This is a genomic window from Brucella sp. IR068 (assembly GCF_049065885.1).
Classification (GTDB): domain Bacteria; phylum Pseudomonadota; class Alphaproteobacteria; order Rhizobiales; family Rhizobiaceae; genus Brucella; species Brucella intermedia.
This window is the reverse complement of record NZ_JBAKHE010000012.1, coordinates 54,672-111,811: the sequence shown is the minus strand read 5'-3', so window position 1 is coordinate 111,811 and position 57,140 is coordinate 54,672. Positions and strand designations below refer to the sequence as shown.

Sequence of the window (57,140 nt, the reverse complement as noted above, 5' to 3'; positions counted from 1 at the left end):
TGGTCATACGGTCACCGTTGGCGTGGAGGCCTACCGCGAGGAGATCAACACCACGGTTGCCTATGATGAAACCAGCCGCGACCTGGCTGCCGTGTTCGGTCAATATTCGCTGGAATATGAGGCGTTGCGCATTGACGGTGGCATTCGCTATGACCACAACAGTCAATTCGGCAACGTCGCCACTTATAACCTTGGCGCGAGCTATGAAATTTTGCCGGATTTGGTGCTGAGGTCTTCTTACGCAACCGGTTTCCGTGCGCCGACATTTAATGATCTTTACTATCCGCTGTCGGGAAATCCTGATTTGAACCCCGAGAAATCGGGTTCTTATGAACTCGGTTTGAATTGGCGGATCGGCGCTCGCACCAGTCTGGATATGGCTTTCTACGATACCAGACTAAAGCAGGGCATCAGCTGGAGAGAAAACGAGCAAACGCATCTCTGGTTGCCGGTGAACGTTGACCGAGCCCACATTACCGGTTTTGAAGCGACGCTCGACCACCGCTTCAACGACCAGTGGGGTGCCAAAGGCATGGTGGATTTCAAGCGGCCTATCGATGAAGACACTGGAAACGATCTTCCCTATCGTGAACGTTTCAAGGCAGCGGCTGAGGTCAATTTCACGCCGATTGAAAAGCTCGATCTGGCTGCAAGATTGATCTACGGCGGCTCCCGCTACGCGGACGCTGCGAACAACAAGAAACTCGGTGACTATGTGACCGCTGATTTTGTGGCGCTGTATTCCATCGACAAGCAATCGCAACTGAAGTTTTCGGTCGAGAATATTTTTGACAAGGACTATCAGGCCAGCTCTGGCTATATTGCGCCAGGACGTACGATCAATGTCGGATTGACCCGGAATTTCTGAGGCTGAACAGAGAATGAAAAGGGCATCCGCAAACTGGACCATCAGCTTCTGCCTCGCGGCGGGGCTGGCCCTTTTCGTTCGAAATCCGGCAGATGCAGCGGATAGTCCAAAGCGGGTTGTTTCCATCAATGTATGTACCGATCAGCTCGCAATTCTGTTGGCCAGGGAAGGGCAGCTACAATCGGTTTCCTATCTATCGCAGGACCCGGAATTGTCCGTCATGGCGGCGAAAGCCCGGCAGTTGCCGGCCAACCATGCGCAGGCAGAAGAAGTTTTCCTGATGAAGCCCGACCTTGTGCTGGCGGGAACATTCTCCTCGAGAGCGACGGTTGGACTATTGCGGAGGCTCGGCGTACGGGTGGAAGAGTTCGCGCCCGCCCGCTCGTTCAGCGATATAGAAGATCATCTGCGTCGCATGGGCGAGTTGCTCGGAAGACAGGCGGAAGCCAGCCGGGAAATCGATAAGATGAAAGCTGCTTTAGCGGCAATCCAGCAGCCTGTCCGTCGCAAGACGGTCGCGCTTTATTACGCCAACAGTTACACATCCGGTCGGGGCACGCTGGTCGATGAAGCAGTTCGCCTTGCCGGACTTGATAATCTGGCCGACCAGGCAGGCGTCAGTGGCTCTGCGCCGCTATCACTGGAAAAACTGGTGCTCGAAAAGCCGGATATTCTGGTGCGCAGTTCCAGAGAACGCGCGCCTGCGCTGGCTTTCGAGAATTTCGAACACCCGGCCTTGCGGGCGCTCGAGAGACAGGCGAGGGCGGTGACGATAGCAGACAATCTGACCGTGTGCGGTGGACCATTCAGCGTGGAAGCCGTGGCAGAACTCGCGGAGGCCGCGCGTGACTGAGTGTAACCGCTTCTATCTTCTGCTGGTCGGGCTGGCCCTGCTCGTGGCTTTGCTTTTCGTTGTTTCGCTGCTGACGGGACCTGCGGCAATCAGCATCCCCGACAGCCTCAAGGCACTTTTCGGCGATGACAGCGAAATGATCGTGCTAGTGATGCGCGAAATCCGTCTGCCCCGGGCATTGCTCGCGCTCCTTATCGGAGCTTCGCTTGGGCTGTCTGGCGCTGCCTTGCAGGGCTATCTGCGCAACCCGCTCGCGGAACCGGGTTTGCTGGGAGTGAGCGCATCGGCGTCGTTCGGAGCGGTTATTGCTATCTATAGCGGCCTGTCGCTTCTGTTTCCGCTGGCCTTGCCGCTGCTTGCGCTGGCGGGGGCTTTTGTGTCGGTGTTTCTCGTCAAGCTTCTGGCGGGGCGGAATGCCGGCACGCTCGCCGTCATTCTGGCAGGTGTCGCGGTGACGAGCCTTGCCGGAGCATTGACGGCGCTGGCGCTCAACCTGTCACCCAATCCATTTGCGGCAATGGAAATCGTGTTCTGGATGCTCGGATCGCTGGCAGACAGATCAATGACCCATGTCGGTCTTGCCGCACCATTTATTCTGGTTGGCTGGACGATGCTTCTGGCACTCGGGCGGTCTCTCGACAGCCTGACATTAGGGGTCGACGCTGCGGCCACGATGGGCGTCAATCTGGCTCGTGTGCAGCTTTTTGCCGTGCTGGGTACCGCGGCCTGCGTCGGTGCTTCCACTGCGGTTGCAGGGGCAATCGGTTTCGTAGGACTGGTGGTCCCTCATCTCTTGCGTCCCCTTGTGGGTTCGCGTCCATCGCGATTACTGGTCGCAAGCGGTTTCGGTGGCGCTGGCCTTTTGCTGGCGGCTGACATATTGGTGCGCATCGTCATGCCGGGGCGTGAGCTGAAACTGGGCGTCCTCACCGCAATCATCGGTGCGCCGTTCTTCCTGTGGCTGGTTTTCAAATATCGGAGGCGGCTCGTATGACATCGCTTTCGGCAAAAAATCTTTCCGTTACGCTCGGCGGAAAAGCTGCGCTCAACGATGCAAGTTTCGCTATTCGCGACGGTGAATTCATCGGGTTGATCGGACCCAATGGCGCCGGAAAGACGACGTTGTTGCGCGCTATCCTGGGGCTTGTTGCGTCCCGAGGAGAGATTTCGCTTGATGGGGACGACTTGCGCCGAATGACGGCTTCGGAAAAAGCGCAAAAGCTTGCCTATCTGCCCCAGGAGCGTGATGTGGCGTGGCCGATATCAGTGGAGATGCTTGTTTCCTTGGGCCGTTCTGCGTTGAAACCGGTCTTTGCGAGCATGAATGCGCAGGACAAGGCGCTTGTCGATAGTGCAATGCAGCGTATGGACGTTGCCCAATTCCGAGACAGGCCCGCAATGGAGCTTTCCGGCGGCGAGCGGGCGCGGGTACTGATTGCGCGTGTGCTGGCGCAGGATACGCCGATGATACTCGCTGACGAGCCGGTGGCAGGCCTCGACCCTTCTCATCAACTGGGGTTGATGGAGAGTTTTTCTGAACTTGCGCGGGAGGGGAGAACGGTTGTTGCCTCATTGCATGAGTTGAGCCTTGCGGCACAGCATTGCACGCGCCTGCTTGTGGTGGACAAGGGGGAAATCGTTGCGGACGGGGCGCCAACGGAGGTCCTCACGCCGCAACTATTGCAAGACGTCTATGGCATAGATGCGAAAATACTGACAGTCGACGGAGAGTTCATCGTTCATCCTGCTTCACGTACAGGCTAGACATTTTTCCATTGGCGGTCACGGGACGAGGCGTAGATCGTTTCTACAGCCTTCTGCACTTCATAACCCTCACGAAAATCGGCGTGACCGTTCCTCTGTCCAGCGGTGGCAAGCAGGAAGTCGCGGACCTCGATTGTCTTGAGATCATTGAAGCCGATCTGGTGACCGCCCGCGACGCAAAAGGCTCCATAGGGTTCGTGCTCAGGTCCTGCGAATATCTTGCGGAAGCCCTGTTGCCCTTTTTTGTCGGAAAAGAGAAACAGGTCGAGCTCGTTGAAGCGTTCCTGCGAAAAGCATAACGAACCTTTCGATCCGGAAATCTCGAAATCATGCTGCATCTTGCGACCGCTGGCGATCCAGCTTGCTTCGAGCGTTCCGGTCGCTCCGTTTTCAAAACGCAGGAAAGCACGCGAAACGTCGTCCACTTCCACGGGTTTCATCCGTGAAGGGTTCAAACTATCCGGACGCTCGCTGATGACTGTCACGGCGTCTCCCATGACGGCTGTGATCGGTCCAACGAGATAGCGCGCAGCAGCGATGATATGACTGCCGATGTCGGCCAGTGCTCCGCCTCCGCCCGCCGGATCAAGCCTCCAGGTCCAGGGGATACGGGCGTCGGCCATGAAGTCCTCAGCGTGAATGCCGCGAAAATTGCGGATTTCGCCCAGTTCTCCGCTTTCGATGATTTCCCTTGCCAGCTTTATCATCGGGTTTTTGAGGTAGTTGAATCCGACTGCGGTCTGAACACCTTTCCGTTCAGCGGCGAGCGCCATTTCGAGGCACTCGGCTGCGGTGGGGGCAAGCGGCTTTTCGCAATAGACGTGTTTGCCTGCTTCAATGGCGGCGAGCGCCATTTCCCTGTGAAAACGGTTTGGCGTAGTGATGTCGATGAGATCGACATCCGGGTTTGAGATCAGTGTACGCCAATCGCCGGTGGCATTTGCAAAGCCCAGTTGTTTTGCGGCTTTTGTCGCTATTTCCGCATTCACATCGGCCAATGTGTGAAGCCGCACTTCAATCGGCAAGTCGAACACCCGGTTGACGTTTGCGAGTGCAAGGGCGTGCGTCTTGCCCATGAAACCGGACCCGATCAAACCGACCGTCAGAAGCTCAGTTCTACCAGTCATGGCATTCCTCCCGAAACGATGGTCGAGGTGTTTGGCGCTGCGCAACTCCTTTGCGAAATAAGCATATCGTCGGCAGCTTATGCGATTGACATCAGCTACCAGAAATGGAATTATAATTCCACGATAATTTGTTATGAATGTTTCATTCTATTGAATAAACCCAACCTCTGCATGAGTTGCCGGACAAACGCTTGGAGGAGCGCCGGGATGCCGCAGACGAAGGTAAAGCGTTAACGCAAACCGGCGGGGAGCGCCGGACAAGGGAGGAGTGAACATGCAATCTCTATTGAAGTCGGCCGTAGCCGGGGTGGCCTTGTTGGCTGCTTCTGTCGCAGCCCAGGCAGCTGATATTAATATCGTCGTGGTCAGCCATGGTCAGGCATCCGACCCGTTCTGGTCTGTCGTGAAGAATGGCGTTGCGGAAGCGGCAAAGGATACGGGTGTGAAGGTCGATTACCGCGCACCGGAAACCTTTGACATGGTGCAGATGGCGCAGCTTATCGATGCTGCGATCAATCAGAAACCACAAGGTATCGTGGTTTCCATTCCAGATGCGGATGCGCTTGGACCGTCGATTCAACGTGCTGTCGCAGCCGGTATTCCCGTCATTTCCATGAATTCCGGGTCCGATGCTTCGAAGAAGCTCGGCGCTCTGCTGCATGTCGGTCAGGATGAATTCGATGCCGGTAAGGTTGCCGGTGAAGCATTGAAGAATGCTGGCGGAAAGAAAGGCATTTGCGTCAATCAGGAAGTCGGAAACGTCTCGCTCGATCAGCGTTGTGCAGGCTTCAAAGAGGGCTTTGGTGAGGTGACGGTTCTGCCTACGTCGACAGATCCTGCAGAAAACGAAGCCAAGGTTCGTGCGGCTTTGGCATCCGATGCTGCCGTCGACACGATCCTGACCCTCAATGCGACACTCGCGGGTGAACCAGCTGTGAAGGCTGCTGCAGAGAGCGGTCGCAGCGGTATCCACGTTGCGACGTTCGATATGTCGGCTGGCTTTCTGGAAGCCGTCGAAAAGGGACAGGCGGATTTCGCCATCGATCAGCAGCAGTTCCTGCAAGGCTATCTGCCGGTATCGTTTCTCGCGCTTAACGCGAAGTACGGCTTGATGCCGGGTGGTAATGTTCCATCGGGTCCGAACCTGATCACCAAGGACAAAGCCAAGCAGGTCGTTGAACTTTCGGCCAAGGGCATCCGTTAACCTCGTTTCGACGATCAAACATCAAGCCCGCCCATGACAATGGGCGGGAATGGGTTTCTGCGCCCGGAATGTATCAGGAGAAGATCATGAGTGAGCCACTTCCCCATCAAAAGGCCGGAACGGCACCGCTGTCGAAGGATGAGCGTTTGCAATCGGCCAGCCCGTTGCAGCGGCTCCTGAGCCGGCCGGAATTGGGGGCGGTGTCTGGTCTGATCCTTATAACGATCTTTTTCGTTTCTGTTGCCAACCCTGCGATGTTCACGGCAGCCGGTATCATGAACTTCATGGCGCCTGCTTCGCAGCTTGGCATTCTGGCCGTCGCCGCGGCGCTTCTTATGATCGGCGGCGAGTTCGATCTCTCCATCGGCTCGATGGTCGCCTTTGCTGGCCTGATCTTCGCCGCTGCCCTCGTCGTGTGGCAGGTACCACTCGCCGTCGCCATCATCGTCACCCTGCTTTTTGCGGCTTTCGTGGGCGTGGTGAATGCCCAGATAGTTATCCGGACGGGCCTGCCATCCTTTATCGTAACGCTCGCTTTCCTCTTCATTCTGCGTGGTTTGTCGTTGGTTGGGCTGAAATGGGCCACGGGCGGAGCCACCCAATTGCGGGGTGTGAAGGAAGCCGTTGCGGGCAGTTATCTTGCAGGACTCTTTTCCGGCGATGCCTTTCAGGGAGTTTTTGCCTGGATGGCTGAAAACGACCTGATCGCCAAATTCCCCAATGGGGAGCCGTCGGTAAGAGGCGTCCCTGTCGAAGTTCTCTGGTTCATCGCCATTGCGCTTATCGCGACCTATGTGCTGGTGCGCACCCGCTTCGGCAACTGGATTTTCGCGGCAGGCGGTGATGCACTTGCCGCCCGCAATTCCGGTGTTCCCGTGCGCCGTGTCAAGACGACACTCTTCATGTGCACGGCAATGGCTGCAGCACTGGTGGCTATCCTTACCGTTCTGGATGCTGGCTCAACCGACGCGCGCCGCGGCTTCCAGAAGGAATTCGAGGCGATTATTGCCGCGGTGATTGGGGGCTGTCTGCTGACCGGCGGTTATGGCTCTGCGATAGGCGCATTCTTCGGTGCGATCATATTCGGGATGGTGTTGATCGGGTTGACCTATACCCAGATCGATCAGGACTGGTATCTGGTCTTTCTCGGCGGAATGCTATTGATCGCGGTGCTCTTCAACAATTTCATTCGCAAGCGTGCGACCGGCGAGCGCTGAGGAGGTTTGCCATGACGACGCCCATCATCGAAGTCCGCAATCTCGTTAAACATTTCGGCCCAGTCATCGCATTGAACGGCGTCTCGTTAAGCGTCGAACCGGGGCAGGTGCACTGTCTGCTTGGTGACAATGGCGCTGGTAAATCGACCCTGATCAAAACGCTGTCCGGCGTGCATAAGCCGACGAGCGGCGACTTTCTGGTTGAGGGGAAGCCTGTCTTCTTCAACAGTCCGCGTGATGCGCTCGATCATGGCATCGCGACCGTCTATCAGGATCTAGCTATGATCCCGTTGATGTCCGTCATGCGCAATTTCTTTCTTGGGCGCGAACCGACAAAGGGCGTCGGACCTTTCCGCTGGTTCGATGCACAACAGGCCGAAGAGGTAACACGCGAGGAAATGCGCAAGATCGGGATTGACGTTCGTGATCCACAGCAGGCTGTGGGAACGCTTTCCGGCGGCGAGCGCCAGTGTGTGGCCATTGCCCGCGCCGTCTATTTCGGGGCGAAGGTGCTCATCCTTGATGAACCTACCTCGGCGCTGGGCGTGCGCCAGACAGCGATGGTTCTCAAATACATCAATCTGGTGCGCTCGCGGGGGCTGGGCGTCATCTTCATCACCCACAATGTTCGTCATGCCCATGCGGTCGGTGACAAGTTCACGGTTCTCAATCGCGGCGTAACGCTTGGAACGCGAACCAAGAACGATGTGGACATGGACGAACTGCAAAGCCTGATGGCGGGTGGGCAGGAGCTTGCCGATCTGACTGCCGAACTGGGCGGCAGGGTTTGATGGGTTTTCGGAGTGTAGAATGAACGGACAATTCAGCGGTAAAGTTGCTGTCATAACGGGAAGCACCCAAGGGCTGGGAGCAGCAACGGCCAAACTGTTTGCTGAAAGAGGCGCGAAAGGTCTCTTGATATGCGGGCGTTCGGCTGAGAAGGGGCGGGCACAGGTCGATCAGTTGAAAAAAGCGGGAACAGAAGCCGTTTTCGTTCAGGCCGATCTTGAGAAGGTGGAAGACTGCCGCAAGATCATCTCGGAAGCTGATCGTGTGTTTGGACGACTCGATGTCCTCGTAAACGCTGCTGGTCTCACGGATCGGGGCACCATTCTGGATACCGACCCCGAACTGTTCGACCGTTTGTTTGCGGTGAATATGCGAGCGCCGTTCTTCCTCATTCAGGAAGCGATAAAGCTGTTCCGACGCGACAAGGTTGAGGGAACCATCGTCAATATTTCTTCGATGTCCTCCATGGGCGGCCAGCCATTCATTGCGGCTTACTGTGCCTCCAAGGGGGCGCTCGACACGCTGACCCGCAACGTGGCCTATTCGGTGCTTCGCAACCGCATTCGCATCAATAGCCTGAATATTGGCTGGATGGCATCGGACGGCGAGGATCGCATCCAGCGCGAATTTCACAATGCGCCGGCGAACTGGCTCGATGAAGCGGCCCGGAGCCAGCCTTTCGGAAGGCTGATCGATCCGGCCGAAGTTGCCCGTGCGATAGCTTTCCTGGCCTCGGAAGAATCCGGATTGATGACCGGCGCCATCGTGAATTTCGATCAATCCGTCTGGGGCGCGTATGGTGCATCTCCGCATCCAGATCAGCCGCTTTAGCGGCTGACAGTATCCGTATGTTCGTATGAGGGGTTGGAGCCTGGTTCGGCAACTGAAGTGGTTTGATAGATATTTCCATCGAGATTGCGAATATTTGTATGTTGCTTTGTTCGAGTATTGCTTGAGCAAAGCATAAAATATTGTGAGAAAATTTTATATCCCTTCTTGCGCTTGCAATTTCAGGTAGTTAGAGCATCTGCCTGCCTGACCGATTCAGGCTGTGTGTTTCAAGCAGTTGTTTCAGCCGTATTAACGCAATGTCAAAGCCTCCCTTCGACTGCGAATTCGCTCTAGACAATAAGCTGGCACAGACACCGTTTTAATTTGCGCTGAAAGGACCAGCATCGTGGAGCAGGCAAAGAACGGAACCCGCAAGGGTGGGCGCAAGGCGCTGTGGGCGGCTGTTGCGATAATCGCTATCGCCGCCGCCGGTTTGACCGGATACAAATTCACACTTGAGAAGACCATTACATCGCAGCTTGAAAAGCGTGGCGGCAAGGCATCTTCCGTCGAAGCGGATTTTCTCGGACGTATCCACCTGCGCGACGTGACGTTGCCGCTGAAGGATGGCTCTGACGTTCGTATTGCTTCGGTCGATGGTCGCCCGAAGTTCCTGTTCCTCACGGGGATGCTGAATGCGTCGGGCATCGATACAGAGATCGGCAACTACAAGATTTCCATTCCAAGCGTGGCGATCGAAGACGCCAATTTCGATAGCGCCATGCTGAAGGACACTTTCGGCAATAGCGGTCTCACGCTGCCGGAGCGCGTTGGCCGTTTCTCGGCAAAGCGCCTCACCGCGCAGGAAATCAAGGTCGTCCAGACGGTTGCGAATAACGAACAGAACGTTGTCTACAAGGACGTTGCGCTGGAAGATATCAACCTCGGCAAGGTTGCTCACTATACCGCTGGCAGCACAGATTTCGACTTTACGGTCGAAGTTCCAGACGAAGACGGCGAAAAAGTCACGGAAAAAATGACCGGTACCATCGGTGCCGCAGAAGGCAAGGACATAGATGGTGTCTTCCTTGCTCGCCTTTATACCGAGAAGGCAGGTCCGGACGACAAGGAGGCCAAGCCGGTCTACGGTCCGTTCTCGGCGAAAAACATCGTCATGAAGACGAAGGATGTGACTTTCAGCTACGATGAAGTTCGCAGCAACGGCTTTTCAGCTCGTATGCCTGCCGTACCATTCACCGAAACTTTGCAAAAGCTGCAAGCTCTCGAAAAGATGGACGAACCTTCCCCGGCAGAAACGCGTGAGCTTATTCTCCAGCTGACTTCCCTATTCGAGACGATCGGCAAGGGTGATGTCGAGCTGATCGGCATGAAGATCGAGCCTACCGACGCCTCGAAGGGCAAGGGCGGCATCGAACGCATTGCGGTCGCTTTCGACAATCAGAAGATGGACGCGACCATCAAGGGTTTCGGGTTTGCGGAAGGCCCGAATTACATGAAGATGGAAGAAGCTTCCTTGCAGGGCTTCTCCTGGGCGACATCAATCGAAGCGTTGAAAAAGTTTGCGGCGCTAAGCGACGATCAGATTGAGAACTTCCCTTATACGACCATGCTCCCGGAATTCGGCACGCTTCGGATTGTGGGAATCGACGCAGACCTGCCATACGACGAATCTGAAGATGTAGATGCAGGCGAAGAAAACGCGGACGATGCGGATCAGGCTGCAACGGAAGAAACGTCGGTTCCTTCGCTGCCGGAACGCATTCAGTTTGCCATGAAGAGCTACGAAGTCTCTCTCAACAAGCCTTACAACGGCATTCCGACCGACGTGCGCGTGGCTTACGAAGATATGTCGCTCAAAGTCCCGGCACAGGGCGATGACGAATTCTACCAGCAGCTTCGCAAACTTGGTTATGACCGTCTCACCATGTCCTCAAATTTCGAGGCCAACTGGGATGAAGCAAACCAGAATTTGATCATCAAGGACATCTCGGTCAGCGGTAAGGATATGGGGTCCGTGTCCATGTCGGGCTTGATGGGGGGCTTCACCAAGGAGTTCTTCTCGGGTGACAAGGTGATGACACAGGTCGCTTTGCTTGGGCTCAAGGCCAAGCAGGTAAACCTCAAAATCCAGGAAAAGGGTATCATCGCGAAGGGCATCAAAATGTATGCCCAAGAAAATAATTTGACCGAAGACGAAGTGCGCAGCACTGTGTCTCTGATAGCTGCAGCCGCTCTACAGGAACTGGCAGCGGATCAGCCGCAGTTACAGGATGTTGCGGCGGCGTTTTCTACCTTCCTTGCTAAGCCGAATATTTTCGAGCTTGCCGTCAAGGCGAAAGCCGATAAGGGCATTGGCGCCCTTGAAATGGTAGCTGCATCGCAGGATCCGCTCACTTTGCTCGACAAGGTCGATATCGAAGCCAAGACGGAATAATCGGCTATTCAATCGACATAAGCGAAACGCCGGCCTTTGGCCGGCGTTCTTGTAATCAGAGCTTCACCAAAACATTACACAAGGGTCATGCCCTTGAAATACAAGGGTCCTAGTAAGCCTCGGAAATAACGAGGCCAACATGACCAGAAAAAATGTCCTGCTTATCGTCGTTGATCAATGGCGAGCAGATTTTATCCCTCACCTGATGCGGGCGGAGGGGCGCGAACCTTTCCTTAAAACTCCCAATCTTGATCGTCTTTGCCGGGAAGGCTTGACCTTCCGCAATCATGTCACGACGTGCGTGCCGTGTGGTCCGGCAAGGGCAAGCCTGCTGACGGGCCTCTACCTGATGAACCACCGGGCGGTGCAGAACACTGTTCCGCTTGACCAGCGCCATCTAAACCTTGGCAAGGCCCTGCGCGCCATTGGCTACGATCCCGCGCTCATTGGTTACACCACCACGACACCTGATCCGCGCACAACCTCTGCAAGGGATCCGCGTTTCACGGTCCTGGGCGACATCATGGACGGCTTTCGTTCGGTCGGCGCATTCGAGCCCAATATGGAGGGGTATTTTGGCTGGGTGGCGCAGAACGGCTTCGAACTGCCAGAGAACCGCGAAGATATCTGGCTGCCGGAAGGTGAACATTCCGTTCCCGGTGCTACCGACAAACCGTCGCGCATTCCGAAGGAATTTTCGGATTCGACATTCTTCACGGAGCGCGCCCTGACATATCTGAAGGGCAGGGACGGCAAGCCTTTCTTCCTGCATCTTGGCTATTATCGCCCGCATCCGCCTTTCGTAGCCTCCGCGCCCTACCATGCGATGTACAAAGCCGAAGATATGCCTGCGCCTATACGTGCGGAGAATCCGGATGCCGAAGCGGCACAGCATCCGCTCATGAAGCACTATATCGACCACATCAGACGCGGCTCGTTCTTCCATGGCGCGGAAGGCTCGGGAGCAACGCTTGATGAAGGCGAAATTCGCCAGATGCGCGCTACATATTGCGGACTGATCACCGAGATCGACGATTGTCTGGGGAGGGTCTTTGCCTATCTCGATGAAACCGGTCAGTGGGACGACACGCTGATTATCTTCACGAGCGATCATGGCGAACAACTGGGCGATCATCACCTGCTCGGCAAGATCGGTTACAATGCCGAAAGCTTCCGTATTCCCTTGGTCATAAAGGATGCGGGACAGAACCGGCACGCCGGCCAGATCGAAGAAGGCTTCTCCGAAAGCATCGACGTCATGCCGACCATCCTCGAATGGCTGGGCGGGGAAACGCCTCGCGCCTGCGACGGCCGTTCGCTGTTGCCGTTTCTGGCTGAGGGAAAGCCCTCCGACTGGCGCACGGAACTACATTACGAGTTCGATTTTCGCGATGTCTTCTACGATCAGCCGCAGAACTCGGTCCAGCTTTCCCAGGATGATTGCAGCCTCTGTGTGATCGAGGACGAAAACTACAAGTACGTGCATTTTGCCGCCCTGCCGCCGCTGTTCTTCGATCTGAAGGCAGACCCGCATGAATTCAGCAATCTGGCTGGCGATCCTGCTTATGCGGCCCTCGTTCGTGACTATGCCCAGAAGGCATTGTCGTGGCGACTGTCTCATGCCGACCGGACACTCACCCATTACAGATCCAGCCCGCAAGGGCTGACAACGCGCAACCATTGATCTCAGGAGCAACCAATGATCAATCTGACCCGACGCGGGATGCTTGGACTTTCAGCCGGTGCCGCGGGTTCGCTCATCCTGCCGCGCTTTGCCATCGCACAGGCCGACAATCGCCCATCGATCACCATAGCCGTGCAAAAGGTGGCGAACAGCAATACGCTCGATGTCCTTCGCGAACAATCGAACGTCGGCGAACGCGTCTTCTTCTCCAGCATCTGGGAAGCGCTAATCGACCGTGACTGGCTGGGCGGGCTTTCTGCCGTGCCGGGCCTTGCGACCGAATGGACCCGCATTGACGACAAGACCGTCGAATTGAAACTCCGTCAGGGCGTGAAGTTCCACAATGGCGACGAGATGACCGCCGAAGACGTTGCCTTTACCTTCGGCAAGGAACGCATGTTCGGCGACACGCAGCCAGCCGAAGGCAAGACGATTTACGTCACGGAAAAGAATCCGCTGGGTCGCGAAAGCAAGGAACTGCCGCTGGAAGTTCCCGCGACTGCTCGCCGTTCATGGCCGGCCCTGCTGGGTGTGGAAGTGGTCGACAAATATACGGTGCGTTTCAAGAACGGTACGCCGGACGTCACCATGGAAGGCCGCATCTCGCGTTACGGCAGCCAGATCATGAGCCGTCGCGGTTGGGAGGAATCCCCAAGCTATCTCGATTGGGCGCGCAAGCCGATCACCACCGGCCCCTACAAGGTTGTCGAGTTCAAGCCAGACAACATGCTGGTGCTCGAAGCTCATGACGAATATTGGGGCGGACGTCCGCCGCTGAAGCAGATCCGTTTCATCGAAGTGCCGGAAGTAGCCTCCCGCATCAATGGTCTGCTCTCGGGTGAGTATCAGTTTGCTTGCGACATTCCGCCGGACCAGATCGAGGGCATCGAAAAGAACGACGCTTTCGAGGTCCAAGGCGGTACGATCCTTAACCATCGTCTGACCGTTTTCGACAAGTTCCATCCGCAGCTTGAAAATCCGCTGGTGCGTCGCGCATTCACCCACGCGATCGATCGTCAGGCGATCGTGGATTCGCTGTGGGCTGGCCGCACGGTCGTTCCGGCAGGGCTTCAGTGGGATTATTATGGCGATATGTTCGTCCAAGGCTGGAATGTTCCGGAATATAACCCTGATCTCGCCAAGCAGCTTCTGAAAGAGGCCGGTTACAAGGGTGATGCAATCCCTTACCGCCTGCTAAACAATTACTACACCAACCAGACCCCGACCGCGCAGATCCTTGTGGAGATGTGGAATCAGGTGGGCCTGAACGTCGAAATCCAGATGAAGGAAAACTGGCAGCAAATCCTGGAAAAAAGCCCGGGACGCGCAGTGCGAGACTGGTCCAATTCTGCGCCGTTCAACGATCCTGTTTCTTCCATCGTCAGCCAGCACGGCCCGAACGGCCAGCAGCAGCAGGTCGGCGAATGGACGAATGAGGAAGCAAACAAGCTTTCCGTCATTCTGGAAACAAGCACGGATCACGCGAAGCGCAAGGAAGCGTTCAAGCGGATGCTGGAAATCTGCGAACGTGAAGACCCAGCCTACACGGTCCTCCATCAGAACGCGACGTTCACGGCCAAGCCGAAGTCATTGAAGTGGAAGGCGGCACCTGCTTTCGCGATGGACTTCCGCAAGAACAATTGGGCTTGAACCATTTGTAGTAGCGAGCCCGGTCTGACCGGGCTCGCTTGTCCTTCGGGGCTTCCCGCCCCGCGAATGTGAATGAACCAGAAGGATTGCATGATGCCGCTGGTCGAAATTTCCAATCTCCACGTAGCCTTTGACGGCGTGCCGGTTCTGCATGGTATCGACCTCTCGATTGAGCGTGGCGAAGCTGTGGGGCTTGTCGGGGAATCCGGCTGCGGCAAGTCTGTAACCTGGCTGGCAGCGCTCGGTCTCCTTCCGAAGAAGGCGTCAATCTCCGGCAGTGTTCTCCTCGAAGGAACGGAATTGCTGACCGCTTCCCACAGCACGCTCGAAAATGTTCGCGGCGGCCGCGTCGCAATGATCTTTCAGGACCCCTCGAGTTCCTTGAACCCGGTTATCCGGGTGGGGCGACAGATAGAGGAAGCCGTGCGGCTGCATCGCGGCCTGAGAGGAACTGCGGCCCGGGCAGAGGCGTTGCGATTGATGGAGCTTGTTGGAATTCCCGATGCTCGCCGACGTATTGATAATTATCCGCACGAATTTTCGGGTGGCCAGAACCAGCGTTTGATGATCGCCATGGCGCTCGCGGGCAACCCCGACATCCTTATCGCTGATGAGCCGACGACCGCCCTCGATGCGACGATCCAGGCTCAAATTCTCGATCTGCTGGCTGCCCTGCGCGCGGAAACCGGCATGGCTCTGGTGTTTATCAGCCACGATCTTGGCGCTGTTTCGCAAATCTGCGAACGGGTTTCCGTCATGTATGCGGGACGTATTGTCGAGCAGGCCCGGACCGAAGCGCTCTTCGCTACGCCCCGTCATCCTTATACGCATGGCCTGTTTGATTCCATTCCGAGCCTTGACGGCGGGCGTAATCGTCTGATCCCCATCGAAGGCACGGTTCCCGAACCCGGCAAGCTTCCGCAAGGTTGTGCATTCTCGCCACGCTGCCTGAGCGCGAGCGACCTCTGCGCGCGAAGTCTTCCAAGGCTTGGAGTTCCGCAGGACGACGCCGGTGAGGGGCGCATGGTCGCCTGTTTTCATCCCTATCCGGCAGTGTCGTCTTCACTGCCATCAATGCGCGGTCGTGTTTCAACGCAAGCGAGTACAAAGGCGATAGCACAATGACAGCCGCTCTCATCGAAGCCCGCGACCTTGTCAAAACCTATACGTCACGCAAAGGGCTGTTCGCGCAACCAGTTGCAGTTCGCGCTGTAGATGGGCTTTCCCTGTCGGTAGCTCCCGCGACGACACTCGGAATAGTTGGCGAATCCGGCTCGGGCAAATCCACAACTGGACGCCTGCTTCTCGGTCTGGAAGATCCCAGCGAAGGGGAAGTCACCTTTGAGGGCTCAGCTCTGCCGCGGCAAAAGACGGCGAGCTGGCGCGCTTTACGCGCGCGTATGGAACTCATTTATCAGGACCCTCTTGCTGCTCTGGACCGGCGGTTGCCTGTTGGCCGTCAGATAGCCGAGCCGCTGGAAATCCACGCCATTGGGACTCCGGATGAGCAGAAAGCCTGTGTCGCCGAATTGATGCGAGCGGTGGGGCTTCGTCCCGATCAGGCTTCACGCTACCCGCACGAGCTTTCCGGCGGGCAGCGTCAGCGTGTCGTCATCGCGCGGGCCATCGCGTCCAGACCGCAACTCATTGTCTGCGATGAACCAGTATCAGCGCTGGATGTTTCTATTCAGGCGCAGGTCGTAAACCTTCTGCGGGATTTGCAGGAACGCGAGGGCATTGCGATGGTTTTCATCAGCCATGATCTGAAAGTGGTGCGCAATATATCGGATCGTGTCGCGGTCATGTATCTGGGCCGTATCGTCGAAGAAGCTTCCTCTGACGAAGTTTTTGCCAAGCCGCTTCACCCCTATACGCAGGCACTCGTGTCGAGTGTTCCTGTCGCGGGAACGCCGCTCAGCGATCGCATCATTCTGCAGGGTGAGCCGCCTAATCCTGCGGCGCGGCCCAGTGGCTGTGCCTTTCATCCCCGCTGCCGTTTTGCCGCTCCACGCTGCAGCAGCGAGGTACCTGAACTCCTCGACATGCCAGCGGGACGTAAAGTGGCTTGCCATTTTGCCGGAACCCCGCAGACGGACAATATTCATGCTTAGATTTCTGATGGTTCGCGGATTCCGTGCATTTGTGACCATTCTTCTGGTGGTGACATTTGCCTTTGTGGTGTTGCGCATGTCTGGTGATCCAGCCCAGATCATCATGGGACCGGACGCTCCGCCGGAAGCCATAGCTGCATTCCGGAAGAACTGGGGTCTCGACGATCCCCTCTGGCAGCAATATTTGCGCTATTTCGGAGCCATCGCGCGTGGCGACCTTGGAATATCGATGCGCGACGGTCAGTCTGCGATCACGCTTGTGGCGGAGCGCATCCCTGCCACCCTTCAGCTTACGATACCGGCGTTGCTGATCAAGCTTGGGCTTGGCATTCCCGCGGGAATTTATGCGGCGCTGCACCGCAACAGCTTCATTGACCGGGCCGTGATGGCAACGGCTGTCATTGGCTTCACGTTACCGAGTTTCGTACTCGGCCTGCTGCTCGTGCTCGTGTTCGAGGTATCGCTTGGATGGTTGCCTTCGGGCGGACAGGATAGCTGGATGCACGCCATTCTCCCTATCATCACGATGGGACTTGGCGGTGCGGCTATTCTGGCGCGTTTTTCCCGCAGCGCGATGATCGAGATTCTCGGGCAGCCATATATTCGCACGGCGAGCGCCAAAGGTGTGTCCTGGCGCAATGTCGTCTGGCGGCACGCGCTGCCTAATGCGGCTATTCCGATTGTCACGATCGTGGGGTTTATGGTCGGATCACTGATTGCAGGCGCTGTGGTGGTAGAGTCGCTCTTTTCCTGGCCAGGAGTGGGCAGATTGCTGGTGGTTTCGGTAGCTAATCGCGACCTCGCAATCGTGCAATGCATCCTGCTTCTCGTGGCCGCGACGATGGTGATCTCCAATTTCGTGGTCGATCTTCTCTATGGTTATCTCGATCCGCGTCTGCGTCAGGCGCAGGGCAAGGCGTGAGGCTGAACCGATGACGGATATGATTGCCAATGCCGCCGCTGTTTCCACGCAACTGAAAAAGAACCGCAGGCGCATTCCACTGATGGTCATCATCGGATTTGTCTGGATTGCGGCGATGATCCTGATTGCGGTCACCGCAGATTGGATAAGACCGTACAACATCACAGCCTTCGACCTGAAAAATCGCCTCGCGCTGCCCGGGAACGCACAGCACTGGCTGGGAACCGATGAGCTCGGTCGCGACGTGCTTTCGCGCCTTATCGAGTCCATCCGCATTTCGCTGCTCATCGCGTTTGGCGCGACGATCATTTCCGCAGTGTTCGGGACAACGCTCGGTTTCCTTGCGGCCTATTTTCGGGGGGCGGTCGAACAGGTTGTGGTCATGCTGGCTGATTTTCAGGCAGCGCTGCCATTCCTCATTCTGTCGCTGGCCGTGCTTGCATTCTTCGGAAGCTCGCTCCTGCTGCTGACCTGCCTGATGGGCTTCTACGGTTGGGAGCGTTATGCCCGTATAGCACGTGGACTGGCCGTTTCTGCCAATGCGCAAGGCTACGCTGCGGCGGTTACGCAGCTTGGCGCTACGCCGTCACGCGTTTATCTCAAGCATATTCTCCCGAATATCGCTTCGACGCTGATCGTCTCGATGACGCTGACCTTCCCGGAGATCATTCTGCTTGAAAGCAGTCTGTCATTCCTTGGTCTCGGCGTGCAGCCGCCAATGACCAGCCTCGGCAATATGGTCGGTTATGGTCGCGAGTATCTTACCCGCGCGCCGTGGATCATGCTCGCGCCGTCATTTGTGATCATGTTCACTACGCTGTCGATCAGTTTTGTGGGCGATTGGCTGCGTGACAAGCTGGACCCGACAACCCGATAGGGCCGCACCTCCGCCAGCACTTGGACCTTGCGATTCTGAAAGCGAGTTGTTTAGTGTGACCTGTTCGAATTTTTATGGGAACTGACTCCTTATGTTGAAGAATATCAATCCATTGCTGACGGGCTCGCTGCTGGAAGTCCTCGCAGATATGGGGCATGGCGACGATCTGGTGATTGTGGATGCCAATTATCCGGCGCAGTCTTCCGGCGTGCACGTGCTCGATTTTCCGGGAATCACGGCGACGGATATGGCTGAGGCCGTGCTGTCGCTGCTGCCTCTAGACGATTTTGTCGACAAGCCAGCGGCTGTCATGCAGGCACCCAATGAAACGCCGGCGATTTTCAAGGAGTTTGAAACCGTCATTGAAAAGGCCGAAGGGCGTAAAATTACCGTCGATCCAATGGAGAGATTTGCTTTCTATCACCGTGCCCGTGACGCTTTCGCGATCATTCGGACGGGCGAAAAGAGGCTCTACGGAAATATCATCTTCAAGAAGGGCGTCATCCGCTCGTGAACCTGTCGCTGATATCTGTCGAAAAAAGCCCGGGCATTGAGCCCGGGCTTTTGTTTGGATTTATTCCTGCGGCTTTTCTGCCTGGCCCTTCATCGGGCCTTTGTGCTCTCCGCCCTTATGGTGCTCCATGCGATGGGGACCCTTATGATGAGAACCTCTGGCGTGGTGCATCTTCGCTGCGCGCATTTCGCTGCGATCAATCTTGCCGTCCTCGTTCCGATCCAGTGCAGCGAATTCCTTCTTGCGCTGGTTCTCAATTTCCGCAAGCGTGACCTTGCCGTCGCCGTTGATATCGAGACGACGCTCCATGCGGTCAGCCGCACGGCTCACAATGCGCTTTTGTGCCAGCGCTTCGATTTCGGTTCGCGAGAGTACGCCGTCGCCATCCGTGTCGGCTGCCTGGAGATCGTCCAGGCGTGAGAATTTGTCGAGATCAACGGGGCCGTGTCTGCCCTTCATGTCACTGTTTTGTGCAGCGGTCGTCTCTGTCGCCGGTTTATCAGTATTTGAATTGCTTTTTTCTTGTGCCAATGCGGGTAGGGAAAGCAAAGACGTTGCAATTACAGCGATAAGTGCGGTCTTGGATTTCATGGCTATTTAACTCCATTACTCTTTTACAGGGGCGCCGCTAAATGGCGTGCGAGTAATGTCTGTCATTTTAGATGAACCCCATATGAATGGGCGAATTAATTATCGGTAATGTATCAGGGGAGCAATAGAGCGGCCCACGAGAACATTCTTAAAGGTGCGGGGAATCCCGAAGCATCGAAGCGTATGCTCCATAGGAAGAGTCTGGGTTTGTCCAGTCACTCAAGACAATTTATCAGCGGAAGCGTTTGTTTTCTGAAGAGAAAATGGTGGGTGATGTAGGGATCGAACCTACGACCCGCTGATTAAGAGTCAGCTGCTCTACCAACTGAGCTAATCACCCACTCGCTTTGCCGAGGCAGCGGCCCCGGTGAAGTGAGCGGTTCTATAACGGCCTCTTTTCCACCTGTCCAGCCTCCAACTGCAAATTTTCTGAAAAAAATGACAGCTGGCGCAAAAAGCCCGGAAATGCGGGATTTTTAAATACCCGATTTTGCACGTTACCAGTGTCTCTTTGAAATATGCTTACTATGGTTGTGGATTTTCAGCGCGTGTTTGAGAATCAAAAAAGAGAAATTCTTGATTTGATTCATTTTTTTCCATTGTGGCGTTGTATGGAGAGCTGGCCGACTCCATATTCGGCGTTGCCGGTACAATATGTGCGGCGGGAGGTTGATCGGGGAGTAGGGCTACGCTGCAAATGTCGCAGCCATGTCATCAATTATTGATGCTTGTCTGAGAAGCTACGGCATATAAAAGACTTGATCGGTTGGTAGTCGTCCTGGACAGGAGGCACCCGTACCGCCCAAAGTTATGAGAGCAAGGCGATTCATGCACCGGAGTTGCCCTTGCCGAATAAAGGAACGGTTCATATCGTTTCGGAATCCGGTTCGCGGTATTTGAGGACGGAATGGAAAGCATAATAGGCGATCTCGGACAGTTTATTTCCGATCATCGGGCATGGGCTGGGCCTATCGTGGGCATCATCGCCTTTGGCGAATCTCTCGCCATCATAGGAATGTTCATTCCGGCCACACCGATCATGATCGCTATCGGCGGCCTTGTGGGCGCCGGAATCATCGAACCCATTCCCGTCATCATCGGCGCGATCATCGGTGCGGTGATTGGCGATATCATCTCCTATTTCCTTGGCTGGTGGCTGGGCCGTAACATCATCCACAAGTGGCCCCTCAACAAGCACCGGAGCGGCGTGGCGCGTGCGCGCCTTCTTTTCCGCCGTTATGGTTTTTTGGCAGTGTTTCTGGGGCGCTTCTTCGGCCCCATCCGCTGCACCGTGCCAATGGTGGCAGGTATGATGTCGATGGACCAGACGCGCTTTCAGACCGCCAATATCCTCTCAGCGCTGGTGTGGGCTCCGGTGATGTTCCTTCCGGGCTGGCTGGCTGGCCGCGGCGCCGGCGTTTTCGCCAGGATGGACGGGGATCACATGTTCTGGTTCGTAATCGGGATCACCATCGCCACGATTATCGTGACCGTCATTGGTGTCCGGTTTTTCAAGGCGCGTCCGCGCCGCGAACGCAAGCGTCGCGTTCATGTGTCACCGGCCGAATAGTAATCTCTTGTGCGGCTGGTTTCCGTCTGCATAATCACGAACGATATCTTCCATATGACAACCGGTATTCGCTGAGGCGCCGAGCTTCACATTGCCCGATATAAGGTTCATCGCGCTTTATGCCCGACGACAGTTCTGACGATTCGTCTTCCCGAAGTCCGGATTCCCTAGAGGGACGTTCCGGGCTTCCTGCGCGTTGCACAACTCCCGACAATCTCGCCTGCATGGGGCTGGTCCGCTCAAAGTGGTCCGGCCAGCACCTGTTTGCAGCGTTAGTTCTATTCACTGTTTCTGCTGAACTTTAAAGGAGCCGACATATCATGGACTGGTCCATGGACTGGATTGCCGACCCCAATGCCTGGATAGGTTTGGTGACATTGGTTGTACTCGAGATTGTTCTCGGTATCGACAATCTCGTTTTCATCGCCATTCTCGCCGACAAACTGCCGCCGCATCAACGCAATCGTGCACGGTTGATCGGCCTCAGTCTGGCGCTTTTGATGCGCCTTGTACTGCTTGCCTCCATTTCATGGATCGTTGCCCTGCGTGAGCCTTTGGTCACGTTGATGGAAATATCCTTCTCGGGACGCGATATCATCATGCTGATTGGCGGTCTCTTCCTGCTTGCAAAAGGCACGATGGAGCTTCACGAGCGTCTGGAAGGGGCACATGGACCCAAAAATTCCAAGGTCGTGCATGCCGTGTTCTGGCAGGTGATCGTTCAGATTGTCGTGCTGGATGCTGTGTTCTCGCTGGATAGCGTCATTACCGCAGTGGGCATGGTTCAGCACCTGCCGGTCATGATGATTGCCGTCGTAGTCGCCATCGGCGTCATGATGCTTGCTTCCAAGCCGCTGATGGACTTTGTCAACAAGCATCCCACGGTTGTCATCCTCTGTCTTGGCTTCCTGATGATGATCGGTTTCAGCCTGATCGTGGAAGGTTTCGGCTACCATATTCCAAAGGGCTATCTCTATGCAGCGATCGGCTTCTCCGTACTGATCGAAGCAGCCAACCAGATGGCGCGACACAATCGCGAGAAGCTGGTCACCACCAATGATCTGCGAGAACGCACGGCAGGCGCGGTCTTGCGTCTGCTCGGGGGCGGGCGCGGTGAAAACCCGCTCTCCGATACGGTTGACGTAATTGCTCAGCAGACGGCGGCCAGCGATGTCTTTCTTCCGGAAGAAAAGGAGATGATCCGCGGTGTGCTGGATCTGGCTGATCGGCCTGTACGCTCCATCATGTCGCCGCGCAATGAGATCGAATGGCTCGACCTTGATGAAGACGAGGCGGAACTTGACGCAGCTATTCGCAAGTTGACGCATTCGCGCGTCGTCGTTGCGCGCCGTCAGGTGGATGAATTCGTCGGTGTGGCTCTGGTCAGGGACCTTCTGCTGGATATAGGTGACAAGAAACCCATAGACTGGGATAAAACCGTGAAGCAGCCGCTGGTCGTGCATGAGAATGCTAACGTGCTCCGCGTCATGGAGCAATTGCGCAACTCTCCTGTTCAGATCGCGGTGGTGGTGGACGAGCATGGCTCATTCGAAGGCGTTGTGACGCCGACCGATGTTCTTGAGGCTATCGCTGGCGAGTTTCCGGATGAAGACGAAGAAGCGGCTGTCGCTCAGTCGGACGGAAAGGGCGGCTATCTCGTTGACGGTTTCACCGATATTCGTCGCTTGAGCGGGCTCTTGGAACGCGATCTGGTGGACGAGGTTGATCGCTATACGACGCTCGCGGGCTATGTCCTCTGGCATCTGGGACACTTGCCCCTGGGAGGAGAGAGCTTCGCCGCTGACGGGCTGGAGTTCAAGATCGAGTCGATGAATGGCCGTCATATCGGCAAGGTCCGCATTACCGCGCCCGTCGATTACGAGGTGTGATTGGAACAGATTTGCGGGCCAAACGGTTTGGCTCGCAAATTATTTCACGATGTTAACTCCCATAAAATAAGTAGGTTATTGACAAATTCCCGGAAGCCTACAAAATTAACCTGTCGTTCATTGTTGCGGCGAAAGCGCGACAATATCTGAGCGTGAGGTGATGAGGAGGCTTGGCATGAAGCGAATAGTTCAACTGGTCGCTACTAAAATGAAGAATGCGTTCTTGCGTATTCCGACCTTTCTTGAGCAGCCATGGCGCGAAATGAAGCTGAATGCCGAGGAAATTGCAGCCCGCCGCCGCAGTCGGGTCGAGCGTGGCGAGCATAATTTTCTCTGGTGCTGGCAGCATCGCGGTTTCTGGTAAATCCGCGCAAGCGCGTAAAGTTTTGAAGGCAGGAGAGGGAAGGCTCCTGCCTTTTGCATTGCATTTTATGGTTTTGCCCCAGGTGAGAATTATTTTCTCATGCCAGCAAATGGATTGGGTGCAGGTTCCATGAATGACTATGAAAGTAGTTTATATATTTAAATCAATGATTTAGATTGATTTTGTCTCTTCTCTCGTTAGATTTGTTTTCCGAAAACAATCCAGTTTATAGCGCTTCTCGCAAACGGCGCGGTGGGGATGGGTCTAATGAGAAAAATTATTCTATATGCGGCGGTCGCCCTCGGTTTGGGCTCCGCCCCGCTTCATGCGCAGGAGCCAAAGGAAATCCTCAACGTTTCCTATGACATCGCGCGGGAACTCTACGAACAAGTCAACAAGGCCTTCATCGCCGACTGGAAGACCAAGACCGGTGAAGATCTGACCGTCAACCAGTCCCATGCCGGCTCGTCGAAGCAGGCGCGTTCGATTCTGGAAGGGCTCGAAGCTGACGTCGTGACCTTCAATCAGGTAACCGACGTGCAGGTCCTCCATGACAAGGGCAATCTGATCCCGGCGGACTGGCAGAAGCGGTTGCCCAACAACTCGTCGCCCTATTATTCCTTCCCTGCGTTCCTTGTACGTGAGGGGAATCCGAAAAACATCAAGAATTGGGATGATCTGGCGCGCGACGATGTCAAGGTGATCTTCCCGAACCCCAAAACGTCGGGCAATGCGCGTTATACCTATCTTGCTGCGACCGCTTACGCGAACGAGGCGTTCAAGGGTGATCAGGCAAAGGTGCACGACTTCATTGGGAAGATTTTCAAAAACGTTCCGGTTTTCGACACGGGCGGTCGCGGGGCAACGACAACATTTGCCGAGCGTGGTATTGGCGACGTGCTGGTGACTTTCGAGGCGGAAACGCGCGGCACCGAAAAGGTGCTGGGGCCGGACAAGTACGATGTTGTCGTACCGGAAGTCAGCCTGCTGGCAGAGTTCCCGGTTACGGTCGTGGATAAGGTGGTGGACAAGCGGGGATCGCGCAAGATCGCCGAAGCTTATCTCGATTACCTCTATTCCCCGGAGGGGCAGGAAATCCTGGCCCAGAACTTCAACCGCGTGCATGACAAGGACGTCATCGCAAAGCACAAGGATATCTACCCTGATGTGCGCCTTGTAACGGTTGAGGATGCTTTCGGTGGCTGGGAGAAGGTGCAGAAGGAACATTTCGCCGAAGGCGGAGTGCTTGATCAGCTTTTCAAAGGCAAATAATAAAGCCAACTGGCGATCCCGGGCGGGGTCGCCTCGCATTTTGGAAAAATCCAGTGGCGCTTCTAAGCATGAAACGTAATTCGGTGTTGCCGGGGTTCGGGCTGACCCTCGGCTGCACCTTGCTTTATCTGGCCGTGATCGTAGCCTTGCCGCTATTAGCAATGATCCTGAAAACGGCGAGTCTCGGCTGGAGCGACTTCTGGAATATTGTGACTTCAGAGCGGGCGCTGGCAACTTACAAGATCACCTTGAGCGCCGCTGCAGTGGCGACCGTGTTCAACGGTCTGTTCGGTCTTCTGCTGGCCTGGGTACTGACGCGGTATGAATTCCCAGGCAAACGTTTGATCGACGCCGCTGTCGATCTTCCTTTCGCGCTGCCAACTGCCATTGCGGGTCTGGCGCTGGTAACACTGTTTGCCCAGAACGGCTGGTTCGGACGGTTTCTTGAACCGATCGGCATAAAGGTCGCTTACGCACCGCTTGGCATCATGATCGCGATGTTCTTCACCAGCATCCCGTTCGTCATCCGCACGGTTCAGCCGGTCCTGGAGGATATGAGTGCCGATGTGGAAGAGGCCGCACGCAGCCTTGGTGCCAGTTCGTGGCAGACATTCTCCCACATTATCTGGCCGACGATCTTTCCCGCTTTCCTTGCAGGCTCGTCGCTTTCCTTTGCGCGCAGCCTTGGCGAATTTGGCTCAATTGTCTTCATCTCCGGCAATCTGCCCTTCGAAACCGAAGTCACATCACTCCTCGTTTTCATCCGGTTGGATGAGTATGATTATCCAGCCGCGGCTGCGCTTGCATTCGTGATGCTTGTCACGGCTTTTGTCATGCTTCTCGTGACCAATCTCATTCAGGCAAGGCAGCTTCGTTATGCAGAACGCTAGCGCAAGCATGCACGCGCGAAATTCAGGGCCAATGCGCAGCCTGTTGATCTGGCTCGCGGCCCTGTTGTCGGTCATCTGTATCGGGGCGCCGCTCGCCGTCATCTTCTCCTATGCCTTCAGCAAGGGAGTCGATGTCTTTTTCAGCGAGATATTGATGCCGGATACATTGCATGCGGTGTGGTTGACCATTCTGACGGCAATTGTGGTCGTGCCGATCAATATGGCTTTTGGCGTCTGTGTTGCATGGCTGGTAACCAAGTTTCGGTTCCCGGGGCGGCGGTTGCTCATCACTTTCGTCGAAATACCGTTTTCCGTGTCACCTATCGTGGCCGGTGTGACATATCTCTTCCTCTATGGATCGCAGGGTTTGCTGGGGCCGTTGCTGGAGTCCTATGACATCAAGATCATGTTCACGGTCCCGGCGATTTTTCTTGTCAGCCTCTTCGTGACTTCGCCTTTTGTGGCACGTGAGCTGATCCCGCTTATGGAAGTGCAGGGGAGCGATGAAGAAGAAGCGGCCCTGACACTGGGGGCCAACGCCTGGCAGACCTTTTTCTATGTCACCTTGCCCAATATCAAATGGGCGTTGCTTTATGGCGCGGTGCTTTGCAATGCACGTGTGATGGGGGAGTTTGGGGCAACGTCGGTTGTTTCGGGCGCAATTCGCGGCAAAACCAATACGCTGCCCCTGCAGGTAGAGCTGCTGTTCAATGACTATAATGTCGCCGGTGCTTTCGCCGCAGCCTCGACGCTGGCATTGATCGCACTTGTGACGCTTGTCTTGAAGATACTGCTTGAGCGAAGGCAAGGTGCCTGAAATGAAGAGCCGCCCATTCGAAAAATGGGCGGCTGGGCGGTCACGCTGCTTGGGAAAGCGTATTGTTTACAGGTTCTCTGTGAAGAGAGGACGCGAGGATAATCCCCTCAGGCCAGCGGCTGAATCCGCTTGCCACGTTGATGTGACCGGCATGACCAAGATCGACAAACCCCGATCCCCACACATGCGAAAGCGCTTCAGCCTTGGCAAAGCTCATATATTCATCGTTACGACTTGCCACGACGATGGAAGGAAAACCCAGTTCATGGCGGGGCAGCGGGGCAAAGCTCTGGAAGCGGCTATCCTTGCGGGCCATGGTCTCGGCGTCGGCCGGTGCAACGAGAAGTGCACCCGCCACATGAGCGGCCGATGGGCGGCTCGCCAGATGTGCGACGAGCGCACAGCCCAAACTATGGGCAACCAGAACTGCGCCGGGATTTTCAGCCAGCTTGGCTTCGAGCGCGTGCATCCAGTCGGATAGAACGGGATAGTGCCAGTCGTCCTGTTCGACGAGCAATGCTGACGGATCGTCATGCAACCATTGGCGCTGCCAGTGGCCTGCTTCCGATCCCTTGTAACCGGGGATGATCAATGTCGCAGGCATGCGTTTTTTCCTCTTGGATAAAGCCTTGGGAGGGCGTTCAATTTCGCAATGTCGATGCTTCGCGAAACTGGTTCCAAGATAGGCGGCGTCAGCCGCTATTTTAAGGAAGATAAATTCAAATAAGGGCGGAGTTTGTGAAAAATATACTCCACCCTTGGTCCGCTCCTATTTCTGCTGTTTTTCGTTCCAGCGCAGCAGAAATTGGGACTTTTCGAAAACCAGCACCACCACGAGCGACATTGCGAACGGAATAAGCAGGTAGAGCAGGCGGAAGACGATCAGGGCGGCGAGGACATCGGCCTGATCCATGTCCGGCAGACCTGTGAGGAAAACGAGCTCCAGGACACCGAGACCACCGGGAGCGTGCGATATCAGGGCTGCCGAAAACGAGACCAGAAAAATGCCGAGAATAATGAGAAATCCGGGATTGCCGGCTTCGGGCAGGGCAAAATAGATGATGCCGGCGGCGCCGATCAGTTCCAGAGGAGCGACGATGAGCTGCTGCACAACCACCGACATGCGCGGATATTCCAGACGGAAGCTGCCGATCTTCAGCGGGCGCAGGCCCAACCAGCTGCCGAAGACATAAACCAGCACGAATGCCAGCATCAAAAGCGCAATAACGATAGAGACTGTCGGTGTCAGCTCCTCGTTGAAACGCATCAGAATGTGCGGTTCGAGTAGAAGAACGACGCTGGAAGTTATGATGACGCCAAGAATGAACGTGAAGGAGCAGAAAGCGATGAGAACGGCGATTTCACTGCCGGGCATGCCTTGCGAGGAGTACGCTCGATAGCGCACCACGGCGCCGGAGACGACGGAGGCCCCGATATTGTGCGACAAGGCGTAGGTGGTGAAAGAGCAGAGCGCGATGAACAGCCAGGAGATTTTGCGCTTGAGATGCATGAGCGCGATACGATCATAGCCTGCAAGCGAACTATAGGCGAGAAGCGCGGAGCCAGCCGCAAGAATCCAATGATGGGTGCGGATGGCATAAAAACTGTCCAGAACATCATCCAGCGAGATGCTGCGAAGCTCTCGATAAAGGAGCCAGACCGAAATTCCAACTGCGCAAATGCCTACGACCGGCCAGATGTAATCCTTTGCTTTCATCAACCGGTCACCACGCCTTCATGCTTCATATCGTCCCCTTTTTTGCCCATAATATCGGTTGTTCCGTCCGATATTATCCCCATTATGCCTGTCTGAGGGGCGCCTTCCGAAACGGTGTCGGCGTTTTTCCTCTTGATCTCGGTGCCGATTGCCTTCGCCATGGCGGCTGCAATTTCTTCTTCTCCCAGAATGACAGAATTGGCGCCAAGATCATGCAGATATTGTGCTTCTGCCTTCGAGCAGGCGCGCACGACGATGTTGATTTCCGGGTTGGCAGCTCGAGCCAGCGCTGTCACCCGACCAGCCTCAAAGGCGTTGGGTATCGCGATGACCAGATTTCGAGCAGCTGACGGATTGGCGGCCTCCAATATTTCCGAATCGGAGGCATTGCCGGTAATCGCCTCAATGGCTTTATCCTTCAAAGATGCGCTGACTTTCGGCGAATCTTCAATCACGAGGAAAGGCGAAGTTTGCGCCTGCAATCCTTCTGCGATCCCCGCACCGATTTGGCCATAGCCAACGACAATCGTGTGTCCGGCCAGTAATGTTTGCGGTAAAGGCTCGGGCTCGGAAATGCTGGGTTCGACATCGCTGTTGTCACCAGCTGTAATTTCGCCCTTGCTCCGCTTCTCGATCCATGGCCGCATCCGCTCTGCCACGATGAACATGACCGGATTGAGGAAAATCGAGAGGATTGCGCCAGCGAGAATGAGGTCGCGCCCCGCCGGAGGGAGTAGATTGAGGCTGACGCCCAACCCAGCAAGAATGAAGGAGAACTCACCGATTTGCGCAAGGCTTGCGGAAATGGTGAGCGCCGTGCTGACCGGGCGACGGAAAGCGCGCACGATGAAGAACGCCGCAACCGATTTTCCGACGAGAATGATGGCGAGTGTTCCCAGTAGCGGGAGCGGATCGCGAACAAGGCTCATGGGATCGAACAGCATCCCGACGGAAATGAAGAACAGCACCGCGAAAGCGTCGCGCAAGGGGAGGGATTCTTCCGCTGCCCGATGGCTGAGCTCGGATTCGCTCATCACCATTCCGGCGAAGAACGCGCCCAACGCGAAGGAAACGCCAAACAGATGGGCCGCGCCGAAGGCAACGCCCAGTGCTATGGCGAGCACACCGAGACGAAACAATTCACGTGAGCCGGTCTGGGCCACGACGTTGAGAAGCCACGGTATGACCTTGCGCCCGACTATGAGCATCAGCGCAACGAAGACAATGACCTTGGCAATGGTGAGAAGAATGATGCCGCCTATGCCGAGGCCAAGCCATGAAACAATGGGATCGCTTGCTGCCGTGCCTTCAGCGCGGCCGGTGACGCTGGCAATGGCCGGAAGCAATACCAGGGCCATGACCATGGCGAGATCTTCAACGATCAGCCAGCCGACGGCAATGCGCCCACGCTCGGTATCGATCAGGCGGCGCTCCTGCATGGCGCGGAGCAGGACGACTGTACTGGCGGTTGAAAGGGCCAGGCCGAAAACCAGACCCGCCTGAACATCCCAGCCGAGGGCCAGGCCGAGGCCCGTGCCAAGTGCGGCAGCGGCGGCAATCTGCGCAAGCGCGCCGGGCACCGCGATGGCTTTGACGGAAAGAAGATCCTTAAGCGAAAAATGCAAGCCCACACCGAACATCAGCAGGATGACACCGATTTCGGCGAGCTGAAGGATGAGGTCCTGATCTGCGACGAAGCCGGGAGTATGGGGACCGGCAATAACACCGGCAAGGAGATAGCCAACGAGGGGCGAGATTTTCAAACGGGTGGCTATCGCACCGAAGATGAAGGCCAGGCATAACCCGATGACGATTGTCGCAATCAAAGGCGTGTCATGGGGCATCAGGTGCCTTCCCCCTCTGGCTTCTCGGCTTTTTGCATGTGGATGCCGGGCAAGGACTGAGCCCTGCCCGGCGAATGATTTTATTTCTGCGCTGCAGCGCTGTCTTCGATAGCCTGATGGGCTTCCTTCCGGTGCTGCCACCAGTTGCCCAGCAGAAGCAGAATCGGAGCGGCGATGAAGATCGACGACGACGTTGCGATCACGATACCGAACAGCATCGGCACGGCAAAATTATGAACCGCGCTGCCACCCCAGATGGCCATCGGAACCATACACAGGAATGTCGTCACCGATGTATAAATACAGCGCACGAGCACCTGATTGATACTCATGTCGACGATTTCGCGCAGAGGTTTCGATTTATAAAGGCGCATGTTTTCGCGCATGCGGTCATAAACCACGACCTTGTCGTTTACCGAGTAGCCGATGGCGGTCAGAAGCGCTGCGATGGCGGTCAGGTTGAAGTCGAGCTGGAACAGCGCGAAAAAGCCGACCATCTTCGTGGTGTCGAGGACGAGGGTGATGATCGCTCCCATCGCGAAGAACCACTCGAAACGCCACCACAGATAGATGAGCATACCGAGTGCCGAAAGGACAACGGCGATGAAGCCGGAACGAGCCAATTCGCCCGAAACCTTCGGACCGACGACTTCCGTCCGTTCGATCTTCACGCCCGGATCAAGCTCGGTTACGGCCTGGCGCATCTTGTTGACGGCGGCCGTCTGCGCTTCTTCGCCACCATCCTGACGCTGCACACGGATCAGTACATCATTCGGACTGCCTGCAGACTGCAGTGCTACTTCACCAAGGCCAAGCGCCCCAAGCTTTTCGCGCAATTGTGCCAGATCGGCAGGTTGTGACGTGACGATTTCCGCCTGGATACCGCCCTTGAAATCGATGCCGTAATTCAGACCCGGCTTGAAGAACAGACCAATCGAAAGGATGGACAGGACGATCGAGACGCCGATGCCGACGAAACGGGCGTTCATGAAGCTGATGTTCGTCTTTTCGGGAACGAATTTCAGGAATGGCTCGATGACGAGCACCTTCAGCTTACGCTTGCGCACGTACCAGGCCATGACCATGCGCACCAGCGTCACATCCGTAAACATGGAGATCGCGATACCGAGCATCATAGTGATGGCAAAGCCGCGAACCGGACCTGTGCCGAACGTGAAGAGCAGCAAGGTCGAGATCAGGGACGTAACGTTCGCATCCACGATGGTGGAGAAAGCGCTGTGGAAGCCCTTGTCCAGCGCCGCCATGGCTCCGAGGCCCCGGCGCGTTTCTTCACGAATACGTTCGTTGATGAGAATATTGGCGTCGACCGCGATCCCAATACCGAGAATGATACCGGCAATACCGGGCAATGTCAGAGTTGCCCCGATAAGGCTCAGTGCAGAGAAGGTGAGCAAGGTGTGGAGCAGCAGCGCCACGTTCGCAATGGTACCCCAGACGCCATAAAGCAGCTGGATGAAGACCGCGACAAGCACAAAGCCGACGATACCGGTGATCAGGCCCATCTTGATAGCGTCGCCGCCAAGATCCGGACCAACGGTACGTTCTTCGATAACGGTAAGCGGAGCGGGCAGGGCGCCGGCGCGAAGGAGCGCGGAAAGGACGACCGTGTCCTGGACTGTGAAGCTGCCGGAAATCTGGCCCGAACCGCCGGTGATCGGTTCGCGGATGACCGGTGCGCTCAGCACCTTGCCATCGAGCACGATTGCGAACGGACGATTGACGTTCTTGGTCGTAATGTCCGCGAACTGGCGGGCCCCAAGGCTGTCGAAACGGAAGGAGACGATCGGTTCATTGGTGCGCTGGTCGAACCCTGCACGCGCGTCAGTGAGACGCTCGCCGGAAAGGGCGATCTGATCCTCGATCGGGAACTTGATGTTCGGGTTCTTGGAATCCGGCATGATCGTTACGCCCGGAGGCGGCGGATCGTTCGGATTGGCATCGGCAACCATGTGGAAGCTCATTTTCGCCGTGCTTCCGAGAAGCTGGCGAAGCTGTGCCGGGTCCTGAAGACCTGGAAGCTGAACGACGATGCGATCCGAACCCACACGCTGGATGGAAGGCTCGGCAACGCCGACCTGGTCAACGCGCTGACGGATGATTTCGAGGCTCTGCTGGAGAGCGGCGTCGAGACGGTAGTTGAAGCCCGCCTCGGTCAGGGTCAGGCGCACCTGGTTGTCGGTCGAGGCGACATCGATGTCGTTGATCGCAGTGCCGAAACCGCTGGTGTTGACCTGCGAGATCAAGGTGCGCAGTGCAGTTTCCGCCCTGGAACGCTGATCGGCATCAGGAATGGTGACGACAACGGCGTCGCCAACTGCGCGGATAGACTGCGGCTGGATACGCTCGGCGCGCAGCTTGCTGCGGGCATCGTCGAGCAGGGTCCGCAGACGGTCCTTTTTCAGACCAGCGGCATCGACTTCAAGCACGAGATAGGAGCCGCCGCGCAGGTCGAGACCGAGCGTGACCTGACGCTTCGGGAACCAGGACGGCATCGCGTCAAGGTGCTTCTGGGTAAAAAAGTTGGGCAAGGCGATGATAACGCCGATCACAACGATCAGGCTATACAGCGCAACCACCCATTTCGAAGTACGCATGGATTAAGGTTCCGGTTGGTGCGCCCCAATTGCCACTTACTGAGTGGCGGTGCGGGCTTTGTTTATTACGGGCGTTAGGATTGGTAAGGGCCAATCATCAAGAATGGCGTATTATGCGCTTTTCGGAGGCGCACGGGCAGAGCCAAAATGTCTCTGCAAGACCGCGAGACGCGGGAAATTCTGCGCCGCTTCGGCTGATTTCGTCTCTGGCAGTATCACGCCTGCCGAAGCAACGAGCAGGGCCGCCCCGGTGCCATCGAGATAAGCTGTCTTGATTTTGGCCGCTATGGCTTCGATCAGGATTGCCCGCATGGGCTGGGGTGAAGGAGTGGACTGCTGGCGAACAGGTGTCGCCGGACTGCCTTCGACCTGTCTTGCTACAATCCCCCCGGCATGGCTGCGGGCTGCATCCTCATCAATGGACGAAAAATCGACGGCAAAGAGAAAAGCGGTAAAAGACAGAACGCAGGTCACGAACAGCATGAAGCCATGCCGTTTGTGCTGTTCCGTGTTTGTTATGCCCTTCATCAATTCGCCAAGACTTTCTCTAGAGTCTATCCGTGGAGTCGAGCCAGCTTTTCACACTCATTGCGAATCCTCATTAATCATTTGTGTTCGCGGGAACAAGGAAATACTGGCATCACGGCTTGTCTTATACGGTATCTGTCCGCTTCCTACGCGCGATGAAATCTTGTAAACAGCCACGCCTTGCATCCGTTTTAGGGCGCTTTATGTTGAAACCATGTCTTGTTTAACGGCAGAATTGAATTGGCATATTCATCGACGTTTCGTGTTCTTGCATTTTCTCTTCTGATCGGCGTCCTGTCGCCGGGGAGCCTTGCGCCCGCCATCGCGCAGGACAATAAGCAGCCGACACCGGCCGCGACGCAAGCCTCACCAGTTGCGGCTCCCCAGAGCAATACAGCCCAGCAAGCGCCTGCTGCCACTGATCAGCCCACGCCGGTTTCCAATATCGTTAAGCAGCAAAGGCCCGTTATCGACGATCTGCAGCAGCAGACGAAACGGATCAGCGATCAGCTTCCGAAAGCGGCTTCAAACGATGAAACGCTCGCCAACCTCAAGCTCCAGTTGGATTCTCTTTCAAAGAAGCTTCTTGATGCCGGTGTTTCATTCCGTCCGCGTCTAAGCGAAATCAACACGCGGCTGGAACAGCTGGGGCCAGCGCCGTCGAGCGATCAGCCGCCTGAACCGGCCATCGTCAGCGAAGAACGTGCCCGGCTGACCTCCGAAAAGGCGGAAATCAATGCGATTGTCGGCGAGACGGAGGATACGTCGCTTTCCGTCAACCAGATGTCCGCAAAAATCGGGGATATGCGCCGAGATCTTTTTGCAAGGACGCTTTCCCAGCGCGTGAACATCGACACGACGCTGGGGACTGAGGTTGCATCGGCGGCGAGCTCTCAAATGGTATCGCTCTGGCGCATCGTCCAGTCATGGTGGCGCTTTGTAAGCACGTTCAAGCTCAATTCGTTTCTCGCCGCCGCCTTTTTTGCGTTCGTAGCCGCGTTGGTCATCCAGCTGGGTGCGCGACGCGTTCTGGGAACGCTGTACCAGCGTGATCCAACGGTGGAGTCGCCCTCCTATCTGAGCCGACTGTCGGTGGCCTTCTGGTCCACGGTAATACCATCGGCGGCTGTCGGTGTATTCTTGGCGACCACGTACTTTTTTCTGAATTACTTCAACGTCTTGAGAACGGACATTGCGTCTCTTCTCCAGTCGCTTTTTCTGGTGCTCGGGCTGGTTTTCTTCATCCACAGGCTGGCATCCGCCTGCATCAGCTCTGATATGCCGCAATGGCGGCTGGTTCCGGTCGCGCCGCGTCCGGGACGAGTTCTGGGCTGGCTGATAACGGGAACGGCGCTGACAAGCGGGCTCGATTCCTTCTTCGGAACGGTCAATCAGATACTTTCATCACCGCTGTCGCTGACGATGGCGAAAAGCCTGCTCGCTACCGTAATGGTCGGTGTTCTTATTCTGGCGATTGCTTTCCTGAAGCCCGTTGAGCGCGAAAAGGATGGCATTGTCCGGTCGTGGCCGCGTGCCTTCAGAACGTTCCTCATCATATTGGGGCTTTTGCCTATTCTGACTGCGGTCTTCGGCTATATAGGCATGGCGCGCTTCATATCGCAGCAGATCGTGGTGACCGGCGCATTCCTTGTGACCATGTATATGGGTTTCCTGACCGGGCGTGCGATTTCCGAGGAGCAGGCTTTTGCATCCAGCCAGATCGGCAGGGCAATGCGGGAGCGCTTTCATTTCGATGACGCGACGCTGGATCAGCTTGGCCTCGCAGCAGGCATCCTGATCAATCTCGTCGTGGCGCTGATCGGTATTCCGCTTGTTCTGATGCAGCTGGGCTTCCAGTGGGCGGAACTGAAAAGCACATTCTATCAGCTGATGACCGGCTTCCAGATCGGCAATATGTCAATCTCGCTGATGGGGCTGCTGTCAGGCGTGCTGCTGTTTGTGATCGGTTATCTGCTGACGCGATGGTTCCAGAACTGGCTCGACAACAGTGTCATGGCGCGCGGGCGCGTCGATTCCGGCGTACGCAATTCGATCCGCACGGTCATAGGGTATGTCGGTCTCTGTCTGGCGGCCTTGATGGGGATATCGGCAGCCGGGTTCAACATGTCGAATCTCGCTCTTATTGCCGGTGGTCTTTCACTCGGTATCGGTTTTGGCCTGCAGAATATCGTTCAGAACTTTGTTTCAGGTCTCATCCTGCTCGCCGAGCGTCCCTTCAAGGTAGGCGACTGGGTGGAGGCCGGCACGGTCAGTGGTATCGTCAAGAAGATCAGCGTGCGCGCGACGGAAGTCGAAACTTTCCAGAAGCAGTCGATCATCGTGCCCAATTCGACGCTTATCAATGGTAACGTTGGCAACTGGACTCATCGCAACAAGCTTGGACGCATCGATATCAACGTGCAGGCCTCCTATACTGCGGAACCGCGCCGGGTTCATGCATTGCTGCTGGAAATCGTTCGTGGCCATCCATCAATCTTGAAGAATCCGGAGCCTTTCGTCGCTTTTCAAAGCATGAACGATTCACTGATGGTTTTTGATATCTATGCTCATGTAGCCGATATTACATCGACCGGCGGCATCAAGAATGAGCTGCGTTTCCAGATCGTCGAGCGTTTCCATGAAGAAGGACTGCATCTGTCCTCATCCTCGACCGATCTCATCCTCAGCGTGCCGGAAATCGAAAAACTTTCCGGGTTAATGCAGCAGGAAAGAGAGAATTCGTCTGCGGTCAGGACAAAAAAGGCAAGTGCGGAAAAGCCGGAAGCCAAGGACAAGGACGATGATCGCGCTTGATGAACATTACGTTCAGTTGCAGTTCAGTTTTGTCCGCTTATAAAGGGCTGTCTCAGGGCAATAGGGCTCACGCGACACAGGATATATCGCAGCGGGAGCGATAGAAAGGTCGGGACGATATGAACACAAATCAGCTCAACAGTTTGGGCAAACTTGTTCTTGGTGCAGCAATTGGTTTTGCGGTCTCGACTGGCGGCGCCTACGCTGCCCAGATATCCAATAATGATAGCGGCCCTCAGACGGTTGTGGTTACGGAAGGCGCTTCCAAGCGCGAAATGATCGTCGCGCCGGGTGAGACGGTGGATTTCTGCGCTTCAGGTTGTTTTGTGACCTTTCCCAATGGGGATCGTGAAGCATTGACCGGTGATGAAAAGATCACGATCAGCGGTGGCAAGGCAACATTGAAATAACACTTCCTCCGGTAATAAAAAAGCCGAGGCGACACCCTCGGCTTTTTTTATAAAAAGTGTTCAGCTTCGAGGCTTCAAGTTTTCCGGATCGTAGAGCGGTTTATAACCGATAGAGCGTACTTCGACCGGATAAGTCTCACCGAAATATTCCACGCTCAGTTTGCGGCCTTCCTGGCAATAAGCCCAGGGCAGATAAGCAAGAGCAATATTCTTGCCGATGGTCGGGCCATAAGCGACGGATGTGGTGAAAGACCGGCGGCCCAATTCGTCGACAAGCGTTTCTCCCGTTTCAGGGTCCTGTACTGGCATGATGCCGACCGGATAACGGGCCACGCCGTTCTTATCGAGATTGTCAGTCATTACCAGCGTGCAAAGCATGGCCGGTTGGTGCTCGCGGGCGCGATATTCCAGATACTTTGCCTTGCCACGGAAGTCAGCTTCCTTGACCTTAGGACGGGCAAGATCTGCTTCCAGAAGATTGTATTCGGTCAGCAGATCGGCATTTTGCAGGCGCAGGCTCTTTTCCATGCGCCGCGTGTTGGCGTAGGTCTCGACACCGACCGCAATCACGCCGGTGGAGCGAAGCGCATCCCAGACGGCGAGGCCGTCTTCATAACGCATATGCAGTTCCCAACCCTGCTCGCCGACATAGGAGATACGGAAGGCGGTAACGTCTTTGCCTGCAATCCTGATAGGCTTGATGGCAGCGAACGGGAAGTTTTCCGCATCAAGGCCTTCCGGGTTCTCAACCACCTTTTTCAGGTTTTCACGTGCATTCGGACCCCAGATGCCGATGGTGACGTATTTTTCGGTCACATCGGTGATGGTGACGTCAAAGCCCTTATCTTCGGCTACGCGGCGCATATAGTGGAAGTCACGAGGCCCGGCATCGGCGCCATTGATCATGCGGATACGATCAGCCATGCGGATTGCTGTGAAGTCGGCGCGCACCATGCCTTCGTCATCGAGGAAGTGGGTATAGATACCCTTGCCGATATTGGCGTCGCCGCCAATCTTGGCAGCACACAGCCACTCCATCAGTTCGACTTGGTCGGGGCCTTCGATATCGTACATGGCGAAGTGGGAGAGATTGATGATGCCGCAGTTTTCGGTGAGTTCGAGATGTTCGGCATTGGAAACGCGCCAGAAATGGCGGTTGTCCCATTCGTTCTCGCGCACGGGAACGCGGTCGCCGTATTTCTCCAGCAGGTGCTCATTGGCGGCGTAGCCATGCGCACGCTCCCATCCGCCCAGTTCCATGAAATAGCCGCCGAGTTCGACCTCACGTTCGTAGAACGGCGAACGGCGGATGTTGCGGCCCTTTGAAAAGGGTTCGCGCGGGTGAACTGCCGGATTATAAACCTTCATCGCGGTTTCCGTGCAGCGGTCCCAGATGAACTTTTCTGTCATCTGATGCGGATAAAAGCGCGAATAGTCGATAGCGTGATGGTCGATGGATGTGCGGCCGTCGGTCATCCAGTCAGCAATGAGCTTACCCATGCCGGGGCCGTCCTTGACCCAGATGGCGACGGCATACCACAGGCCGCGCACCTTCTGGCTTTCGCCCATGGATGGACCGCCATCGGTCGTGACTTGCAGGAAGCCGTTGAAGGAGTGGCTTTCATTATAGCCAAGTTCGCCCAGAATGGGCGTCAGTTCGATTGCACGCTCCAGCGGTTCCAGAATCTGGTCCATTTCAAGGTCGCGCTGCGATGGCGAGAGACGCGCTTCATGCTTTTCCAGAAGGTCACGAGGATGGCACAAGCGCGGGTTCTTTTCTTCGTAATAGCCCCATTCGATCTGTCCGCCTTCGGCGGTCTTTGGATCGCCCGTATCGCGCATATAGGCCGAGTTGCCCTGATCGCGCATGAGCGGCCAGCCGATTTCCTTGCCCGTTCCTTCGAACTCGGTATAGGGACCGAAAAATGTCAGCGGATGATCGATCGGCATGACAGGCAGGTCTTCGCCAACCATTTCGGCAATCAGGCGGCCCCAAAGTCCCGCACAGATGATGACATAATCGGCCTCGATGCTGCCACGATGCGTGACGACGCCCTTGATGCGACCGTTTTCCACGATCAGCGACTGTGCAGGCGTGTTGGCGAAACTCTGCAGCTTGCCTGCGGCCTCCGCCTGATCGATCAGCTTGCCGGCAACGGTCTGCGAGCGCGGGATAACCAGGCCGGCATCCGGGTCCCACAGGCCGCCTTGAACGAGGCTCTCCTCGATGAGAGGGAACTTTTCCTTTATCTCCGCCGGTTCCATCAACCGCGCGCGGGTGCCGAAGGCCTTGCCCGATGCAACCTTGCGCTTGATTTCGTCCATGCGGGCATCGTCGCCCACGCGCGCCACTTCGATACCGCCGACGCGGGCGTAATGCCCCATCTTTTCGTAGAAATCGATGGAATAGAGCGTCGTCCAGCAGGAAAGGAAGTCGTGGCTCGTCGCATAGCAGAAGTCTGACGCATGGGCTGTCGAGCCGATGTCGGTCGGAATGCCGGATTTATCGATGCCGACGATATCATCCCAGCCGCGCTCGATCAGATGATGTGCAACCGAGGCCCCGACGATACCGCCCAGCCCGACAATCACAACTTTCGCCTTCTTAGGAAACTCTGCCATTTTATGCGACCCTAGTTGGTATTTTTACAAAACCATAGTCGTTGGCTGGCCGCGACATTTGCCTTTATACGACATATTCGCAGCGCCAGACGACTGCATGGCAGCTTCTGGAAATCGCCGAATGGCCGAAAGATGCTGTTCTGTTCGCGACGTGCTAGCCCATCCGAGGGGGCACACAGCACGCCTTACGTAAGTGATTCCGAAAAGAACTGTATGGTTTTGATTTTCTTTCGAAAGCCGGAAGGGCCGAGCCCTCCCGTTCAAGAGCCCGCACCGTTCCCGTTCGATATCGTGCTCAGGCAGCGATGAGCATTTTGCGCTCAGCACGTTCCTGTTGGGGCGAGCGCCCATATAGTTCCCGGTAGCATTTGGAAAAATGCGACGCGGATACGAAACCGCAGGCAACTGCAACCTCAACGACCGGCATGGACGACTGCAGCAACAGGTGCCGTGCCCGATCTAGCCGGATTTCGAGGTAATAGCGCGCCGGAGATCGGCCCATTTCCTGGCGGAAAAGTCGTTCAACCTGCCGGCGGGACAGGCCTATCGTATGGGCGACATTGATCAGCGCCTGCGGTTCCGAAAGGTTGGCTTCCATCATCTCGATAATGGTCAGTACCTTCGAATTTTGAATGCCGAGGCGGGCGCGCAGTGGCAGGCGCTGGCGATCCTGTGGGCTGCGAACACGATCGGTCAGGGCCTGCTCGCAAATCTTGTTGACCAGGTTCGCGTCGAAATCGTCGCCAATCAGTTTCAGCATCATATCGAGAGAAGCTGTTCCGCCGGCGCAGGTGTAGAGGTTGCTATCCACCTCAAAAAGATCGGCATATACCTCGGCCTTGGGGAAAGCCTCCGAAAAACCCGGAAGATTTTCCCAGTGAATTGCGCAGCGTTTTCCGGATAGAAGTCCGGCTGCCGCCAGTATGTGGGCGCCAGTACAAAGCCCGCCGACGGCAACACCGCGATTATACTCCTCGCGCAGCCACGCAAAGACTGATTTGTTCCTGAATTCTTCTACGTAGACGCCTGAACAGACGAACACCATCGATGGACGCTGTTCGCGCTGTAAAAAGCGCCGCTCGTCTTCCAGCGATGCGTTGACAGCGCATTCCACGCCATTGGAGGCCGTCACCGGCTTTCCGTCGACAGATGTCAGCCGCCAACGATAGGCGTCATAGCCCAGCATTCGATTTGCAATGCGCAATGGCTCGATGGCCGTTGCGAAAGCAATCATCGAAAAATTTGGAACAAGAAAAAAGACAATAGACCGCTTAACCGATGAAGCCTGGATCATGCCCGATCGTTCCCATTCTCGAAGGCTTTGGCCGCGGTTCCCGACGCAGCTGAGGCCTTGTGTCTCCGTCACGACTCCGGGTCATTTTGGGCCCGGTTTCTATCCGGTCGCTTTCAGACCGGCGATCCTGTCGCGCATACCCGGATTCACAGGGGGCAGGTGATGACGCAAACAAGATAGTGTTCTATTGAGACACAGAACGGGTAGGTTGCAAAGTGCGGCTAAATGCCTGCCGCGAAAAGGTATTTCAATGTCGGGAAATTGAGGGCGGGCCGCATGGTCGCCCTCAATCGATTTCAGTTTTTGCGCCGGATTTCGGCCGGATTTCGCGGGGTGCCGGCCAGCCGATCATCCACGTTGGGCCAGCCAATATCGTGCAGTATGTGTTCAGGCAATGATTCCAGTACCCGGCGGCTGCGCTTCACGCGTCCCTCATAAGCCCAGATTTGCAGCTGCTGCCGCATTCTGGAGTGAAGTTCCAGAAGCCATGACGGCGCATTTGTGACGGTCCAAGTTGGCAGGAAGCGAACTGTCGCCGCCTTGCCATGGGAAGCGGTTTGGCATTGAACGGTCATTTTCTCTCTCCTCGTTCAGAAAGTCCGGTTGATGCGTTCGCTGCAGCTCGCCTTGTTGATGCTCTGAATATGTATTCCGCTTGACGTTCAATCAAACGAAATATAGAAAGGCTTAAGATCAGAAAATTTGAACAAAGTGCTAGAAACGGAGTCCGTCATGACAGCGCCCGTTCAACATCCTCTTCCGATGCTCGATATTGATGTGTTGCGCACATTTGTGGCGATTGCCGATACCGGAAGCTTTTCTTCAGCGGCGAACGCGGTGTTCCGCACGCCGTCTGCTGTTTCGATGCAGATCAAGAAACTGGAAGAACAGCTGGAGGTAGCGGTTTTCGACCGTGACGCGCGTTCGGTCACGTTGACCAGCGATGGTGAGATTCTGCTCGGCTATGCGCGGCGTCTTCTGGCTCTCAATCGCGAAGCGGTGTCGAAATTCGTTGCGCCCACGGTGACCGGCGTGGTCCGGCTGGGCTCGCCGGACGATATTGGCGAATGTGTCCTGCCTCTCGTGTTGAAGCGTTTTTCTGAAAGCCATCCGGGGGTAACGGTCGATGTGGTGATCGACCAAAGCAGCAACCTGCGCAAGCGGCTGGATGAGCGCCGACTGGATGTGACGCTGATCAATATTTCCCACACGGTGCCCAACAAAGGCGATGTGGAAGTTTTGCTGGACGAGGAACTGGTGTGGGCTGGCGCCAAGTGTGGTACGGCTTATCGCCGGGACCCTTTGCCGCTCTCCATATGGGAAGAGGGCTGCGCCTGGCGGGGCAATGCGCTCGAAGCGCTTGAAAGCAGCGGGCGTCCTTATCGGATCGCTTATATGAGTTCACACTCGACCGGGCAGCGGGCCGCAATCATGGCTGATCTTGCCATCGCGCCTTTCGGTAAAACGCTGTTGAGTGAAGGAATCGTTGCTTTGGGGCCGGAGCACGGCTTGCCTGCTCTCGGTCGCTATCAGCTTGGCATGGTTGTGAAACCGGAAGCCGGTCCGCATATTCAGGTTGTCGCCGACCATTTGCGAAGTGTTTTCGAAGGTTATCGTCGCTCCGGGCGGTTCGAGACCTTCCGTGCTTGCTGATGAAGATCACAGTTTATTGGGATAGGACTAAAGCATTCTCTTGCCAGTGAAAAACGCTGCGCTAGATTTCTTGTGTGACAGCCGAGTGAATCGGCTTCACCGCCAGCTGCCGAGCAGGGGCTTGTATGCGGCGGGAGGCATAACTGGTTTGAATAGGCTTGGAACTTTAGGCGTCTGCTCCTTCAAAAGGGCAGAAACGCGCATCCCATTGGAGAGACTGTCATGAAGCTGACCCGACTTGTCCCATTAGCTATCGTTCTCTGCGCATTTACGCTCGCCTCCTGCGCAAACACGGTTCGAGGCGTTGGCCGCGATGTAAAGAGTACCGCACATGCGGTCCAGGATACCGTAGAATAAAGAACAAATGGCCCGGGAAGACCCGGGCCATTTCGCTACGGCACCAGAAAATAGCTGACCGTCATATGCTTGTCGGGCCGGGTTTTGTATACAACTTCCGTGGTTACGATGCTTTCATGAGGCACGGCTATATTTGCGTTCTGCAACAAGGCGGCAATGCGCTCATTTGGTTCAGCCCCACCAAACCACATCACGAGGACAGGTGGCGTCAAATGCGCTCTGGTATCCGGTGTTTCTGGGTGCACTACTCGTAAGGCAGAATCAAATAATCTGAAATTGCCCGGTATCTGGGCATTGTCCGTCAGGATCGTCTTGAACGGGCCTTTCGCCTGCACTTCCTCATAAAGATGTCGATAGTCGAGTTGGCCGTAAGGCGGCGAGCCGGAGCCGTAGGTCAGATTGTAGCTCAACACCGGCGGAACAATCAGCGCGGCAACAGCGCTGACGACGGCATAGTCGAACAAAGGCCGATCTCCGATCCGATAACGCCCCATAAGGCTCGCCATCAGTGCCGGAGTCAGAAACAGCACTGGCTGCAGCCAGCGGTCTTTCACGTTATTGGCACCGGTCGCCACAACACCCACAAGCACAATAACCAGCCCGACCAAGATGAGGAGACGGAGAAATTTTTCGCCGGTGGTCAGCGGGGTTGCGGGTGCGTTACGTTTCCTCCAGTGAATAAGCGCGATGATGCCAGCAATCGCGATCGCAAGGATTGAGAACAGAAATGCCGCTTCAATGAGGCTTTCGACGCCCATCAGCCTGTCGAAGAGCAGATTGCCGGAAGCGCCGATCTCAAACTTGCTCGCACGCGCCATGACACTCGATTTGTGCGCCAGCATCCAGGTCGCGGTTGGTCCGAAGCAGATCGCGAATGTCAGAACCGTTACGAGACTGAGCCTGGAGAGCAGTATCCGGCGATATTCGGGCATGAGAAGGCCCGTCACAATCAGCATGATCAGGAAAAACGACGCGTTGAACTTGCCGAGAAGTGCCGCAGCCATCGCGACGCCAAGAGCGGCAGCAGATCCCGCGTGACGCGCCCGCATATGCCAGGCAAAAGCCAGAAATGCCCAGCCACAACCGGCGGTACCTGCAACTGAATGCGTCAATGCGCGCTGCGATTCCCATCCAATTTGCGGAATGAGGAACAATCCGAGCATGCTGGCCGACGCAATAATGCGCGAAAAACCAAGCAATTTCATCGCGCCGTAAACGCTCAGGAACAGGCTTGCGAGAAGGCTGAACTTGACGATCTGCAGCGTGAGCATCGAGGTGCCGAGCAATGACGCCGCCAGGTTGGTAATCCATGTATAGAGAGGGGGTTGCGATCCGCCATAGCCCCAGTCCAGATAGCCGATATTCGCCAATTGTTCAGCGTCATCGAGACCGGCACCGTTCGAAACAACAGTGACAAGAACGGCCTGGAACGCAAAATAGCACAGCACGAAAATGACAGCCACGGGCAGGCCGAAGAGCTTCCTGTCTGCGCTGGAAATAGCGGTGGCTGATCGTTGTGCGGTCAAACTCATTGCCCCGAATAAAATATGGCCTGTGCAGGCGCGCCATTGGAGGCACACTGCATTTCACAGGATTATGTCCGGATTTCAATCGGACGGCTCAAAAAGCTTTGTAACAAAGGCGTGTAATTGGGCAATAACGTGGGGGCAAGAGGTCTGGGCTCGAGACCCAACAATTTAATGGAGACCAGCAATGGAAATGATAAAAGCTGCGAGCCTCACACCATGTCCGTCAGATTAACAGTTCCTGAGCCTAGTGCTGATACGGCAGTATTTTCAGGCCAGGAACGGCAAAAACCGCGCTGCCAAAGGTGCACGGTTTTGCCAATTACGCATGGCATCTCCGCCGAACAATACACTGGCGGGATATACTTAGCTCCGGTACGCAGTACCAGATCCGGAGCGTCGAGCCGGTGTGAACCGCCTCTTGCTCCTTTCTAGCTCAACATCGTTACCGTACGGTTATCAGACACTTAAGCAAATCTAAACAATGCAAGTTTTTTGCATGGGGATTTGTTTACCTTGCTCCAGATTTAGCGCGCAGATAATTGATGATGCCTGAAAAGTCTTCGCCGCCGTGGCCCTCGCTGTCGAAGAGACGGTAGAGTTCCTGCGCATGCGCTCCGAGCGGCGTTTCAGCGCCAGCGCTTTGAGCGGCTTCCTGAGAGAGCTTGAGGTCTTTCAGCATCAGGGCTGCGGCAAAGCCGGGTTTATAGTCCCGATTGGCAGGCGACGTAGGAACGGGGCCGGGAACAGGACAATAGGTCGTCAGCGACCAGCATTGCCCCGATGAAGTCGAAGCCACGTCGAAGAGGGCCTGATGTGAAAGTCCCAGCTTTTCCGCAAGAACAAAGGCTTCGCTGACACCGATCATCGATATGCCGAGGATCATATTGTTGCATATCTTCGCGGCCTGTCCCGCGCCATTGCCGCCACAATGCACGATCTTTCCGGCCATGGGCTGGAGGATCGGCTCGCCGCGCTTGAACGCTTCGTCGCTTCCGCCAGCCATGAAAGTCAATGTGCCTGCGGAAGCGCCCCCGGTGCCGCCGGAAACCGGCGCATCGATTGAAAGATGTCCGTGGCTCGCGGCCAGTTCATGTGCCTTGCGCGCCGAATCCACATCGATTGTGGAACAGTCGATGAAAAGTGAATCTCTGCGTGCCGTTGGTGCAATGTCTTCATAGACCGCGAGAACATGCTTTCCCGCCGGCAGCATGGTGATCACCACGTCCACGTCAGCAACTGCGTCCTGGGCGCTCGAAGCGACCGAGAGACCGTTTGTCCTTGCTTCATCAAGATGTTGCGGCAAAAGGTCGAAACCGCGCACGGTGTGACCGGCTTTCACGAGGTTTGCGGCCATTGGCCCGCCCATATTGCCAAGGCCGATAAATGCTATTTTGGCCATAATGAACTCCTCCCTTGGCGATTATTAATTCAGTCAGCGCCCGATCATCTGGCGTGCAATGATGACGCGCATGATTTCGTTCGTGCCTTCGAGAATCTGGTGCACGCGCAAATCACGGACAAGCTTTTCGATCCCGTATTCATGAAGATAGCCGTAGCCGCCGAAAAGCTGGAGCGCTTCGTTTGCTACATCAAACCCCGTGTCCGTGACGAAGCGTTTGGCCATCGCGGACCATTTTCCTGCGTCATAGGTTTTACGATCAAGCTTGCTGGCTGCGGTATATAGAAGAAGACGCGAGGCGGAGAGTTCGGTTTCCATGTCGGCCAGACGGAATTGCAGCGCCTGAAACCGGTCAATCGTCTGGCCGAAAGCCTTGCGCTGGCTGCAATATTCCAACGACTTGTCGAGCGCTGACTGTGCTCCACCGAGCGAGCAGGCAGCGATGTTGAGCCGCCCTCCATCAAGCCCTGCCATTGCTATGCGGAAGCCGGTTCCTTCCTCCCCTAGAAGATTTTCAACCGGAACGCGGCAATTATCGAAAATGACGGTTCTCGTCGGCTGCGCATTCCAACCCATCTTGAATTCATTGGCGCCGAAAGAAAGGCCGGGTGCATCTTTTGGCACAACGATGGTGGAAATTCCCTTGGGACCGTCCTCGCCGGTACGCACCATTGTCACATAGATATCTGTTGCGCCAGCACCAGAAATGAACTGCTTGGAGCCGTTGAGAATATAATGGTCACCATCGCGCGTGGCGCGTGTTCTGAGCGCTGCAGCATCCGAACCTGATCCGGGCTCTGTCAGGCAATAGCTCGCAAGCGATTCCATCGACGTGAGCTTCGGCAGAAAGCGTTGCCGCGGTTCTTCGTTTCCGAAAGTGTCGATCATCCATGCGGCCATGTTGTGGATGGAGACGAAGGCCGAGAATGAAGGACATGCGGTTGCCAGCGCTTCGAAAATGAGCACCGCGTCGAGCCGTTTCAACGCCGAGCCACCTACATCTTCACGCACATAAATGCCGCCCATGCCGAGCGGTCCCGTCTCTTGCAATACATCGACGGGGAAATGCTTGTCACGATCCCACTGCAATGCATGCGGCGCGACACGATCACTGGCGAAGGCTCGCGCCATATCCTGAATGGCAAGCTGATCTTCGTTCAGTTCGAACTGATTCTGGTCGGCAGCATCCATGGTTTCCTCCCTGTAGCACCGTACCCCTCCGCCGAACTAGATCATAACCGGGTGAGGCTGCCAACGCTCCATTGGAATAATGTTGCTCACATTTGTAATAAACTGATGCGCATTTTTGCATAGAAGGTGGCCGAACGGCATGCCGTTGCCAGCGCCTCGAGTTTAAGCTACGCACCTTCCATGGCACGCGCAATCATGTTTCAAGGGACGGGGTCGGACGTCGGCAAAAGTGTTCTTGTTGCCGGATTATGCCGCGTTGCACGCAATCGGGGGCTCAAAGTCAGACCGTTCAAGCCGCAGAACATGTCCAACAATGCTGCAGTCAGCGATGATGGCGGAGAAATCGGCAGGGCGCAGTGGCTGCAGGCTCTGGCTTGCGGAGTACCGTCGTCCGTCCATATGAACCCGGTGCTCCTGAAGCCGCAGACCGACATGGGCAGTCAGGTCGTCGTGCAGGGGCAGGTGCGAGGCGAGGCGCGCGGGCGCTATTATCAGGAATTGAAACCGCAGCTCATGGCAGCGGTCATGGAATCATTCGCCCATGTCAGCGAAGGTGCAGACCTTGTGCTGGTGGAGGGGGCAGGATCGCCCGCCGAGATCAATCTGCGTGCTGGTGATATCGCCAATATGGGATTCGCTACGCAGGCCGATGTGCCGGTGGTTCTCGTCGGCGATATAGACAGGGGCGGAGTGATCGCTTCCCTTGTCGGGACGCACACAATTCTTTCCGTACAGGATCGCGCGATGGTTCGCGGGTTCCTGATAAACAAGTTCCGGGGCGATATTTCGCTTTTTGATGACGGGCTGGCCGCGATTACCCGGTTTACCGGCTGGCGTTCATTTGGGGTGGTGCCGTGGCTGAAAGCAGTGTCGCGATTGCCAGCGGAGGACTCAGTCGTTCTTGAACGTGCTGTGGCTGGGCACAAGAAGGCGCTTGTGGTCGCGGTGCCGATGTTGCCGCGCATCGCGAATTTTGATGACCTCGATCCGCTGAAAGCTGAGCCGGATGTGGAAGTGGTCATGGTGCCGCCCGGTTCGAGCATTCCCGGCGAGGCGGGTCTCGTCATTCTGCCCGGAACCAAGTCTACGATAGCTGATCTGATGGCGCTTCGGGACAATGGCTGGGACCGGCAGTTGTCCGCCCATGTGAGACGGGGCGGTCATGTGCTTGGTATCTGTGGTGGATTTCAGATGCTTGGTCGCCACATCAGCGATCCTGCTGGTATCGAAGGGCATGTGCGCGACATCGATGGCCTCGGATTTCTCGATATAGAAACGGTGATGGCGCCTGAAAAAGTGGTCCGCAACGTGCAGGCGACTTCTTGTCTGCACAATGCACCGCTGGAGGGCTACGAAATCCATATCGGTCGCACGACCGGACCGGATATGGCGCGGCCTTTCGCCCGGTTAGCTGAGCATCACGATGGCGCGATATCGCCGGATGGCCGGATCATGGGAACCTATCTCCATGGTGTTTTCAATGCGGACGAATTTCGGCGAAAATTTCTGAAGAGTCTTGGTGTGCGAAGCAGCTCGGTAAATTATCGCGCCGGCGTCGAAGATGCATTGAATGAGCTGGCCGAAGGACTGGAAGAATGTCTCAATATCGACGCTTTGTTTAATTTGAAATGAGATTGCAGATATTCTGCCGCGATTGACGCCGGTGGGGCGAAAGCCTAATGTCAAACCATGCAACAGGTTTTTGTCGGGACGAATCCCGGCGATACCAAAAAGGGAATGCGACGGACGGACCCAATCCGGGCGTCTTTATCGCAGCCGACCCCGCGACTGTAGAGCGGAGAGGGATGAGGCAAGCCGGGCAACCGGTAACCACTGGAGGCAGAAGGACCTCTGGGAAGGTAGCCTTAATCCCCGCGACCCGTGAGCCAGGAGACCTGCCTGTTGCGTGAGGGCATTGAGCCCGCACCCCATGGGAGGTTTTTCCCTGCTGCCTGCACGGAGGTTGTCATGGCTGCACATACTCAGAATTCTGTTTCCAGCACACTCGCAATGCCGCTCGCTGCCCGTCTGGGCACGGCTGTTGTTTCGCTGCTTCTTGGCGCGTTCCTGATTTACGGCGTAGGGCTTGCCCATTCCGATACGCTGCACGATTCGGCACACGATACGCGCCATTCCTATGGTTTTCCCTGCCACTGAGCAGTCGAATAGCTGTCAGAATTGAAGTTGAGCAAAGCTTGATGGTGGATGGCCATCGGCGCGGAATTGCTATGGGGGACAGAAATGTTGATCCGCTATTTGTTGGCGTCGCTCGCCGCCGGTCTTCTGGCCGGGTTGCTGGTTACGCCTGCCATGTATCTGAGAACAGTGCCTTTGATCCTGCAGGCTGAAACTTTCGAAGAAGCTGGTGGTGGCCATAGCCACGGCGAGGTGGAAGCTGCACCGCATGATCATGGCGCTGTTACTGCAGACGCCGAAGAGGAAGGTGCCGAACTGCCGTTCGGACGATTGGGTAACACGATCCTTGCCAATCTTGTTGCGGGGGCTGGCTTTGCCCTGCTGCTTGGCGGCGTGGCGTTGCTGCTCGGACGTCGTATTACCGTGCAGAATGGCATTTATTGGGGCGTTGCAGGCTTCTTCGCGGTGGCATTTCTGCCTGCGTTGGGGCTCTCGCCGGAGTTGCCGGCAATGCCGGCGGCCGATCTGGCAGAGCGGCAGCTATGGTGGATTGCTGCCGTGGTGCTGAGCGGTCTCGGTATATATCTCGTCGTGTTGCGTCAGGAAATTTGGGCGAAAATCCTGGGGCTGGTTCTGATCGTTGCGCCACAGCTCTATGGAGCACCGCATCCGGAAGATATCTCGTCTCCCGTTCCCGCGCTGCTTGCGTCGCAATATGCGGTCGCATCGCTGGCGACCAACTTGTTCATGTGGGCGGTGATTGGCCTCGCGCTCGGCTGGTTCATCCAGCATTATGCATCGTCCGAGATTGAGGGCTGACGAAAATGGCTTCGCCGGGAAAATCGGTTCTGGTCCTTGGCGGAGCCCGTTCGGGCAAGTCGTCCTATGCCGAGAAAATGGCGCAGTCCTCGGGGTTGCAGCCGCTCTATCTTGCAACTGGGCGCGCCTTCGACGACGAAATGGAAAACCGCATTGCCATTCATCGGGACCGACGTGGATCCGACTGGCAGACAGTAGAAGAGCCGCTCGATCTCGTCAGTGCACTCACGCTGCATGTTACCGTTAATCGGTTCGTGCTGGTTGACTGCCTGACCCTGTGGCTGACTAATCTGATGTTGGCCGAGCGCGACATAGCGGCGGAGACGGCAGGACTCGTCGCCATGCTGCCGGACCTCGCGGGACCTGTGGTTTTTGTTTCGAACGAAGTTGGGTTTGGAATCGTGCCTGAAAATCGCATGGCACGGGAATTTCGCGACCACGCAGGCTTTCTGCATCAGGCAGTAGCTGCGGTTGCGGATGAAGTTTATTTGATAGCGGCAGGGTTGCCGCTGAAGATGAAGGGATAAATCAATGCAGGGACAGAAAATTCCCGCAACCGTTATCACGGGTTTTCTTGGATCGGGCAAAACGACGATGATCCGCAACCTGCTGGAAAACGCCAACGGAAAACGCATTGCATTGATCATCAATGAGTTCGGGGATCTCGGGGTCGATGGCGGTATTCTGAAAGGCTGCGGTATCGAGACCTGTCGCGAGGAAGATGTAATCGAGCTCAACAATGGCTGCATCTGCTGCACTGTTGCCGATGATTTCATCCCGACCATGACCAAGCTTCTGGATCGCGCTGATCGCCCCGATCATATCGTGATCGAAACCTCCGGCCTTGCCTTGCCGCAGCCGCTGGTCGCGGCTTTCAACTGGCCGGAGATCAAGACGCAGGTGACGGTCGATGGCGTGGTGACGGTGATCGATGCCGCAGCTGTTGCCGAAGGTCGTTTCGCTGATGACCACGACAAGGTTGATGCGCAGCGGGCAGCGGACGAATCCCTTGATCATGAAAGCCCCTTGGAGGAACTGTTTGAGGATCAGATTCATGCAGCCGACCTTATCGTTCTCAACAAGGCCGATCTGATCGATTCATCAAGACTGGAAAGCGTCAAGGCCGACGTCGCCGAGCGTTCGGCGCGCCGCGTGAATATGGTTCCTGCGAGCTTCGGCAAGCTTGGCGCCGATGTTCTGCTCGGTCTTGGTGTCGGCACTGAAGACGATATCGCCAACCGCAAGTCTCACCATGAAATCCATCATGCAGATGGACACGAGCACGATCACGACGAATTCGAGAGTTTTGTGGTTGAAGCGGGTTCTGTCGCCAATCCCAAGCTATTTGCGGATAAGCTGAAAGCGGTTATCGCGGAACATGACATTCTTCGTCTGAAGGGCTTTGTCGATGTTCCTGGCAAACCGATGCGTCTGGTTGTGCAGGCAGTCGGCCCGCGCATCGAGCATTATTTCGACCGTCCATGGGGCAAGGATGAAGCGCGCTCCACGCGACTGGTCGTGATCGGGCTGCATGACATTGATGAGGCGGCCATCGCCAAGGCAGTGAAAGACGCCGTCTGACCGATGCATCTTCTCCTTGCCCAGAAAGGAACAATCAGCGACGGCAATGAGGCCGTCGATCTCGCCCAGACGCCGGGAGAGATATTGTTCCTTTCCGCCGCCGATACGGAACTGGCCAGTCTGGCGCAGGCGCACAGGCTCGCGCCGGATTTGCTGAGTTTGCGGCTGGCCAATTTCCTGACCCTCACTCATCCCATGTCGGTGGATGCTTATGTGGAGCGTACGGCCAGATATGCGAGCCTTATTGTGGTGCGCATCATTGGCGGTGAGACCTATTGGCCTTACGGGCTGGAAGCGCTGCATGCCTGCGCCGTCAATCATGGCATCAAGATTGCCGTATTGCCGGGAGACGACAAACCGGACCACGGGCTGGACCGGTTTTCGACCGTCTCTGCCCATGATCGAAATGAACTCTGGCAGTATCTGGTCGAAGGCGGGGCAGCGAATACGGGCGCATTTCTTCAATATTGCGCCGCACTGATTTCAGGTTCCGAGAAGCCGGAGAGTGCCGCACCTCTGCTCAAGGCTGGTCTGTGGTGGCCGGGAGACCATGTCTCGTCGCTGGACAGCATCGGCCAGCACTGGAGCGATGCAAAAGCACCTGTCGCTGCCATCATTTTTTACCGGGCGCTGGTGCAAAGCGGACAGACGCAGCCCGTCGATGCGCTGATCGCTTCGTTGCAGGCAAGGGGCCTTAACCCGCTTCCGATATTCGTCTCGAGCCTCAAGGACCGGTTGTCCGCAGCCGTTGTCGATGGTCTGTTTGAGGATTGTCCGCCGGATATCGTATTGAATGCCACGGGATTTGCGATTTCTTCGCCGGGTGCCGAGCGCCAGCCGACCGTGCTCGACAGGCGCGGCAACATGGTGCTGCAAGTCATCTTTTCCGGTACGCCGAAGTCCGTCTGGGAATCGTCGCAGCAAGGGCTGCTGGCGCGCGATCTGGCGATGAATGTCGCCTTGCCGGAAGTGGACGGGCGCGTGCTTTCACGTGCGGTTTCCTTCAAGTCGGCCAAACAGTTCGACGCGGCAGTGGAGGCGAATATCGTTACCCACGAGCCGCATGAAAACCGCGTGGATTTTGTGGCGCAACTTGCGGCAAACTGGGTGCGGTTGAAACGGAAATCACCCGAAGAAAGACGTGTTGCGCTTATTCTTGCGAATTATCCGAACCGTGACGGGCGGCTTGGAAACGGGGTAGGGCTCGATACGCCAGCCGGGACGATCGAAGTCCTGCACGCGATGGCGGATGGCGGCTATTCCCTCTCTGACCTGCCGGTGGACGGGAATGCTCTGATGCGCGCCCTGACAGCTGGTCCGACCAATGCCGCGCGTGACGGGCGAGAGATACGCGAGACGATTTCACTGAATCAATACAAGGCTTTCTTCAAAAGACTTCCCACTGCGATTCAGAAGGAAATTGAAGTCCGCTGGGGTGCGCCAGAAAACGATCCTTACTTTGCGGAGGAACTTGTCGCTTTTGCATTGCCGTTGATGCGGCTGGGTGAAACCTTTGTCGGTATTCAGCCCGCGCGCGGTTACAATATCGATCCGAAAGAGACATACCACTCGCCCGATCTGGTGCCTCCACACGGATATATTGCCTTCTACGCGTTTCTGCGCGAGGTCGCAGGTATCGATGCCATTGTGCATATGGGTAAGCATGGAAATCTGGAATGGCTGCCGGGAAAGGCGCTTGCGCTGTCCGAAAACTGTTATCCGGAAGCCGTGTTTGGTCCCACCCCGCATATCTATCCTTTCATCGTGAATGACCCCGGGGAAGGCACGCAGGCCAAGCGTCGCGCCAGCGCGGTCATTATCGACCACCTGACGCCGCCGCTGACACGCGCCGAAAGCTATGGTCCGCTCAAAGATCTGGAAGCGCTGGTGGACGAATACTACGAGGCCTCCGGTGTCGATCCTCGCCGCCTGCTGAGGCTGAAAGGACAGATACTCGATCTCGTGCGCGACATCGGGCTCGATCGGGATGCGGGCATTCACGATCATGACGATGAAGACATGGCTTTGCAAAAGCTGGATGCCTATCTTTGCGATCTGAAGGAAATGCAGATACGCGACGGGCTGCATATTTTCGGACTTGCACCTCAAGGCAGGCTGCTGACCGATCTTTTGGTCGCGCTGGCCCGCGTGCCGCGCGGTGTTCCGGTTGCGCTCGGTGGTGCGCCGGGCGATCAAAGTCTCCAGCGGGCAATCGCTGCGGATTGTGGACTTGGCGAAACATTCGATCCGCTCGGTTGCAATATGGCCGAAGCCTGGACCGGGTCCAAACCGGAACTCCTTTGCGCCGCAAGCCCTGCAACGTGGCGCATAGCAGGCGATACGGTGGAACGTATCGAACTGCTGGCGGCGAGTTTTATTGCGGGCGAAACGGACTGCCCGGAAGACTGGCTGCAGACGCGGGCGGTGCTGCAATCCATAGAGGAGCATCTGCGCCCCATGGTCGTTTCATGCGGGCCTTCGGAGATAGACGGGTTTCTTGCCGCACTCGACGGGCGATTTGTGCCGCCGGGACCGTCCGGCGCACCGACGCGGGGCCGCCCCGATGTGCTGCCGACCGGTCGCAATTTCTTCTCTACCGACAGTCGGGCCGTTCCCACTCCGGCGGCATGGGAACTTGGTCGCAAATCGGCCGAACTCCTGATTACTCGCTACACACAGGATCATGGTGAATGGCCGACGTCTTTCGGCCTGACCGCCTGGGGAACGTCGAATATGCGTACCGGCGGCGATGATATAGCGCAGGCTTTGGCACTGATCGGCGTCAAGCCGCTGTGGGATATGGCATCACGCCGGGTGACTGGATATGAAATCATTCCGATTGCAAAGCTTGGCCGTCCCCGGGTCGATGTGACGCTGCGCATTTCCGGTTTCTTCCGCGATGCGTTCCCGGAACAGATTGCGCTCTTCGACAAGGCCGTGCGTGCAGTTGGCGCTCTCGACGAAGATGCCGAGGACAATCCAGTCGCAGTTCGTATGCGGATTGAGCAGGCGCGTCTTGTTGTCGAAGGGGCGGATGAAAAGACAGCGCAACGCCGCGCGGGCTATCGTGTCTTCGGTTCCAAACCCGGCGCTTATGGAGCAGGCTTGCAGGCCCTGATCGACGAGAATGGCTGGGCCGGGCGCAACGATCTGGCCGAAGCCTGGCTTGTCTGGGGCGGCTACGCCTATGGTGCAGGCGAGGAAGGGCAGGCCGAGCGCGGTCTTCTTGAAGAAAGGCTTCGCTCTGTTCAGGCCGTGGTTCAGAATCAGGACAATCGCGAGCACGACCTTCTCGACAGCGATGATTACTACCAGTTCGAAGGTGGAATGGCCGCGACCGTGGAAAGCCTGAACGGGGCAATGCCTGCGGTTTATCACAATGACCATTCCCGCCCGGAAAAGCCAGCGATCCGGGCGCTGGAAGAAGAGCTGTCACGCGTCGTGCGCGGGCGGGCGGCTAATCCGAAATGGATCACAGGTGTGATGCGTCACGGCTATAAAGGCGCGGCAGAGATTGCGGCAACCGTCGACTATCTGTTCGCCTTTGCGGCGACCACCGGCAAGGTCGGAAATCATCACTTCGAGGCGGTCTATCAGGCTTATATTGCCGACAGGACAGTGCATGATTTCATGGCCGAGAAAAATCCCGCGGCGCTTGCCGAGACAGCGGCGAAGCTGAACAATGCCATCGAGCGGGGCTTCTGGACACCACGCTCCAATTCGGCGCGGTTTGAACTGGAACAACTTGCGACTTTGAATCCGGGAATGAGGACAAATGGCTGAAAAATCTGCAAAACTTCTGTCCATGACGGAAGAGGAACTGAACGCCCGCCATGCGGACAAGATGCGCAAGAAGAAAGCTGCCCGCGACAAGATCCAGGCGACAAAGACCGAGGAAAAAGGTCTGGTGATTGTCCATACCGGCAAGGGCAAGGGCAAATCGACCGCCGGTTTCGGGATGGTTTTCCGCGCGTTGGGCCACGGAATGAAGATCGGGGTCGTGCAGTTCGTCAAGGGATCGTGGGACACAGGCGAGCGCTGGGTTCTCGAAAAATTTCCCGATCAGGTCACGATTTCAGCGCTGGGAGAGGGCTTTACCTGGGAGACGCAGGATCGCACGCGAGATATCGCCATGGCGCGCGGTGCTTGGGAACAAGCCAAGGCGCTGATAATGGATGAAAGCTACGATATGGTGCTCTGCGACGAGTTGAATATCGTGCTTCGCTACGATTACCTGCCGGTCGAGGAAGTGATAGAGGTTCTCAAGGCCAAGCCGGAGATGAAGCATGTCATCATCACTGGCCGCAATGCCAAGGACGAGCTGATTGAAGCCGCAGACCTGGTGACCGAGATGGAGATGATCAAGCATCCATTCCGCGCCGGGGTGAAGGCACAGAAGGGCATCGAGTTCTAGTTGCGCATTATCCTGCGCAAAACCGTTTCACACTTTTGCTGGAAATGCTTCAATGTTGGACAGCTGGCAGTTCTGGGCACTGATGTCGGCGGTGTTTGCCGCGTTGACGGCGATCTTTGCCAAGATCGGTATTCAAGGCATCAATTCGGATTTCGCCACGCTCGTGCGCACGCTGGTTATCATCGGTGCATTGTGCCTGTTCCTGACCGTTACCGGCCAGTGGCAGAAACCGGGCGAAATTTCCGGGCGGTCGTGGCTGTTTCTGGTGCTTTCTGGGCTGGCGACCGGCGCTTCGTGGCTTGCTTATTTCCGGGCCTTGCAGATAGGTGACGCATCGCGCGTCGCGCCGATCGATAAATTGTCGGTGGTGCTGGTGGCCCTGTTCGGCGCGGCATTCCTCGGCGAGCGCATGTCCACCATCAACTGGTTCGGCATTCTGCTGATTGGTTGTGGTGTCGTTTTGGTGGCGCTTAGAATTTAAAATCCCATCCACTGGCGCAGCGGATTGGTTCCATCCATCAGGAGGCGAACTGCCAGCGCCAGGCTGACGACGACCAGAAGCGGCTTGATGATGCGTGAGCCGACCTTCATGGCGAGGCTTGCGCCGATCTGCGCGCCGATGAACTGGGCAATACCCATGCAGATGCCGATTTTCCAGTTGATGGTGCCGACGAGGGCAAAGGTTACAAAACTGCCGACATTGGAAGCGCAGTTGAGAAGCTTCGTATGCGCGGTAGCTTTCAACACACCGAAACCGGCAAGCGCCACAAAAGCGAGCATGAAGAACGATCCGGTTCCGGGGCCGAAAAGCCCATCGTAAAAACCGATCAGCGGAACGAGGGTTACGCCGAAAAGAAACGGTCCGAGACGTCGTGCCCGATCAACATCGCCAAGGCTCGGCTTGACGGCAAAATAGACTGCGATGGCGATCAGGAGGATCGGCAGGGCCGCGCGCATGATATCCACGGGCAGAACGGTTGCCAGCAATGCGCCGAATACCGAGCCGATGAGCGAAGCGAGCGCTTCGGGCCACTGTTCCCTGATATTGACATGCCCTTTGCGCGCATACGCAATGGTTGCTGACGATGAGCCGAACAGTCCTTGCAGCTTGTTCGTGCCCAATGCTTCAACGGGCGGTATTCCGGCCAGCAACAGGGCGGGAATCGTAATCATTCCGCCGCCTCCGGCTATGGAATCGATGATTCCGGCAATGAATGCCGCAGCCGTGAGGAGCAGGGTAAGCGTGTCAAAAAATTCAAGCATCGGGGGAGCCTAAAGGAGAGGTTGGGGCAACATAGAGCAGCTGCTTGGCGAACGCCAGTCAAACAAAGGCGCACTCGGAAGAAAGCTGGGTCTCGGAGCGAGATTGTTTTCCTGCTCGTCCGGCGCTATTCATTATAAGCAGACTGAAAGTTTAGAGGGGTTCCATGAGCGAAAGCATCTTTGAGCGGATTACTGCTTTTCTGAGCAGGAAGAGCGCCGTGCAGCGTGTCGCCGATGATCCGGCGCTCGCTTCTGAACTGCTTTTGCTGTTGCATGTGGTGTTTGCCGATGGCGATCAGCACCCAGCCGAAATAGCCGCATTCAAGGAAATTGCCGAAAAGAATTTCGGCATTCCACCGGAAGAGCTTCCGGAAGTCGCGGAATATCTCAAGGATTTTGCTTACGAGACGACAACCAAGCAAGCCGCCAACATGCTGGCGGAAATGGCGCCGGAGCGTCGGCTGGCACTGCTTGGTGACCTCGTGACGATTGCCTGCACCGATAATCGCCTTGATCGTAGCGAAGCAACAATGATCCAGCGCATTGCCGATACGCTTGGGGTCAAGCCGGAAGAACTGCACAAAGCGCGCCAGTCATCTCCCTGTGGGTTCTAGAAATTTCAATAGGGTTCTTGGCATGGGCGGTTCGTCGGGCGTGACGCTTGATGAACTTTTGGCCTTGGCCGAGCAGGTGTTGGCTCGGGGTGGGGGCGCACGGCCCGATGCTATTGCAACCTTGAGCGCGAAGCGCGCCGA

At 56.3% G+C, this 57,140-nt stretch carries 50 protein-coding genes, 1 tRNA gene and 1 riboswitch (2 of these 52 cut by a window edge); of the genes, 36 read left to right on the top strand and 15 right to left on the bottom strand.

The window, feature by feature from the left end:
• The 4 genes in view from ACOWVS_RS18580 to ACOWVS_RS18565 are tightly spaced (at most 13 nt apart) and all read left to right on the top strand, a layout consistent with a single transcriptional unit that may run on beyond the window.
• Window positions 1-868: the end of a TonB-dependent receptor domain-containing protein gene (locus ACOWVS_RS18580; protein ID WP_021586669.1), read on the top strand. Its footprint begins 1,010 nt before the window's first position; 868 of the gene's 1,878 nt are visible here — the last part of the coding sequence; its start codon lies beyond the left edge, outside the window; the stop codon is at window positions 866-868.
• Window positions 869-881: 13 nt separating this feature from the next.
• Window positions 882-1,721, top strand: a complete 840-nt coding sequence (locus ACOWVS_RS18575) for an ABC transporter substrate-binding protein (RefSeq protein ID WP_021586670.1) — start codon at window positions 882-884, stop codon at window positions 1,719-1,721.
• Complete coding sequence (locus tag ACOWVS_RS18570) at window positions 1,714-2,715, top strand: FecCD family ABC transporter permease (protein WP_021586671.1); 1,002 nt, start codon at window positions 1,714-1,716, stop codon at window positions 2,713-2,715. The genes ACOWVS_RS18575 and ACOWVS_RS18570 overlap by 8 nt, the downstream gene beginning before the upstream one ends.
• Window positions 2,712-3,485, top strand: a complete 774-nt coding sequence (locus ACOWVS_RS18565; protein ID WP_021586672.1) for an ABC transporter ATP-binding protein — start codon at window positions 2,712-2,714, stop codon at window positions 3,483-3,485. Before ACOWVS_RS18570 ends, ACOWVS_RS18565 begins: the two co-directional genes overlap by 4 nt.
• Here ACOWVS_RS18565 and ACOWVS_RS18560 read toward each other — a convergent pair.
• Entirely contained in the window at window positions 3,482-4,612 is a 1,131-nt protein-coding gene (locus tag ACOWVS_RS18560; protein WP_021586673.1) for a Gfo/Idh/MocA family protein, read from the bottom strand. The genes ACOWVS_RS18565 and ACOWVS_RS18560 overlap by 4 nt on opposite strands.
• A 274-nt stretch (window positions 4,613-4,886) precedes the next feature.
• Here ACOWVS_RS18560 and ACOWVS_RS18555 point away from each other — a divergent pair, with 274 nt between their 5' ends.
• The 12 genes from ACOWVS_RS18555 to ACOWVS_RS18500 all read left to right on the top strand — a co-directional run bounded on the left by ACOWVS_RS18555 (window position 4,887) and on the right by ACOWVS_RS18500 (window position 18,806).
• On the top strand, window positions 4,887-5,816 hold the full coding sequence (locus ACOWVS_RS18555) for a sugar ABC transporter substrate-binding protein (protein WP_006471710.1): 930 nt from the start codon (window positions 4,887-4,889) through the stop codon (window positions 5,814-5,816).
• Window positions 5,817-5,902: 86 nt separating this feature from the next.
• Window positions 5,903-7,033, top strand: coding sequence for an ABC transporter permease (locus ACOWVS_RS18550; protein ID WP_036592843.1), 1,131 nt, complete (start codon window positions 5,903-5,905; stop codon window positions 7,031-7,033).
• Between the two features lie 11 nt (window positions 7,034-7,044).
• The gene (locus tag ACOWVS_RS18545; RefSeq protein ID WP_006467147.1) at window positions 7,045-7,824 is read left to right on the top strand and encodes an ATP-binding cassette domain-containing protein; all 780 of its coding nucleotides are present in this window, start codon (window positions 7,045-7,047) and stop codon (window positions 7,822-7,824) included.
• 19 nt (window positions 7,825-7,843) lie between these two features.
• On the top strand, window positions 7,844-8,653 hold the full coding sequence (locus tag ACOWVS_RS18540) for an SDR family oxidoreductase (protein WP_021586676.1): 810 nt from the start codon (window positions 7,844-7,846) through the stop codon (window positions 8,651-8,653).
• Between the two features lie 346 nt (window positions 8,654-8,999).
• On the top strand, window positions 9,000-11,048 hold the full coding sequence (locus ACOWVS_RS18535) for a hypothetical protein (protein ID WP_021586677.1): 2,049 nt from the start codon (window positions 9,000-9,002) through the stop codon (window positions 11,046-11,048).
• A 139-nt stretch (window positions 11,049-11,187) separates the two neighbouring features.
• Window positions 11,188-12,732, top strand: coding sequence for a phosphoric/sulfuric ester hydrolase PehA (gene pehA, locus ACOWVS_RS18530; RefSeq protein ID WP_075041968.1), 1,545 nt, complete (start codon window positions 11,188-11,190; stop codon window positions 12,730-12,732).
• 15 nt (window positions 12,733-12,747) lie between these two features.
• Window positions 12,748-14,382: an ABC transporter substrate-binding protein gene (locus ACOWVS_RS18525; RefSeq protein ID WP_021586680.1), complete on the top strand. Its 1,635-nt coding sequence runs from the start codon at window positions 12,748-12,750 to the stop codon at window positions 14,380-14,382.
• 90 nt (window positions 14,383-14,472) lie between these two features.
• Window positions 14,473-15,507: an ABC transporter ATP-binding protein gene (locus tag ACOWVS_RS18520; RefSeq protein WP_031346694.1), complete on the top strand. Its 1,035-nt coding sequence runs from the start codon at window positions 14,473-14,475 to the stop codon at window positions 15,505-15,507.
• On the top strand, window positions 15,504-16,493 hold the full coding sequence (locus ACOWVS_RS18515) for an ABC transporter ATP-binding protein (RefSeq protein WP_075041967.1): 990 nt from the start codon (window positions 15,504-15,506) through the stop codon (window positions 16,491-16,493). The genes ACOWVS_RS18520 and ACOWVS_RS18515 overlap by 4 nt, the downstream gene beginning before the upstream one ends.
• Entirely contained in the window at window positions 16,486-17,415 is a 930-nt protein-coding gene (locus ACOWVS_RS18510) for an ABC transporter permease (RefSeq protein ID WP_075041966.1), read from the top strand. Before ACOWVS_RS18515 ends, ACOWVS_RS18510 begins: the two co-directional genes overlap by 8 nt.
• 10 nt (window positions 17,416-17,425) lie before the next feature.
• On the top strand, window positions 17,426-18,292 hold the full coding sequence (locus ACOWVS_RS18505; protein ID WP_021586684.1) for an ABC transporter permease: 867 nt from the start codon (window positions 17,426-17,428) through the stop codon (window positions 18,290-18,292).
• A 91-nt stretch (window positions 18,293-18,383) separates the two neighbouring features.
• Window positions 18,384-18,806, top strand: coding sequence for an RbsD/FucU family protein (locus ACOWVS_RS18500; RefSeq protein WP_021586685.1), 423 nt, complete (start codon window positions 18,384-18,386; stop codon window positions 18,804-18,806).
• Between the two features lie 60 nt (window positions 18,807-18,866).
• Here the strand turns inward: ACOWVS_RS18500 and ACOWVS_RS18495 are convergent, their stop codons facing one another.
• Together ACOWVS_RS18495 and ACOWVS_RS18490 are read right to left on the bottom strand one after the other, a co-directional pair.
• Window positions 18,867-19,397 (bottom strand): EF-hand domain-containing protein, encoded by a 531-nt coding sequence (locus ACOWVS_RS18495; RefSeq protein WP_021586686.1) that lies wholly within the window; start codon window positions 19,395-19,397, stop codon window positions 18,867-18,869.
• A 264-nt stretch (window positions 19,398-19,661) separates the two neighbouring features.
• Window positions 19,662-19,737: transfer RNA gene (locus ACOWVS_RS18490), tRNA-Lys, on the bottom strand.
• A 567-nt stretch (window positions 19,738-20,304) separates the two neighbouring features.
• Here ACOWVS_RS18490 and ACOWVS_RS18485 point away from each other — a divergent pair.
• From ACOWVS_RS18485 to cysW, 6 genes are all read left to right on the top strand, one after another.
• Window positions 20,305-20,967, top strand: coding sequence for a DedA family protein (locus ACOWVS_RS18485; RefSeq protein ID WP_021586687.1), 663 nt, complete (start codon window positions 20,305-20,307; stop codon window positions 20,965-20,967).
• A 320-nt stretch (window positions 20,968-21,287) separates the two neighbouring features.
• Window positions 21,288-22,856: a TerC family protein gene (locus ACOWVS_RS18480; protein ID WP_021586688.1), complete on the top strand. Its 1,569-nt coding sequence runs from the start codon at window positions 21,288-21,290 to the stop codon at window positions 22,854-22,856.
• Window positions 22,857-23,031: 175 nt separating this feature from the next.
• Window positions 23,032-23,220, top strand: a complete 189-nt coding sequence (locus tag ACOWVS_RS18475; RefSeq protein ID WP_022568359.1) for a hypothetical protein — start codon at window positions 23,032-23,034, stop codon at window positions 23,218-23,220.
• Between the two features lie 267 nt (window positions 23,221-23,487).
• Window positions 23,488-24,492: a sulfate ABC transporter substrate-binding protein gene (locus ACOWVS_RS18470; RefSeq protein WP_021586689.1), complete on the top strand. Its 1,005-nt coding sequence runs from the start codon at window positions 23,488-23,490 to the stop codon at window positions 24,490-24,492.
• A gap of 68 nt (window positions 24,493-24,560) precedes the next feature.
• Entirely contained in the window at window positions 24,561-25,382 is an 822-nt protein-coding gene (gene cysT, locus ACOWVS_RS18465; RefSeq protein WP_006471719.1) for a sulfate ABC transporter permease subunit CysT, read from the top strand.
• On the top strand, window positions 25,369-26,199 hold the full coding sequence (gene cysW, locus ACOWVS_RS18460; protein ID WP_031346698.1) for a sulfate ABC transporter permease subunit CysW: 831 nt from the start codon (window positions 25,369-25,371) through the stop codon (window positions 26,197-26,199). The genes cysT and cysW overlap by 14 nt, the downstream gene beginning before the upstream one ends.
• Before the next feature lie 40 nt (window positions 26,200-26,239).
• Here cysW and ACOWVS_RS18455 read toward each other — a convergent pair whose 3' ends face one another.
• The 5 genes from ACOWVS_RS18455 to ACOWVS_RS18435 form a co-directional block, all read right to left on the bottom strand.
• Window positions 26,240-26,803, bottom strand: coding sequence for an alpha/beta hydrolase (locus ACOWVS_RS18455; RefSeq protein WP_021586691.1), 564 nt, complete (start codon window positions 26,801-26,803; stop codon window positions 26,240-26,242).
• A gap of 165 nt (window positions 26,804-26,968) precedes the next feature.
• Window positions 26,969-27,916 (bottom strand): lysylphosphatidylglycerol synthase domain-containing protein, encoded by a 948-nt coding sequence (locus ACOWVS_RS18450; RefSeq protein WP_021586692.1) that lies wholly within the window; start codon window positions 27,914-27,916, stop codon window positions 26,969-26,971.
• Window positions 27,916-29,760: a YbaL family putative K(+) efflux transporter gene (gene ybaL / locus ACOWVS_RS18445; protein WP_021586693.1), complete on the bottom strand. Its 1,845-nt coding sequence runs from the start codon at window positions 29,758-29,760 to the stop codon at window positions 27,916-27,918. Before ybaL ends, ACOWVS_RS18450 begins: the two co-directional genes overlap by 1 nt.
• A gap of 80 nt (window positions 29,761-29,840) precedes the next feature.
• Complete coding sequence (secD, locus tag ACOWVS_RS18440; RefSeq protein WP_021586694.1) at window positions 29,841-32,375, bottom strand: protein translocase subunit SecD; 2,535 nt, start codon at window positions 32,373-32,375, stop codon at window positions 29,841-29,843.
• Window positions 32,376-32,486: 111 nt separating this feature from the next.
• Complete coding sequence (locus ACOWVS_RS18435) at window positions 32,487-32,903, bottom strand: hypothetical protein (RefSeq protein ID WP_021586695.1); 417 nt, start codon at window positions 32,901-32,903, stop codon at window positions 32,487-32,489.
• A 240-nt stretch (window positions 32,904-33,143) separates the two neighbouring features.
• Here ACOWVS_RS18435 and ACOWVS_RS18430 point away from each other — a divergent pair, with 240 nt between their 5' ends.
• On the top strand, window positions 33,144-35,717 hold the full coding sequence (locus ACOWVS_RS18430) for a mechanosensitive ion channel family protein (RefSeq protein ID WP_021586696.1): 2,574 nt from the start codon (window positions 33,144-33,146) through the stop codon (window positions 35,715-35,717).
• A gap of 119 nt (window positions 35,718-35,836) precedes the next feature.
• Window positions 35,837-36,127 carry a hypothetical protein gene (locus ACOWVS_RS18425; protein WP_006467123.1) on the top strand — a complete coding sequence of 97 codons (291 nt, stop codon included), beginning with the start codon at window positions 35,837-35,839 and terminating at the stop codon, window positions 36,125-36,127.
• A gap of 60 nt (window positions 36,128-36,187) precedes the next feature.
• Here ACOWVS_RS18425 and ACOWVS_RS18420 read toward each other — a convergent pair whose 3' ends face one another.
• The 3 genes from ACOWVS_RS18420 to ACOWVS_RS18410 all read right to left on the bottom strand — a co-directional run bounded on the left by ACOWVS_RS18420 (window position 36,188) and on the right by ACOWVS_RS18410 (window position 40,618).
• Entirely contained in the window at window positions 36,188-38,749 is a 2,562-nt protein-coding gene (locus ACOWVS_RS18420; RefSeq protein WP_031346354.1) for a GcvT family protein, read from the bottom strand.
• Window positions 38,750-39,044: 295 nt separating this feature from the next.
• Window positions 39,045-40,043 carry a GlxA family transcriptional regulator gene (locus tag ACOWVS_RS18415; protein ID WP_021586008.1) on the bottom strand — a complete coding sequence of 333 codons (999 nt, stop codon included), beginning with the start codon at window positions 40,041-40,043 and terminating at the stop codon, window positions 39,045-39,047.
• A gap of 296 nt (window positions 40,044-40,339) precedes the next feature.
• Window positions 40,340-40,618: a hypothetical protein gene (locus ACOWVS_RS18410; protein ID WP_021586007.1), complete on the bottom strand. Its 279-nt coding sequence runs from the start codon at window positions 40,616-40,618 to the stop codon at window positions 40,340-40,342.
• 157 nt (window positions 40,619-40,775) lie between these two features.
• Between ACOWVS_RS18410 and ACOWVS_RS18405 the strand changes: the two genes are divergently transcribed.
• Window positions 40,776-41,696: a LysR family transcriptional regulator gene (locus tag ACOWVS_RS18405; RefSeq protein ID WP_021586006.1), complete on the top strand. Its 921-nt coding sequence runs from the start codon at window positions 40,776-40,778 to the stop codon at window positions 41,694-41,696.
• A gap of 222 nt (window positions 41,697-41,918) precedes the next feature.
• Window positions 41,919-42,053: an entericidin A/B family lipoprotein gene (locus ACOWVS_RS18400; RefSeq protein ID WP_006470280.1), complete on the top strand. Its 135-nt coding sequence runs from the start codon at window positions 41,919-41,921 to the stop codon at window positions 42,051-42,053.
• A 35-nt stretch (window positions 42,054-42,088) separates the two neighbouring features.
• On the opposite strand, the gene ACOWVS_RS18395 is transcribed toward ACOWVS_RS18400, so the two are convergent.
• The 3 genes from ACOWVS_RS18395 to ACOWVS_RS18385 all read right to left on the bottom strand — a co-directional run bounded on the left by ACOWVS_RS18395 (window position 42,089) and on the right by ACOWVS_RS18385 (window position 46,172).
• On the bottom strand, window positions 42,089-43,585 hold the full coding sequence (locus tag ACOWVS_RS18395; RefSeq protein ID WP_031346352.1) for a glycosyltransferase family 39 protein: 1,497 nt from the start codon (window positions 43,583-43,585) through the stop codon (window positions 42,089-42,091).
• A gap of 505 nt (window positions 43,586-44,090) precedes the next feature.
• The gene (gene mmsB, locus ACOWVS_RS18390; protein WP_021586004.1) at window positions 44,091-44,981 is read right to left on the bottom strand and encodes a 3-hydroxyisobutyrate dehydrogenase; all 891 of its coding nucleotides are present in this window, start codon (window positions 44,979-44,981) and stop codon (window positions 44,091-44,093) included.
• 33 nt (window positions 44,982-45,014) lie between these two features.
• Window positions 45,015-46,172, bottom strand: coding sequence for an isobutyryl-CoA dehydrogenase (locus ACOWVS_RS18385; protein WP_021586003.1), 1,158 nt, complete (start codon window positions 46,170-46,172; stop codon window positions 45,015-45,017).
• A 180-nt stretch (window positions 46,173-46,352) separates the two neighbouring features.
• Between ACOWVS_RS18385 and ACOWVS_RS18380 the strand changes: the two genes are divergently transcribed.
• The 8 genes from ACOWVS_RS18380 to ACOWVS_RS18345 all read left to right on the top strand — a co-directional run bounded on the left by ACOWVS_RS18380 (window position 46,353) and on the right by ACOWVS_RS18345 (window position 55,603).
• Complete coding sequence (locus tag ACOWVS_RS18380; protein WP_021586002.1) at window positions 46,353-47,804, top strand: cobyric acid synthase; 1,452 nt, start codon at window positions 46,353-46,355, stop codon at window positions 47,802-47,804.
• 47 nt (window positions 47,805-47,851) lie between these two features.
• A riboswitch (cobalamin riboswitch) is annotated at window positions 47,852-48,090 on the top strand.
• Window positions 48,091-48,140: 50 nt separating this feature from the next.
• Window positions 48,141-48,329: a CbtB domain-containing protein gene (locus ACOWVS_RS18375; protein ID WP_021586001.1), complete on the top strand. Its 189-nt coding sequence runs from the start codon at window positions 48,141-48,143 to the stop codon at window positions 48,327-48,329.
• An 84-nt stretch (window positions 48,330-48,413) separates the two neighbouring features.
• Window positions 48,414-49,127, top strand: coding sequence for a CbtA family protein (locus ACOWVS_RS18370; protein WP_031346351.1), 714 nt, complete (start codon window positions 48,414-48,416; stop codon window positions 49,125-49,127).
• 5 nt (window positions 49,128-49,132) lie between these two features.
• Window positions 49,133-49,654 carry a bifunctional adenosylcobinamide kinase/adenosylcobinamide-phosphate guanylyltransferase gene (gene cobU, locus ACOWVS_RS18365; protein WP_021585999.1) on the top strand — a complete coding sequence of 174 codons (522 nt, stop codon included), beginning with the start codon at window positions 49,133-49,135 and terminating at the stop codon, window positions 49,652-49,654.
• Window positions 49,655-49,658: 4 nt separating this feature from the next.
• On the top strand, window positions 49,659-50,708 hold the full coding sequence (gene cobW / locus ACOWVS_RS18360; RefSeq protein WP_021585998.1) for a cobalamin biosynthesis protein CobW: 1,050 nt from the start codon (window positions 49,659-49,661) through the stop codon (window positions 50,706-50,708).
• A 3-nt stretch (window positions 50,709-50,711) separates the two neighbouring features.
• The gene (gene cobN / locus ACOWVS_RS18355) at window positions 50,712-54,491 is read left to right on the top strand and encodes a cobaltochelatase subunit CobN (RefSeq protein WP_021585997.1); all 3,780 of its coding nucleotides are present in this window, start codon (window positions 50,712-50,714) and stop codon (window positions 54,489-54,491) included.
• Entirely contained in the window at window positions 54,484-55,122 is a 639-nt protein-coding gene (gene cobO, locus ACOWVS_RS18350; protein ID WP_021585996.1) for a cob(I)yrinic acid a,c-diamide adenosyltransferase, read from the top strand. Before cobN ends, cobO begins: the two co-directional genes overlap by 8 nt.
• 52 nt (window positions 55,123-55,174) lie before the next feature.
• The gene (locus ACOWVS_RS18345) at window positions 55,175-55,603 is read left to right on the top strand and encodes an EamA family transporter (RefSeq protein WP_006467107.1); all 429 of its coding nucleotides are present in this window, start codon (window positions 55,175-55,177) and stop codon (window positions 55,601-55,603) included.
• Here ACOWVS_RS18345 and ACOWVS_RS18340 read toward each other — a convergent pair.
• The gene (locus ACOWVS_RS18340; protein WP_021585995.1) at window positions 55,600-56,385 is read right to left on the bottom strand and encodes a TSUP family transporter; all 786 of its coding nucleotides are present in this window, start codon (window positions 56,383-56,385) and stop codon (window positions 55,600-55,602) included. The two genes, ACOWVS_RS18345 and ACOWVS_RS18340, sit on opposite strands and share 4 nt — an antisense overlap.
• Before the next feature lie 164 nt (window positions 56,386-56,549).
• Here ACOWVS_RS18340 and ACOWVS_RS18335 point away from each other — a divergent pair, with 164 nt between their 5' ends.
• Both ACOWVS_RS18335 and ACOWVS_RS18330 read left to right on the top strand, forming a co-directional pair.
• The gene (locus ACOWVS_RS18335; RefSeq protein ID WP_075041965.1) at window positions 56,550-56,999 is read left to right on the top strand and encodes a TerB family tellurite resistance protein; all 450 of its coding nucleotides are present in this window, start codon (window positions 56,550-56,552) and stop codon (window positions 56,997-56,999) included.
• Between the two features lie 22 nt (window positions 57,000-57,021).
• Window positions 57,022-57,140, top strand: partial view of a cobalamin biosynthesis protein gene (locus ACOWVS_RS18330; RefSeq protein WP_021585994.1) — the beginning only. 274 nt of this gene lie beyond the right edge of the window; the window shows 119 of its 393 coding nt (coding positions 1-119); the start codon lies at window positions 57,022-57,024; its stop codon lies off the right edge, out of view.

Excerpts from the sequence above, each read along its gene's own strand:
- ACOWVS_RS18470 (WP_021586689.1), top strand. The coding sequence starts at position 23,488 with ATGAGAAAAATTATTCTATATGCGGCGGTCGCCCTCGGTTTGGGCTCC.
- ACOWVS_RS18510 (WP_075041966.1), top strand. The coding sequence starts at position 16,486 with ATGCTTAGATTTCTGATGGTTCGCGGATTCCGTGCATTTGTGACCATT.
- ACOWVS_RS18505 (WP_021586684.1), top strand. The coding sequence starts at position 17,426 with ATGACGGATATGATTGCCAATGCCGCCGCTGTTTCCACGCAACTGAAA.
- ACOWVS_RS18540 (WP_021586676.1), top strand. The coding sequence starts at position 7,844 with ATGAACGGACAATTCAGCGGTAAAGTTGCTGTCATAACGGGAAGCACC.
- cobW (WP_021585998.1), top strand. The coding sequence starts at position 49,659 with ATGCAGGGACAGAAAATTCCCGCAACCGTTATCACGGGTTTTCTTGGA.
- ACOWVS_RS18370 (WP_031346351.1), top strand. The coding sequence starts at position 48,414 with ATGTTGATCCGCTATTTGTTGGCGTCGCTCGCCGCCGGTCTTCTGGCC.
- ACOWVS_RS18375 (WP_021586001.1), top strand. The coding sequence starts at position 48,141 with ATGGCTGCACATACTCAGAATTCTGTTTCCAGCACACTCGCAATGCCG.
- cobO (WP_021585996.1), top strand. The coding sequence starts at position 54,484 with ATGGCTGAAAAATCTGCAAAACTTCTGTCCATGACGGAAGAGGAACTG.
- ACOWVS_RS18485 (WP_021586687.1), top strand. The coding sequence starts at position 20,305 with ATGGAAAGCATAATAGGCGATCTCGGACAGTTTATTTCCGATCATCGG.
- ACOWVS_RS18415 (WP_021586008.1), bottom strand. The coding sequence starts at position 40,043 with ATGATCCAGGCTTCATCGGTTAAGCGGTCTATTGTCTTTTTTCTTGTT.
- ACOWVS_RS18340 (WP_021585995.1), bottom strand. The coding sequence starts at position 56,385 with ATGCTTGAATTTTTTGACACGCTTACCCTGCTCCTCACGGCTGCGGCA.
- cysT (WP_006471719.1), top strand. The coding sequence starts at position 24,561 with ATGAAACGTAATTCGGTGTTGCCGGGGTTCGGGCTGACCCTCGGCTGC.
- pehA (WP_075041968.1), top strand. The coding sequence starts at position 11,188 with ATGACCAGAAAAAATGTCCTGCTTATCGTCGTTGATCAATGGCGAGCA.
- secD (WP_021586694.1), bottom strand. The coding sequence starts at position 32,375 with ATGCGTACTTCGAAATGGGTGGTTGCGCTGTATAGCCTGATCGTTGTG.
- ACOWVS_RS18395 (WP_031346352.1), bottom strand. The coding sequence starts at position 43,585 with ATGAGTTTGACCGCACAACGATCAGCCACCGCTATTTCCAGCGCAGAC.
- ACOWVS_RS18545 (WP_006467147.1), top strand. The coding sequence starts at position 7,045 with ATGACGACGCCCATCATCGAAGTCCGCAATCTCGTTAAACATTTCGGC.
- ACOWVS_RS18400 (WP_006470280.1), top strand. The coding sequence starts at position 41,919 with ATGAAGCTGACCCGACTTGTCCCATTAGCTATCGTTCTCTGCGCATTT.
- ACOWVS_RS18405 (WP_021586006.1), top strand. The coding sequence starts at position 40,776 with ATGACAGCGCCCGTTCAACATCCTCTTCCGATGCTCGATATTGATGTG.
- ACOWVS_RS18525 (WP_021586680.1), top strand. The coding sequence starts at position 12,748 with ATGATCAATCTGACCCGACGCGGGATGCTTGGACTTTCAGCCGGTGCC.
- ybaL (WP_021586693.1), bottom strand. The coding sequence starts at position 29,760 with ATGCCCCATGACACGCCTTTGATTGCGACAATCGTCATCGGGTTATGC.
- ACOWVS_RS18565 (WP_021586672.1), top strand. The coding sequence starts at position 2,712 with ATGACATCGCTTTCGGCAAAAAATCTTTCCGTTACGCTCGGCGGAAAA.
- ACOWVS_RS18345 (WP_006467107.1), top strand. The coding sequence starts at position 55,175 with ATGTTGGACAGCTGGCAGTTCTGGGCACTGATGTCGGCGGTGTTTGCC.
- ACOWVS_RS18520 (WP_031346694.1), top strand. The coding sequence starts at position 14,473 with ATGATGCCGCTGGTCGAAATTTCCAATCTCCACGTAGCCTTTGACGGC.
- ACOWVS_RS18450 (WP_021586692.1), bottom strand. The coding sequence starts at position 27,916 with ATGAAAGCAAAGGATTACATCTGGCCGGTCGTAGGCATTTGCGCAGTT.
- ACOWVS_RS18410 (WP_021586007.1), bottom strand. The coding sequence starts at position 40,618 with ATGACCGTTCAATGCCAAACCGCTTCCCATGGCAAGGCGGCGACAGTT.
- ACOWVS_RS18515 (WP_075041967.1), top strand. The coding sequence starts at position 15,504 with ATGACAGCCGCTCTCATCGAAGCCCGCGACCTTGTCAAAACCTATACG.
- ACOWVS_RS18335 (WP_075041965.1), top strand. The coding sequence starts at position 56,550 with ATGAGCGAAAGCATCTTTGAGCGGATTACTGCTTTTCTGAGCAGGAAG.
- ACOWVS_RS18500 (WP_021586685.1), top strand. The coding sequence starts at position 18,384 with ATGTTGAAGAATATCAATCCATTGCTGACGGGCTCGCTGCTGGAAGTC.
- ACOWVS_RS18560 (WP_021586673.1), bottom strand. The coding sequence starts at position 4,612 with ATGACTGGTAGAACTGAGCTTCTGACGGTCGGTTTGATCGGGTCCGGT.
- ACOWVS_RS18495 (WP_021586686.1), bottom strand. The coding sequence starts at position 19,397 with ATGAAATCCAAGACCGCACTTATCGCTGTAATTGCAACGTCTTTGCTT.
- cobU (WP_021585999.1), top strand. The coding sequence starts at position 49,133 with ATGGCTTCGCCGGGAAAATCGGTTCTGGTCCTTGGCGGAGCCCGTTCG.
- ACOWVS_RS18425 (WP_006467123.1), top strand. The coding sequence starts at position 35,837 with ATGAACACAAATCAGCTCAACAGTTTGGGCAAACTTGTTCTTGGTGCA.
- ACOWVS_RS18455 (WP_021586691.1), bottom strand. The coding sequence starts at position 26,803 with ATGCCTGCGACATTGATCATCCCCGGTTACAAGGGATCGGAAGCAGGC.
- ACOWVS_RS18380 (WP_021586002.1), top strand. The coding sequence starts at position 46,353 with ATGGCACGCGCAATCATGTTTCAAGGGACGGGGTCGGACGTCGGCAAA.
- ACOWVS_RS18555 (WP_006471710.1), top strand. The coding sequence starts at position 4,887 with ATGCAATCTCTATTGAAGTCGGCCGTAGCCGGGGTGGCCTTGTTGGCT.
- ACOWVS_RS18385 (WP_021586003.1), bottom strand. The coding sequence starts at position 46,172 with ATGGATGCTGCCGACCAGAATCAGTTCGAACTGAACGAAGATCAGCTT.
- ACOWVS_RS18550 (WP_036592843.1), top strand. The coding sequence starts at position 5,903 with ATGAGTGAGCCACTTCCCCATCAAAAGGCCGGAACGGCACCGCTGTCG.
- ACOWVS_RS18420 (WP_031346354.1), bottom strand. The coding sequence starts at position 38,749 with ATGGCAGAGTTTCCTAAGAAGGCGAAAGTTGTGATTGTCGGGCTGGGC.
- ACOWVS_RS18575 (WP_021586670.1), top strand. The coding sequence starts at position 882 with ATGAAAAGGGCATCCGCAAACTGGACCATCAGCTTCTGCCTCGCGGCG.
- ACOWVS_RS18475 (WP_022568359.1), top strand. The coding sequence starts at position 23,032 with ATGAAGCGAATAGTTCAACTGGTCGCTACTAAAATGAAGAATGCGTTC.
- cobN (WP_021585997.1), top strand. The coding sequence starts at position 50,712 with ATGCATCTTCTCCTTGCCCAGAAAGGAACAATCAGCGACGGCAATGAG.
- ACOWVS_RS18480 (WP_021586688.1), top strand. The coding sequence starts at position 21,288 with ATGGACTGGTCCATGGACTGGATTGCCGACCCCAATGCCTGGATAGGT.
- mmsB (WP_021586004.1), bottom strand. The coding sequence starts at position 44,981 with ATGGCCAAAATAGCATTTATCGGCCTTGGCAATATGGGCGGGCCAATG.
- ACOWVS_RS18435 (WP_021586695.1), bottom strand. The coding sequence starts at position 32,903 with ATGAAGGGCATAACAAACACGGAACAGCACAAACGGCATGGCTTCATG.
- cysW (WP_031346698.1), top strand. The coding sequence starts at position 25,369 with ATGCAGAACGCTAGCGCAAGCATGCACGCGCGAAATTCAGGGCCAATG.